General features: G+C 63.4%; 51 protein-coding genes (2 of these 51 cut by a window edge). 21 read left to right on the plus strand and 30 right to left on the minus strand.

Annotation, left to right across the window (positions count from 1 at the left end):
* The 3 genes from galU to GPK94_RS06765 form a co-directional block, all read right to left on the minus strand.
* Window positions 1-645: the 5' portion of a UTP--glucose-1-phosphate uridylyltransferase GalU gene (gene galU, locus GPK94_RS06755; RefSeq protein ID WP_101691851.1), read on the minus strand. 225 nt of this gene lie to the left of the window's left edge; the window shows 645 of its 870 coding nt (coding positions 1-645); the start codon lies at window positions 643-645; the stop codon falls past the left edge of the window.
* A 121-nt stretch (window positions 646-766) separates the two neighbouring features.
* Window positions 767-1318, minus strand: a complete 552-nt coding sequence (locus tag GPK94_RS06760) for a QueT transporter family protein (RefSeq protein ID WP_101691850.1) — start codon at window positions 1316-1318, stop codon at window positions 767-769.
* Between the two features lie 147 nt (window positions 1319-1465).
* Complete coding sequence (locus GPK94_RS06765) at window positions 1466-2143, minus strand: 3'-5' exonuclease (protein ID WP_101691849.1); 678 nt, start codon at window positions 2141-2143, stop codon at window positions 1466-1468.
* Window positions 2144-2517: 374 nt separating this feature from the next.
* On the opposite strand from GPK94_RS06765, the gene GPK94_RS06770 reads away from it, so the two are divergent.
* The 6 genes from GPK94_RS06770 (at window position 2518) to GPK94_RS06795 (ending at window position 9795) form a co-directional block, all read left to right on the plus strand.
* Window positions 2518-3282 (plus strand): aldolase/citrate lyase family protein, encoded by a 765-nt coding sequence (locus tag GPK94_RS06770; RefSeq protein ID WP_193537244.1) that lies wholly within the window; start codon window positions 2518-2520, stop codon window positions 3280-3282.
* 205 nt (window positions 3283-3487) lie between these two features.
* Window positions 3488-4408, plus strand: a complete 921-nt coding sequence (locus GPK94_RS06775; RefSeq protein WP_195279608.1) for a sugar phosphate nucleotidyltransferase — start codon at window positions 3488-3490, stop codon at window positions 4406-4408.
* A gap of 149 nt (window positions 4409-4557) precedes the next feature.
* Window positions 4558-5637: a PfkB family carbohydrate kinase gene (locus tag GPK94_RS06780; RefSeq protein ID WP_195279609.1), complete on the plus strand. Its 1080-nt coding sequence runs from the start codon at window positions 4558-4560 to the stop codon at window positions 5635-5637.
* A gap of 70 nt (window positions 5638-5707) precedes the next feature.
* Window positions 5708-6631, plus strand: coding sequence for a pseudouridine-5'-phosphate glycosidase (locus GPK94_RS06785; RefSeq protein WP_101691846.1), 924 nt, complete (start codon window positions 5708-5710; stop codon window positions 6629-6631).
* A gap of 115 nt (window positions 6632-6746) precedes the next feature.
* On the plus strand, window positions 6747-7109 hold the full coding sequence (locus GPK94_RS06790) for a TIGR03792 family protein (RefSeq protein ID WP_101691845.1): 363 nt from the start codon (window positions 6747-6749) through the stop codon (window positions 7107-7109).
* A gap of 412 nt (window positions 7110-7521) precedes the next feature.
* The gene (locus GPK94_RS06795) at window positions 7522-9795 is read left to right on the plus strand and encodes a 5'-nucleotidase C-terminal domain-containing protein (RefSeq protein WP_215655280.1); all 2274 of its coding nucleotides are present in this window, start codon (window positions 7522-7524) and stop codon (window positions 9793-9795) included.
* Window positions 9796-9868: 73 nt separating this feature from the next.
* Here GPK94_RS06795 and GPK94_RS06800 read toward each other — a convergent pair whose 3' ends face one another.
* The 3 genes from GPK94_RS06800 to GPK94_RS06810 are packed head-to-tail and all read right to left on the minus strand — an operon-like array spanning window position 9869 to window position 11821.
* Complete coding sequence (locus GPK94_RS06800; protein ID WP_215655282.1) at window positions 9869-10477, minus strand: hypothetical protein; 609 nt, start codon at window positions 10475-10477, stop codon at window positions 9869-9871.
* Complete coding sequence (locus tag GPK94_RS06805) at window positions 10464-10943, minus strand: sigma-70 family RNA polymerase sigma factor (RefSeq protein WP_193537236.1); 480 nt, start codon at window positions 10941-10943, stop codon at window positions 10464-10466. Before GPK94_RS06805 ends, GPK94_RS06800 begins: the two co-directional genes overlap by 14 nt.
* Window positions 10944-10987: 44 nt before the next feature.
* On the minus strand, window positions 10988-11821 hold the full coding sequence (locus GPK94_RS06810) for a stalk domain-containing protein (protein WP_215655284.1): 834 nt from the start codon (window positions 11819-11821) through the stop codon (window positions 10988-10990).
* Between the two features lie 231 nt (window positions 11822-12052).
* Between GPK94_RS06810 and GPK94_RS06815 the strand changes: the two genes are divergently transcribed.
* The 4 genes from GPK94_RS06815 to GPK94_RS06830 are packed head-to-tail and all read left to right on the plus strand — an operon-like array spanning window position 12053 to window position 15351.
* Window positions 12053-12619: a ubiquitin gene (locus GPK94_RS06815; protein WP_215655286.1), complete on the plus strand. Its 567-nt coding sequence runs from the start codon at window positions 12053-12055 to the stop codon at window positions 12617-12619.
* Window positions 12620-12661: 42 nt separating this feature from the next.
* On the plus strand, window positions 12662-13351 hold the full coding sequence (locus GPK94_RS06820; RefSeq protein ID WP_101691839.1) for a response regulator transcription factor: 690 nt from the start codon (window positions 12662-12664) through the stop codon (window positions 13349-13351).
* On the plus strand, window positions 13348-13845 hold the full coding sequence (locus GPK94_RS06825; protein ID WP_215655288.1) for a hypothetical protein: 498 nt from the start codon (window positions 13348-13350) through the stop codon (window positions 13843-13845). Before GPK94_RS06820 ends, GPK94_RS06825 begins: the two co-directional genes overlap by 4 nt.
* Window positions 13846-13866: 21 nt before the next feature.
* On the plus strand, window positions 13867-15351 hold the full coding sequence (locus tag GPK94_RS06830; protein WP_101691837.1) for a HAMP domain-containing sensor histidine kinase: 1485 nt from the start codon (window positions 13867-13869) through the stop codon (window positions 15349-15351).
* A 61-nt stretch (window positions 15352-15412) separates the two neighbouring features.
* On the opposite strand, the gene GPK94_RS06835 is transcribed toward GPK94_RS06830, so the two are convergent.
* The 4 genes from GPK94_RS06835 to GPK94_RS06850 are packed head-to-tail and all read right to left on the minus strand — an operon-like array spanning window position 15413 to window position 19520.
* Window positions 15413-16456 (minus strand): sensor histidine kinase, encoded by a 1044-nt coding sequence (locus GPK94_RS06835; RefSeq protein ID WP_252192541.1) that lies wholly within the window; start codon window positions 16454-16456, stop codon window positions 15413-15415.
* Window positions 16456-17127 (minus strand): response regulator transcription factor, encoded by a 672-nt coding sequence (locus GPK94_RS06840; RefSeq protein ID WP_195279616.1) that lies wholly within the window; start codon window positions 17125-17127, stop codon window positions 16456-16458. Before GPK94_RS06840 ends, GPK94_RS06835 begins: the two co-directional genes overlap by 1 nt.
* Window positions 17128-17129: 2 nt before the next feature.
* Window positions 17130-18293, minus strand: a complete 1164-nt coding sequence (locus tag GPK94_RS06845; RefSeq protein ID WP_195279617.1) for an aminotransferase class V-fold PLP-dependent enzyme — start codon at window positions 18291-18293, stop codon at window positions 17130-17132.
* 24 nt (window positions 18294-18317) lie between these two features.
* Window positions 18318-19520 carry a hypothetical protein gene (locus tag GPK94_RS06850; RefSeq protein WP_215655292.1) on the minus strand — a complete coding sequence of 401 codons (1203 nt, stop codon included), beginning with the start codon at window positions 19518-19520 and terminating at the stop codon, window positions 18318-18320.
* 214 nt (window positions 19521-19734) lie between these two features.
* On the opposite strand from GPK94_RS06850, the gene GPK94_RS06855 reads away from it, so the two are divergent.
* The 4 genes from GPK94_RS06855 to GPK94_RS06870 all read left to right on the plus strand — a co-directional run bounded on the left by GPK94_RS06855 (window position 19735) and on the right by GPK94_RS06870 (window position 24468).
* A complete protein-coding gene (locus GPK94_RS06855; protein WP_193537220.1) occupies window positions 19735-20910 on the plus strand; it encodes a malic enzyme-like NAD(P)-binding protein in 1176 nt (391 codons plus the stop codon).
* A gap of 189 nt (window positions 20911-21099) precedes the next feature.
* Window positions 21100-21828, plus strand: coding sequence for a DUF4358 domain-containing protein (locus tag GPK94_RS06860; protein WP_215655294.1), 729 nt, complete (start codon window positions 21100-21102; stop codon window positions 21826-21828).
* Window positions 21829-21911: 83 nt separating this feature from the next.
* Window positions 21912-23315: an MBOAT family O-acyltransferase gene (locus GPK94_RS06865; protein WP_215655296.1), complete on the plus strand. Its 1404-nt coding sequence runs from the start codon at window positions 21912-21914 to the stop codon at window positions 23313-23315.
* A gap of 16 nt (window positions 23316-23331) precedes the next feature.
* Window positions 23332-24468 carry a DHHW family protein gene (locus GPK94_RS06870; protein WP_101691827.1) on the plus strand — a complete coding sequence of 379 codons (1137 nt, stop codon included), beginning with the start codon at window positions 23332-23334 and terminating at the stop codon, window positions 24466-24468.
* A gap of 53 nt (window positions 24469-24521) precedes the next feature.
* Here the strand turns inward: GPK94_RS06870 and GPK94_RS06875 are convergent, their stop codons facing one another.
* Window positions 24522-25544 carry a hypothetical protein gene (locus tag GPK94_RS06875; protein WP_215655298.1) on the minus strand — a complete coding sequence of 341 codons (1023 nt, stop codon included), beginning with the start codon at window positions 25542-25544 and terminating at the stop codon, window positions 24522-24524.
* 13 nt (window positions 25545-25557) lie between these two features.
* Window positions 25558-27039, minus strand: a complete 1482-nt coding sequence (locus GPK94_RS06880) for an MBOAT family O-acyltransferase (protein WP_215655300.1) — start codon at window positions 27037-27039, stop codon at window positions 25558-25560.
* Between the two features lie 185 nt (window positions 27040-27224).
* Between GPK94_RS06880 and GPK94_RS06885 the strand changes: the two genes are divergently transcribed.
* Together GPK94_RS06885 and GPK94_RS06890 are read left to right on the plus strand one after the other, a co-directional pair.
* Window positions 27225-27890, plus strand: a complete 666-nt coding sequence (locus tag GPK94_RS06885) for a helix-turn-helix transcriptional regulator (RefSeq protein WP_193537211.1) — start codon at window positions 27225-27227, stop codon at window positions 27888-27890.
* A gap of 24 nt (window positions 27891-27914) precedes the next feature.
* Complete coding sequence (locus GPK94_RS06890; protein WP_215655302.1) at window positions 27915-29327, plus strand: Sapep family Mn(2+)-dependent dipeptidase; 1413 nt, start codon at window positions 27915-27917, stop codon at window positions 29325-29327.
* Window positions 29328-29676: 349 nt separating this feature from the next.
* Here GPK94_RS06890 and GPK94_RS06895 read toward each other — a convergent pair whose 3' ends face one another.
* From GPK94_RS06895 to GPK94_RS06935, 9 genes are all read right to left on the minus strand, one after another.
* Window positions 29677-31161, minus strand: a complete 1485-nt coding sequence (locus GPK94_RS06895) for a DUF1846 domain-containing protein (protein ID WP_101691822.1) — start codon at window positions 31159-31161, stop codon at window positions 29677-29679.
* 229 nt (window positions 31162-31390) lie between these two features.
* Window positions 31391-32008 (minus strand): uridine kinase, encoded by a 618-nt coding sequence (udk, locus tag GPK94_RS06900; RefSeq protein WP_101691821.1) that lies wholly within the window; start codon window positions 32006-32008, stop codon window positions 31391-31393.
* A 127-nt stretch (window positions 32009-32135) separates the two neighbouring features.
* On the minus strand, window positions 32136-33494 hold the full coding sequence (locus GPK94_RS06905; RefSeq protein WP_215655304.1) for a nucleobase:cation symporter-2 family protein: 1359 nt from the start codon (window positions 33492-33494) through the stop codon (window positions 32136-32138).
* A 193-nt stretch (window positions 33495-33687) separates the two neighbouring features.
* Window positions 33688-35148 carry an IS1182 family transposase gene (locus GPK94_RS06910; protein WP_215655306.1) on the minus strand — a complete coding sequence of 487 codons (1461 nt, stop codon included), beginning with the start codon at window positions 35146-35148 and terminating at the stop codon, window positions 33688-33690.
* A gap of 520 nt (window positions 35149-35668) precedes the next feature.
* Window positions 35669-36970, minus strand: coding sequence for a phosphopyruvate hydratase (eno, locus tag GPK94_RS06915; protein WP_101691819.1), 1302 nt, complete (start codon window positions 36968-36970; stop codon window positions 35669-35671).
* Window positions 36971-37277: 307 nt separating this feature from the next.
* Window positions 37278-38798 (minus strand): 2,3-bisphosphoglycerate-independent phosphoglycerate mutase, encoded by a 1521-nt coding sequence (gpmI, locus tag GPK94_RS06920; RefSeq protein WP_186963445.1) that lies wholly within the window; start codon window positions 38796-38798, stop codon window positions 37278-37280.
* 85 nt (window positions 38799-38883) lie between these two features.
* Window positions 38884-39657, minus strand: coding sequence for a triose-phosphate isomerase (gene tpiA / locus GPK94_RS06925; RefSeq protein ID WP_101691817.1), 774 nt, complete (start codon window positions 39655-39657; stop codon window positions 38884-38886).
* Window positions 39658-40004: 347 nt separating this feature from the next.
* Window positions 40005-41273, minus strand: coding sequence for a phosphoglycerate kinase (locus GPK94_RS06930; RefSeq protein WP_193538644.1), 1269 nt, complete (start codon window positions 41271-41273; stop codon window positions 40005-40007).
* A gap of 70 nt (window positions 41274-41343) precedes the next feature.
* Entirely contained in the window at window positions 41344-41829 is a 486-nt protein-coding gene (locus GPK94_RS06935) for a tRNA (cytidine(34)-2'-O)-methyltransferase (RefSeq protein ID WP_101691815.1), read from the minus strand.
* Window positions 41830-42071: 242 nt separating this feature from the next.
* On the opposite strand from GPK94_RS06935, the gene proB reads away from it, so the two are divergent.
* The 3 genes from proB (at window position 42072) to GPK94_RS06950 (ending at window position 44695) form a co-directional block, all read left to right on the plus strand.
* On the plus strand, window positions 42072-42884 hold the full coding sequence (gene proB, locus GPK94_RS06940; RefSeq protein WP_101691814.1) for a glutamate 5-kinase: 813 nt from the start codon (window positions 42072-42074) through the stop codon (window positions 42882-42884).
* A gap of 66 nt (window positions 42885-42950) precedes the next feature.
* Entirely contained in the window at window positions 42951-44198 is a 1248-nt protein-coding gene (locus GPK94_RS06945) for a glutamate-5-semialdehyde dehydrogenase (RefSeq protein WP_101691813.1), read from the plus strand.
* Between the two features lie 104 nt (window positions 44199-44302).
* Window positions 44303-44695 (plus strand): hypothetical protein, encoded by a 393-nt coding sequence (locus tag GPK94_RS06950; RefSeq protein WP_101691812.1) that lies wholly within the window; start codon window positions 44303-44305, stop codon window positions 44693-44695.
* Window positions 44696-44751: 56 nt separating this feature from the next.
* Here GPK94_RS06950 and GPK94_RS06955 read toward each other — a convergent pair whose 3' ends face one another.
* The 3 genes from GPK94_RS06955 to GPK94_RS06965 form a co-directional block, all read right to left on the minus strand.
* Window positions 44752-45321 (minus strand): chromate transporter, encoded by a 570-nt coding sequence (locus tag GPK94_RS06955; RefSeq protein ID WP_195279377.1) that lies wholly within the window; start codon window positions 45319-45321, stop codon window positions 44752-44754.
* Complete coding sequence (locus tag GPK94_RS06960; RefSeq protein ID WP_215655308.1) at window positions 45318-45914, minus strand: chromate transporter; 597 nt, start codon at window positions 45912-45914, stop codon at window positions 45318-45320. Before GPK94_RS06960 ends, GPK94_RS06955 begins: the two co-directional genes overlap by 4 nt.
* A gap of 306 nt (window positions 45915-46220) precedes the next feature.
* Entirely contained in the window at window positions 46221-48143 is a 1923-nt protein-coding gene (locus tag GPK94_RS06965) for an NAD(+) synthase (RefSeq protein ID WP_215655310.1), read from the minus strand.
* An 849-nt stretch (window positions 48144-48992) separates the two neighbouring features.
* Between GPK94_RS06965 and thrS the strand changes: the two genes are divergently transcribed.
* The gene (gene thrS, locus GPK94_RS06970; RefSeq protein WP_101691808.1) at window positions 48993-50789 is read left to right on the plus strand and encodes a threonine--tRNA ligase; all 1797 of its coding nucleotides are present in this window, start codon (window positions 48993-48995) and stop codon (window positions 50787-50789) included.
* A gap of 447 nt (window positions 50790-51236) precedes the next feature.
* Window positions 51237-52268: a helix-turn-helix transcriptional regulator gene (locus GPK94_RS06975; protein WP_215655312.1), complete on the plus strand. Its 1032-nt coding sequence runs from the start codon at window positions 51237-51239 to the stop codon at window positions 52266-52268.
* Window positions 52269-52413: 145 nt separating this feature from the next.
* Here GPK94_RS06975 and GPK94_RS06980 read toward each other — a convergent pair whose 3' ends face one another.
* The 6 genes from GPK94_RS06980 to GPK94_RS07005 form a co-directional block, all read right to left on the minus strand.
* The gene (locus GPK94_RS06980) at window positions 52414-52821 is read right to left on the minus strand and encodes a hypothetical protein (protein ID WP_101691806.1); all 408 of its coding nucleotides are present in this window, start codon (window positions 52819-52821) and stop codon (window positions 52414-52416) included.
* A gap of 354 nt (window positions 52822-53175) precedes the next feature.
* On the minus strand, window positions 53176-54801 hold the full coding sequence (gene groL / locus GPK94_RS06985) for a chaperonin GroEL (RefSeq protein ID WP_215655314.1): 1626 nt from the start codon (window positions 54799-54801) through the stop codon (window positions 53176-53178).
* 61 nt (window positions 54802-54862) lie between these two features.
* Entirely contained in the window at window positions 54863-55147 is a 285-nt protein-coding gene (locus tag GPK94_RS06990) for a co-chaperone GroES (RefSeq protein ID WP_101691802.1), read from the minus strand.
* Window positions 55148-55341: 194 nt separating this feature from the next.
* The gene (locus GPK94_RS06995; protein WP_215655316.1) at window positions 55342-56295 is read right to left on the minus strand and encodes a diacylglycerol kinase family protein; all 954 of its coding nucleotides are present in this window, start codon (window positions 56293-56295) and stop codon (window positions 55342-55344) included.
* Between the two features lie 33 nt (window positions 56296-56328).
* Window positions 56329-57474, minus strand: coding sequence for an S-layer homology domain-containing protein (locus GPK94_RS07000; protein ID WP_101691800.1), 1146 nt, complete (start codon window positions 57472-57474; stop codon window positions 56329-56331).
* Window positions 57475-57504: 30 nt separating this feature from the next.
* Window positions 57505-57671: the end of a class I SAM-dependent RNA methyltransferase gene (locus tag GPK94_RS07005; protein WP_193538650.1), read on the minus strand. 958 nt of this gene lie beyond the right edge of the window; only the last 167 of its 1125 coding nucleotides appear in the window; its start codon lies off the right edge, out of view; it ends in the stop codon at window positions 57505-57507.

Raw genomic sequence — 57671 nt, forward strand, 5'->3', positions numbered from 1 at the left:
GATGTCAAAGATATCCGACTTGAGCACATAGCGGCCCAGGATGGCATAGTTGGAGAACATCTGCTCAGGCCGGGGCTTCTCATTCATATCGGACACCGAGAAGATCCGCTCCTCCAGAGGGGAGATCTTGACAGAGGAGTACTTGGAGATGGCCTGGGTGGAGACCTTCTGCACGCCCACCACCGACGCGTCGTACTTCTCGGCCGCCTCGATGAGCTGCCGGGTGACCGGCTTGCGGGCCCGCATGATGTCGTCGCCCAGGAGCACGGCGAAGGGCTCGTCTCCCACGAAGCGCTTGGCCCGCCAGATGGCGTGGCCCAGGCCCTTGGTCTCCTTCTGGCGCACATAGAAGATGTTGGCCAGATCGGCGGCCCGGCGCACCTCAGTGAGCTCCTTCTCCTTGCCCGCCTGATTGAGCCGGGTCTCCAGCTCGGGATAGTAGTCAAAATAGTCGTCCATGGCCGACTTGGCCCGGTTGGTGACGATCAGGATATCCTCGATGCCGGCCTCCACGGCCTCCTCGATGATATACTGGATGACCGGCTTGTCCACCATGGGAAGCATTTCCTTCGGTACCGTCTTGGTGGCCGGAAGCATCCGGGTGCCCAGCCCCGCGGCGGGGATGACAGCTTTACGCACTTTCACAGTGAAAGACCTCCTCAGTAATCAAATTCAAAGGATTGTCCCCAGTGTACCACAGTTTGGGGAAAAAGGCCAGAAAAACCGCCGCTCCCGTTACCGGGAGCGGCGGGGCATTCAAGGAAACTCAGTTTTTCTCGGTACGCAGGCGTCCGGCCGGGATCTGGGCACGGAGGACACCCACACGGGGCAGAACGGTCAGCAGGATGGATCCCAGTACATAGCAGGCCAGCAGCTCACCCAGGGCAACCGTCACGCCATTGAAGGCGAACATCCCCCAGAAACCAGGGCCAAAGCCCACCTCATACCAGGTGATCATGGCGCCCACGATCACGCCGTTGCACAGCACCGGCGGCAGCGGAGCCAGCCAGCGGTTGGGCATCCGGGCCGTCCAGAGGGCGGCCAGCAGCGTGGCCAGGGAACCCAGCACGATATCCAGCGGGCCCACGGTGCTCATCAGGTTGGTCACCAGGCAGCCCACAAAGAGCCCCGGCGCCGTGGCCGGAAAGAGGAAGGGGAGCACGCACAGTGCCTCGGCAAACCGGCACTGGATGGGCCCATAGGTCAGGCCGAAGAAGTTGCCGAAGTAGCTGAGTACGGCGTAGAGGGCGGCCACCATGGCGGCCATGGTCAGCTCCCGGGTGCGGGTACGGGTGTTCTGGGGTTGATTGACTTTCATATTGAATTTTCCTCCCATTTTTTGTTTAGAGAACGGATCGGGGACCTGCCCCGCCGAACGAACACGGCTGCGCCGTGCTTGGACTGGGTTGGAAACCAGTCGGGAGGTATTCTAGCATGTTTCCCGCGCCTTGTAAAGGGGGAGCGCTTACCCCTGCTCCTGGCTGGCCAGGAACTGCCGGAGCTTCTCGGCCGCCTCGCCGCCCAGGGCAAAGCTGTGCTCCTCCTTGGGGCGCATGGCCTGCATGACCACGCCGGCCTGCTGGGCCAGGCGGCCCTCCTTCACCAGGATCAGGAGGGAGGCCGAGTTTTCCGCGTCCTGCACTGCCCGGTGGGCCTCCCCCGCAAAGCGGTACTCCGCCGCGCCAAGGGCATTCTGCAGGGAGAGCGGATTGGAGCGGGAGAGCCCGATGAGCCGAGTATACACCGCCTGGAAGTCGATCCACCGCTGGTTGAGCTGCCAGGGGAGCTCGGCCTCCTTGAGCCAGCTCTCATCGTAGAGCTGGTACTGGTCGCTGCGGCTCCAGGAGTAGATGCGCCCTCTCCCCTCTCCGATCCAGGCGGCAAAATCCTCCATGGCCGGGGCAAAGGGCTTGGCCCCCGCCACGTCGGCGTCGGTGATGCCGGTGAGCTGGGTGATCCGCTTGTGGATGGGGCCGTACTCCGGCTTCACATAGCAGGAATAGCGGTCCACCAGGCGGTATTCCCGGTCCAGCTTGACCGCTCCGATCTCCACGATCTCACTCCGGGCGATCTCCCGGGCCTCCCGGTATTCCCGGGGAATGGGATTCATCTCAAAATCCAGAAAAATATGCGTATCGTACATGTGCGCCCCTTCTTTCTCCTCCCGCTCCGGGACCTGGGTCGGGCGGTTGTTCTCAGATGTGCAAAGACCATTATAGCATCCCCGTCCGCTCTAGCAAGTATCGCTCAGATACTTTGTCCCTCTGGGGCCTTTTTTGCCGAAAATACACAATCCTCCCCTTGACAAGCGGCCCAGCCTTCGCTATTATATCAGCAGAACCGGTTTTTTCCGGCTCCGGTCTGAGTTTGAACTCAGGACCGGCTCTTTTTTCTTTCGTATTGTGGAACTTGATTCCGCAATATGAAATGCAAAGAGGGCAATCGCTGTGATTGATTGTTCTGCCCCCGGTGCGGCTTTCCCACCGCACCCCGACAGAATGCAGGGAGGAATAAATCATGTTTACCAACAAACTCAAACACGACCTCTACGCCGGTAAGACCTGTTTCGGCACCTTCATGTGCCTGAACTCCACCGACGTGGTGGAAATCGGCGGCCTGGCCGGCTTCGACTTTGTCATTCTGGACTGCGAGCACGGCTATCTGTCCCCCGAGGCCACCATGCATCTGGTGCGCGCCGCTCAGGCGGGCGGCACCACCCCCATCACCCGGGTCACCTTCAACGGTGAGACCGAGATCCTCCGCGCCCTGGACGTGGGTACCCACGGCGTGCAGGTCCCCCAGATCAACACCCGGGAGGACGCCGAGCTGGCTGTCCGCCGCGCCAAGTACTACCCCATGGGTATCCGCGGCTCGGCTATGACCCGCTCCTGCGACTACGGCAAGACCCCCTTTACGGACTACATCGAGCACGAGAACGCTGAGACGCTGGTCTCCGTCCACATTGAGAACATCATCGGCCTGCAGAACATTGAGGAGATCGCCGCCGTGGATGGCGTGGACGTCCTCTTCCTCGGGCCCTACGACATGTCTCAGTCCATGGGCATCCCCGGCCAGACCGATCACCCCCGCATCCAGGAGGCCGCCGACATCGTGCTGGCCGCCTGTAAGAAGTACGGCAAGATCCCCGGTGTGTACGCCGAGTACCCCGAGATCGCCAAGATGCGTGCGGAGCAGGGCTTCCAGTACATCCCCATCGGCATGGCCACCACCCTCATCACCCGCGCCTTCACCGACCTTCTGCACAAGGTGAAGGGTGAATAAGTTTTTCCTTTCCCATTTTCCCAAAACTCTTTGACTCAAGCAAAAGCGCCGCGTCCGAAACGGGATGCGGCGCTTTTGCTTGTCCCGGGCCCCGGGACGGGGGTTGCGGCACGTCCCCCGGGGCGGTATAATAGGAAGGCAGGCCGCGCCCCGCCGGGGAATGGCCCCCACCCTGCTGCGGCAGAGGAAAAAGGAGTGTTTTACGATGCAGAAACCCGTTCTCGTGGTCATGGCCGCCGGCATGGGCAGCCGGTATGGCGGACTCAAGCAGGTGGACCCTGTGGGCAGTCACGGCCAGCTCATCATCGACTATTCCATCTACGACGCCCACCGGGCCGGATTTGATACCGTCGTCTTTGTCATCAAGCGGGAGCTGGAGGAGACCTTCCGCTCCTCCATCGGCGACCGGCTCTCCCAGGTCATGGAGGTCCGCTATGCCTACCAGGAGCTCACCGATCTGCCCGAGGGCTACGCCGTGCCCGAGGGGCGTGTCAAGCCCTGGGGTACCTGCCACGCGGTGCTGGCCGCCCGGCATGTGGTGGACGGCCCCTTCGCCGTCATCAACTCGGACGACTACTACGGCCCCGAGGCCTTCCGGACCATTTACGACTATCTCCTCTCCCATCCCGATGGGGACTACTATGAGTACGCCATGGTGGGCTACCTGCTGGGCAACACGGTCACCGAGCACGGGCACGTGGCCCGGGGCGTGTGTGTGGAGGATGAAAACCACTACCTCCGCCAGGTCACCGAGCACACCCACATTGAAAAGGACGGGGACCACGCCCGCTTCACCGAGGACGGCGGCGCCACCTGGTCCGCCCTGCCCGGGGACACCATCGTGTCCATGAACCTGTGGGGCTTCACCCCCAGCTTCCTGCGGGAGGCCCAGTCCCGCTTCCCCGCCTTCCTGGACCGGGCCCTGGCCGAGCAGCCGGAAAAGGGGGAGTACTTCCTCCCCAGCGTGGTCAGCCAGCTCATCGACGAGGGCAAAGCCCGGGTGCAGGTCCTGCGCAGCCACGACCGCTGGTACGGCGTCACCTACAAGGAGGATAAGCCCACCGTGGTCCAGGCCATTGCCGACATGACCCAGCGGGGCCTCTATCCCGAACAGCTCTGGAAATAATGTTGCCCCTTGGCCGGATCTCCGCTCCCCGGAGGTCCGGTCTTTTTTTCTGCGCTTTCAGCAGAACTTTCCCCTTGACATCCGGCCCAGGCGGCATTATTATATAAGCACAAGATTACTTACTTTACTTTTGTTTAGGAGTGAGCGCCATGACCCAGCGGGAACGGCAGCTGCTCCGATGGATCGAGGAGAATCCCCTCATCTCCCAGCAGGAGCTGGCAGACAAGGCGGGCATCACCCGGTCCTCGGTGGCCGTGCATATCTCCAATCTGATGAAAAAAGGATACATCGTGGGCAAGGGCTACATCGTCCACACCGCCCCCTACGCCGTGGTCATCGGCGGGGTGAATATGGACATCGGCGGCCGCCCCGCCCACAAGCTGGTGGCCCAGGACTCCAATCCCGGTCAGGTGCGCATCAGCCTGGGCGGCGTGGGGCGCAACATCGCCCACAACATGAGCCTTCTGGGGGTGGACGTCCGGCTCCTCACCGCCTTTGGGGACGACCTGTACGCCCAGAAGATCGCCGCCTCCTGCGGAGAGCTGGGCATCGACATCTCCCAGTCCCTCCAGGTGAAGGGGGCCGCCACCTCCACCTATCTCTTCATTGCCGACGAGCGGGGGGACATGGCCCTGGCCGTGTCCGATATGGAGATCTACTCCCACGTGACTCCCGCCTATCTCCAGTCCCGGCAGGCCCTGCTGGACAATGCCCAGCTCATCGTCTTCGACACCAACCTGCCCGCTGAGACCATCGCCTGGCTGGCCCATCACGCCAAGGTCCCCCTCTTCTCCGACCCGGTGTCCACCGCCAAGGCCGAGAAGCTCCGCCCCGTGCTGGGCAAGCTCCACACCCTCAAGCCCAACCGCATCGAGGCCGAGCTCCTCTCCGGGGTGTCCATCACCGATGAGGCGAGCCTCAACCGGGCCGCCGACGTGCTGCTGGATACCGGACTGCGCCGGGTGCTCATCTCCCTGGGCGGGGACGGCATCTTCGCCGCCGACCACCACGAGCGCGTCCACGTCCCCTGCTTCCCGGGGGAGATGGTCAACACCACCGGCTGCGGGGACGCCGCCATGGCCGCCGTGGCCTGGGCCTATCTGGAGGGCACCGACCTGCTGGGCACCACCCGGGCTGCCCTGGCCGCCGGTTCCATCGCCATGGAGAGCGCCGAGACCATCAACCCCGCCCTGAACGCCGAGACCCTGAACGCCAGAATGAACGCCTGACCCGCGGGCGCACACGGTGCGCCCCTGCTGCAAATCAGAAATGCCACTACGATCTATGGAGGTATCTCAAATGAATCTGAACAAGTATCTGGACGTCGCCCCTGAAGTTGCCGCCGCGGTTGCCGCCGGAAAGCCCGTTGTGGCCCTGGAGTCCACCATCATCTCCCACGGTATGCCCTATCCCCAGAATGTGGAGACCGCCCTCAAGGTGGAGGAGATCATCCGGGAGAACGGCGCCGTGCCCGCCACCATCGCCATCATCGGCGGCCGCCTGAAGGCCGGCCTTACCCATGAAGAGATCGAGTACCTGGGCAAGGAGGGCACCAAGGTCAACAAGGCCAGCCGCCGTGACCTGGCCGTGCTGGTCTCCAAGGGAGCCGACGGCGCCACCACCGTCACCACCACCATGATCATCGCCCACATGGCGGGCATCCAGATCTTCGCCACCGGCGGCATCGGCGGCGTGCACCGGGGCGCTGAGACCACCATGGACATCTCTGCCGACCTGGAGGAGCTGGCCAACACCCCCGTGATGGTGGTCTGCGCCGGCGCCAAGTCCATCCTGGACCTGGGCCTCACCCTGGAGTACCTGGAGACCCACGGCGTGCCCGTCATCGGCTACGGCACCAAGGAGCTGCCCGCCTTCTACACCCGCAAGAGCGGCTTCGGCGTGGACTACCAGCTGGACACCCCCGAGGAGCTGGCCTCCGCTTTCCGCACCAGCCTGGACCTGGGCTTCCGCAGCGGCATGCTGGTGACCAACCCCATCCCCGAGGAGTACTCCATGGATCCCGCCGTCATCAACAAGGCCATTGAGGACGCCGTGGCCGAGGCCAAGGCCCAGGGTATCCACGGCAAGGCCACCACTCCCTTCCTGCTGGCCAAGATCAAGGAGATCACCGGCGGCAGCAGCCTGGACTCCAACATCCAGCTGGTCTTCAACAACGCCCGTCTGGCCGCCCGGACCGCCTGCGCCCTCTCCGCTCTGAACTGACGGTTCTGCACAAAAATCCACTTGCTTTTTCCCCTTCTTCTGGTATACTATTTAGTAGTATAGTACCACTAAATAGAGAGACGGGCATATCCGTCCGCAGAAAGGGGCAGCGCACATGGAACTCAAGCACATCAACAAGCTGGAAAAGCCCATCGCCGTTGAGGAGATCCGCGTTATGGTCTCCCCCGATTGGGTCGACCGCTGGGTCGAGCTGGACGACGAGGTCTGGACCAGCCGCCTGAAGGTCTCCGAGGGCTTCCTGGGCAAGGAGATCTGGATCAGCCGGGACGTGCCCGGTGAGATCAATGTGGTCATCTACTGGGCCGATTACGACATCTGGCAGAGCCATGACAAGTCCGGCTGGTGCATCGAGCTGGACCAGCAGATGGAGCAGCGCATGGAGGGCCACCTGCTGAGCATGGAGTTCAAATTCAAGAAGAACCAGAACTTCAAGTGCTACGAGATGTCCAATGTCTAATCTCTGATTCTCTTTTCGATCCGGTGTGTTCTGCACAAGAACACACCGGATTTTTGTCTGTCAAAGTGTATTCCTGCGATCTGTGCTGCAAGAGCCTCGCAGAGTTCCGCCGTTTCGTAGACGGCGGAAGGAAGTAAAATCGTGTTTTCCGGCGGCGTGTACGTCGGAAAACACTCCTCTCAGGCCGCAAGTGTGCGCGCGTCAGCGAGTGCGCGCAGCGGACTGCATTCCCTCTCAAAAATGCTTGCATTTTTGAGAAGCGTGTCGAACTTGTTCGACGCGCGGAAGGTCCGGTGTGTTCTGCACAAGAACACGCCGGATCTTTTCTTTGCATTTGTCATTTCTGACCGGTTATGGTATACTGTGGCCAGCAGACCCCCATGAGTCCACCAAACAGGAAAGGAGCATTGTCATGAAAGGAACCTCTCGCACCGCCCGGCGTCTGACCGCCTGTGTGCTCACCGGAGCACTGGCGGCCGGCTTTGCCGCCGTCCCCGCCCTGGCCGCTGAACCGGCCTCCCTGGAAATCGGCATTTACTCCACCACCGACATGCACGGCAAGTGCTACGACCTCAACCCCATCGACGGCAAGGAGGTCAAGAACAGCTACCTCAAGGTGGCCACCGCCATGGAGGAGGAGCGCGCCGCCATGGACGGCACCATCCTCATCGACAACGGCGATATCATCCAGGGCAGCTCCATCATCAGCTACAACATGAACATGGAGGGCGGCAAGGACAACCCCATGGCCATCTGCCTGCGCTACATCGGCTATGATGCCTTTGTCCCCGGCAACCACGAGTTCAACTTTGACATGGAGACCCAGCAGATCTTCTACGATATGCTCTCCGACACCAGCTCCAAGTACCCCGGCAAGCCGGTGGACGCCCTGTGCGCCAACTACATCAATGTGGCCACTCAGGAGCCCAACCTCACCCCCTACAAGGTCATGACCTTCGATGTGGGCGGCTCCGAGTTCAAGGTGGGCATCCTGGGCTTTGAGAACGTGAACGTCCCCAACTGGGACCTGCCCACCCACTATGAGGGCTCCGACTTCGTCCACAAGGACAACACCGAGCGCACCTATGCCTACGAGTGGGTCAACTACTGGCAGAAGGAGCTGCGGGAGAAGGAGGACTGCGACTTCGTCATCGTGGCCAGCCACTCCGGCGAGGACAGCGGTCTGGTAGGCGCCGGTGACGGCGACGCCGTAGAGACCGGCAAGACCGATTTCTCCCCCGAGAACCAGGTCCGCCACCTGGTGGAGAACACCACCGGCATCGACATGGTCATCGCCGGCCACAACCACAAGGTGGGCGTCACCGAGATGAAGAACGCCGACGGCCAGACTGTCCCCTGCGTCAACGGCGGCACCTCCACCCTCACCAAGACGCCGGTCACCATCCGCTCCGACGGCACCTTCACCATCGGTGAGAGCGAGAACCTGGACCTCACCACCTATGAGAACGACGCCGGCCTCAAGGCTCTCATGCAGCCCTACTACGACCGGACCCTGCCCTTCATCACTGAGCAGATCGGCACCCTCTCCGGCGACTGGGACGACGAGACCGACCTCTTCCACGTCCAGAGCGACACCATGAACCTGGTCCACGAGGCCCAGCTGTGGGCCACCGGCGCGGACCTGTCCCTGGCCTCTCCCGTGGCCAACAAGGACTTCTGCATCGGCCAGCTCCTGGATGGGAAGGACTCCGCCCCCATCAGCCTGAAGGACTGCTACTCCTTCTATAAGTACGACAACAACCTCATCTACATGATCCAGATGACCGGCAAGCAGATCAAGGACTGGCTGGAGGACTGCACCAAAGACTTCACCGTGGAGGCCGACGGCACCATCACCGGAGGCGGCTTCGGCACCGACCAGCTCTACGGCATGGACTATGACATCTACATGGGCAACCCCGAGGGCAGCCGCGTGGTCAACCTCACCTATCAGGGCAAGCCCGTCACCGACGACCAGACTTTCAAGGTGGCCCTCAACTCCTACCGCCTGTCGGCCAACGCCGCCGGCGATGAGTTCGGCTGGTACGCCACCACCGGCATCACCATGGGCACCGACGCGGTGCTATGGGACGGCTCTGTCTCCGAGGAGTTCGGCTCCATCGGCGGCTCGGTCACCCTGGTCATCGCGGAGTACATCAAGGCCATGACCGCCGAGGGCAAGGACATCACCCCGCCCGAGGCCAAGAGCCACTGGACCCTGAATGCCGGCACTTCTCCCGCCGCCGACACCGTGACCCGTCTCCAGTTCGCCGAGAGCCTCTATCAGGCCATGACCGCCGACGCTGAGACCCTCGCCGCCCCCGCCGACGAGCCCTTCACCGACATCTCGGACAACACTGCCATCCTCTGGCTCTCCGGTCAGAAGGTCATCTCCGGTGACGGCACCGGCAAGTTCAACCCCAACGCCCCCATCACCCGGGAGCAGGCCGCGGTCATGCTGATGAATGCCGCCGCCGCGCTGGACAAGGGTCCCCAGGGCGCCTGGGCCGTTCAGATCCCCTACGCGGACGCTTCCTCCATCTCCCCCTGGGCCAGCGAGGGCGTCATGTGGAACGTGATCCAGAAGTACCTCCCCGTGGGTGCGGACAACCAGTTCGCCCCCCAGGGCACCCTCACCCAGGCAGACGCCGATGCCGCCATCGCCGCCCTGATGGCACAGAAATAATCACAAATCCCATCCCGTTAAAAGAGCTCCCCGCGCCTTTTCGGCGCGGGGAGCTCTTCGCTTATTTACAAACTTATTTCACCGACTGCGCCGCGGCCAGGATGGCCTCGGCGGTCATGCCCTGCTGGCTCTGGAGGGAAAAGGCAAGGCCGTCCCGCACCCAGACCGCCAGAAAGACCGCCGTGCCGTCCCCCTTCAGGGTGACGGGTCCGTCCCCGGTCTCCACGGTATCGGTCCAGGCCCAGGTCTGGAAGTCTCCGCTCACGTCCTCCCCTTCCCCCATGCGGTAGACCAGCACGGTCTCCCCGCTTCCGTCCGTATAGCGCACCTCGGCCAGCACGCCGCCGATGGAGGTATAGGCCGACGGGGTCCAGCCCTCGGGCAGCTCCTCCGGCAGCTGGATCTGGAAGGACACTGCCTTCTGGAGGGCATCCAGATTCTCTGCCGGCTGGACCGGGTTTCCTACGCTCACCCCGGTGGTGGGAGTGGGCGCGGGCGCGGGGGAGGAAATCCCCTGGGTGAGCCCCCAGCTGCCCAGGGCCACCGCCACGGCCAGACAGGCCGCCGCCGCGCTCCAGCGGGGGAGGCGGCTGCGCTGGGGGGCGCGTCTCCCCTCCCGGACCCGCCGGGCCATGTCCTCGGGGACCTGTATGCCGTCAAAGGCCCGCTTATAGCGTTCCATCCGCACCCTCCTTCCAGATCTGACGCAGTTTTTCCCGCCCCCGGTTCAGGAGGGAGCGCACCGTCCCCTCCCGCTTGCCCAGCACCTGGGCGATCTGGGCGGTGGTGTAGTCCTCGTAGTAAAAGAGATGGATGACCTCCCGGTACTTGACCGGCAGGGAACACACCGCCTGGAAGAGGGCCACGCTCTCCTCCGGGATGCCCTGGGCGGGATAGTCCTCCGGCAGGGCCTCATGCCGCCGCCAGGGGGCCTTCAGGCGGTTCTTGCACAGGTTGGCCGCCACCCGCAGGAGCCAGGCCCGCTCGTGGTCTCCGCTTTCAAAGGCGGGGGCCCGGCTGAGCAGCTGCACCAGGGTGTCCTGGAGCACGTCCTCCGCCTCGCTCCGGTCGTGGAGATAGGCGTAGGCCAGATGGAGGATGGCCGCGCCGTGGGCCTCCAGCGCCTGTTCCACTGCCGTATCTTCCATCTTCCTTCCTCCTTTCCAAGGGTTCTTTCCCGGCGGAGCTCTGCTCAGGCCAGGAAGCCTTCCAGGGTCTCCGGGGCAACCCCCTCCGCCCAGGAGAGGGACCAGGTATAGGTGCCGTCATTCCACACGGCCAGAGAGACCGTTCCATCCTCGCCCTTGAGGGTCACGTCCCGGCCGTCCACCGTCCGGGTAGTCTCTTCCGCATAGACCTGATAGTCCCCGCTCACATCCTGTGTGCCCCGGGCCATGCGGCAGGTGAGGCCGTCCTCATAGCGGACCTCCAGAAGCTCCCCGCCGATCACAAAGACCTCCTGGATTTCGCGCCCCTCCAGGCCCTTCCAGTTGGGCAGGGCAAAGCCCACGGCCTCCTCGGCCTCCTCCAGCGTGTCCCAGGCCACCATGGGGTTGGGGAGCTGGGCCTGCTCCTGGGTGAAGGCCAGGGTGTCCTCCCCCTCCTCCACGGTATAGCCCAGCAGGGAGAACATCCCGGCCGGCACATAGGTCACGCCCGCCCAGGCCTCCGGACCGGCGCCGTAGGACTGGGGCGCGGTCATGCCCAGCGCGGTCTGCGAGGCCCGGGCATAGCTGTCCACCCCGTAGGTGAGGTTCATCTTCACCGCCTCGTCCGCCACCAGCACGCCGTTGTCCTCCGGGCACCATGTGACCTCATAGCCCATGGGACCGGCCACCGCCCGGAGGGGGACCATCCACACGCCGTTCTCCTGGTAGGGGGCGGCTCCCCCCAGATCCACCGCCGTCCCCTCCACCGTCACGACAGGGGCGGAGACGGGCGCGGGCGCAATGGGAGCGGCTGCCAGCGCCGCGGGCATCATACTGACCGCACAGGCGGCGGTGAGCATCATCTGATGGTATTTCATATTGACTGCACATCCTTTCCGGCCCATTGGCCGTTCTGTCTGATATACAATCCAGCCGCCCCTTTTGTTGCACGGAAACGGCAATTTCTTTGCTTGCACCCTCCGGGCCCCTGGGGTACAATGGGGCTGTGTCCTCCCATTTTAATGAAAATTTCAGAAAATCTAAATCCCTTTTCTCCCCTGGTACCGTATACTATGAGAGAAGGACAGGGGCGAAAGGAGTGCTGCGGCATGGAGATCACACTGGAACAGGTAGAGCGCCTGCGGGAGAAGAGCGGTCTCTCCTATGAGGAGGCCCGGGACCTGCTGGAGCGCTGCCACGGCGATCTGCTGGACGCCCTCATCGAACTGGAGCGGCAGGGCCGGCTCCGGCCCGGCGGCGGGGGGACCTACTCCACCCGGCCCGGCGCCCATCCCGCCGCCACTCCCACCGCTTCCTACGACCGGGGCCGGACGCGGGAGGAGCGGAACGGCGCCCATAGCGGCGACGCCTTCTGGGAGCAGATCCGGGAGGGACTGCGGGCAGTGGGCGACGTGCTCCGCCCCAGCTCCGTGCTGGAGATCTGGCAGGACGGCCGGCAGCTCACCGCCGTGCCCCTTCTCATCCTGCTTCTGGCGGTGATGTTCGCCTTTTGGATCACCCTGCCCCTGCTGCTCATCGGCCTGGTGGCCGGCTGCCGCTACCGGCTCGCCAGCCCCCATGTGAACCTGGAGGTCCTCAACGGGGCCCTGGGCGCCGTCTCTGACACGGTGGAGGACTGGAAGGAGTCCTTCCGCCGCCGTCCCCCCAAAGACTGATCACCGGTCCGGCCCCGTCCGGACCGAGAAGGAGAATCCATTATGTCCGAACACATCCTGCTGGTGGAAGACGAGGAAAAGCTGGCCCGCATGGTGGAGCTGGAGCTGCGCTATGAGGGGTACGAGGTGGAAAAGGCCTTTGACGGCCGCACCGGCCTGGAGCGGGCCCTCTCCGGCGCCTTTGATCTGATCCTGCTGGACATCATGCTCCCCGCCCTCTCGGGCATGGAGGTCCTGCGCCGCCTGCGCCGGGAGAGCCAGGTCCCCGTTATCATGCTCACCGCCCGGGATACCGTGGTGGATAAGGTCTCCGGGCTGGACTCGGGGGCCGACGACTATATTACCAAGCCCTTTGCCATTGAAGAGCTATTGGCCCGCATCCGCTCCGCCCTGCGCAAGCGCGCCCCCATGCCCACCCGCACCCTGCGCGCGGGCAGTCTGGTGATGGACACCGACCGCCACGCCGTCACCATGCAGGGCACCGCCGTGGAGCTCACCCGGCGGGAGTTTGATCTCCTGCGCTATCTGCTGGAAAACAAGGAGAAGGTGGTCACCCGGGAGTCCCTCCTGGACCACGTGTGGGGCTTTGACTATGTGGGCGAGACCAACGCCGTGGATGTGTACATCCGCTTCCTCCGGGCCAAGCTGGAGGAGCCTTTTGGCGAAAAACTGATCCACACCGTCCGGGGTGTGGGCTATGTGATCCGGGAGACCGGAGGAGGTACCAAATGAAAAAACTCACTGCCATTGTCTATACCAGCCACACTGGCTTTACCAAGCGCTACGCCGGGATGCTGGCCCGGGCCTCGGGCATCCCCGCCTATGACCTTTCCCAGCGGAAGGAGCTCCCCGCCCCCGGCTCGGGCGTGCTCTATCTGGGCTGGCTGTGCGCCGGGCGCATCCAGGGCCTGGCCCAGGCCCGCAAGCGCTGGGAGGTCCAGGCCGTCTGCGCCGTGGGCCTGGCCCCCATGCCCCCTGAGGGTGTGGAGGGACTGGCCGCCGCCCACCGTCTGGGCAGCATTCCCCTCTTCTACCTCCGGGGCGGATACGCCCCCGACCGGGTGCGGGGGATGTATCGGCTCATGATGCAGCCCATGCTCCGCATGACCGCCAAGTCCCAGGAGCCGGAACAGCGGGTCATGCACACCGTTCTGGTCCAGGGGGGCGATTTCACCTCGGAAAAGCTCCTCTCCCCCGTGCTGACCTGGCTGGAGTTTCACACATGATCCGTCGAGAGAGGTGATGGTATGCCCCGATCTCCCCGTGAGACAGCCGCGCCCCTCCAGCGCATCAAGTCCTCCATCGTGCTGCGGCTCAACACCAAACTCTTTTTCCGCCTGCTGGGCATCTATCTGGTCATGGACCTGCTGCTGGCCGCCCTGTGCCTGGGGGGCATGCTCTTCTGGGCCGAGCACCAGTGCGCCGACATTGCCGCATTGGTCGAGGAGCGGGGCGTCCCTTCCGCTGAAGCCGCCGTGTGGATGTCGGCGGGAGACTACACCGTGACCGCCCTGGACCGGCCGCCCCAGGGCCTCTCCTATCCTCTGGTCTCCCCCCTCCCGGGGCTGGAGAATGCCCTCCACACCATTGACCTCCAGGGGACGTCCACCGGCCAGGGGCTCCCCCAGCTCACCCGGGCCACCTATACCGTGGAGCTGCGCAGCAGCCAGGGACAGCCCTACGCCATCCGGCTGGACATCCAGGGCCCGGTGACCGTGATGGGGGTGGCTCTGCGCCTGCTGCTCCTCTTCCAGCTCCTCTCTCTGCTGAGCAATCTCTTCCGCAACGCGGGCACCATCCGCCGCACCCTCAAGCCCATCCAGGAGCTGGCCGCCGCTGCCAACCGGCTGGGCCATCCCGGGGCCATGTCCCCGGAGGAGCTGCGCTCCCTGGCCGGCAAGCTGGATCAGATCAACGCCACCCATCTGGACACCCGCATCTCGGTGCCGGGCACTCAGAAGGAGCTCCAGATCCTGGCCGGGGCCATCAACGCCATGCTGGACCGGATCGACGAGGCCTACCGCTCCCAGATGCGCTTTGTCTCGGACGCCAGCCATGAGCTGCGCACCCCCATCGCGGTCATCCAGGGGTATGCCAACCTCCTCAACCGCTGGGGCAAGGACGACCCCACCACCCGGCAGGAGGCCATCGACGCCATCAAAAGCGAGGCCGACTCTATGAAGGAGCTGGTAGAACAGCTCCTCTTCCTGGCCCGGGGGGACAACGACTCCATGCACATCGAGATGGAGTCCTTTGACCTGACCGAGATCGCCGCCGAGGTTTTCAAGGAGACCGGCATGATCGACCGCAGCCACCGCTTCCAGTCCCGGTGGGGCGGCCCGGTGCCCGTGGTGGCCGACGTGGGCCTCATCAAGCAGGCCCTGCGCATCCTGGTGGACAACGCCATCAAGTATACCCCCGCAGGCGGGGCCATCACCCTGTCGGTCTCCTGCGAGGGGGGCGAGGCCCGCCTCTCCGTGCAGGATGAGGGACAGGGCATCGACGCCGCCTCCCTCCCCCACATCTTCGACCGCTTCTACCGCACCGATGAGTCCCGCACCCGCCAGACCGGCGGCACCGGCCTGGGCCTGGCCATCGCCAAGTGGATCGTGGAGCGCCACGGCGGCTGGTTCGAGGTGGTCTCCTGGGAGGGGGTGGGCACCCGCATGACGGTGGTCCTCCCCGCGCCGGCCGCCCAGACCGGGGAGCCAGTCCAGTCCAGGAGCGCGTGAGCCAAACCGCACACAAATGCGGCCCGGAATCTCTCCTCCGAGATTCCGGGCCGCGCTTTTCTTATTCTATGGGCATCTGCTCTGCCGGGGCGCTCCCCGCCCAGTCCTCCAGCTGGTGGAACCGCCCCCGTGGAAAGACCAGGGTGACCTCGGTCCCCTGCCCCGGCTGGGAGTCCAGCCGGATGGACAGGCCCAGCCGGGCGCACAGCTTCCGGCACAGGTAGAGCCCCAGCCCGGTGGAGCGCTGGGCGGCCCGCCGCCCGTTGGCTCCGGTAAAGCCCTTGTCAAAGACCCGGGGGAGGTCCTCCGCCGGGATGCCGATACCGTTGTCCGCCACGGTGAGGAGCACTGCGTCCCGCTCACACCGACAGGCAAAGCGCAGCACCGGCTGCTCCGAGCGGTACTGCACCGCGTTGGCCAGGAGCTGGCCCAGAATGAACTCCACCCACTTGGGGTCGGTGTACACGGTGGCCTTCCACTCCCCCAGCTCCAGCCGGAAGCCCGCCCGGATGAGGGGCCGGGCATACTGGCGCACCGCCGCCCGGACCGACTCCTCCAGCGCCATGGTGCGCACCCGGTAATCCCGCTCGGCGGTGCCGCTGCGGGCGTAGAAGAGGGCCTGCTCCACATAGCGGTCGATCTGAAAGAGTTCCTCCTCCAATGCGTCGGCCAGGGTCCCCGGGTGGTTCTCCAGCAGCAGACGGGCCGAGGCGATGGGGGTCTTGACCTCGTGAATCCAAGTCTCCACATACTCCCGGTATTCCCGGCTCTCCCGCCGGGCCTGGCCCAGCCGGTCGTTGCCCGCCCGGCCCAGCTCTCCCAGGCGGCGGCACAGGAGCTCCCCCTCCCAGAAGTCGGGCTCGGGCAGGGCGTCGGGCAGAAAGAGCCCGTCCGGCCCCTCTCCGGTCTCCTCCACCGCCCGGTAGAAGCGCCGCCGGCGCAGCCAATCGACCAGCAGCGGCAGAAGAAGGCACACGGCCAGCACCAGCTCCAGAAGGCCGATGGCCCGGCCGTCCACGCCCAGGGCCATTAGCAGTGCCCCGGCAAAGACCATGGACACCGCGCCCCCGGCCAGCTCCCCCGCCCGGTCCCGGACATATTCCATCAGAGACACAGCTGATACCCCTGTCCCCGTCGGGTGGCCAGGACCTCTGAGAGCCCCAGCTCCTCCAGCCGCCGGCGCAGCCGTGCCACGTTCACCGTGAGGGTGTTGTCGTCCACAAAGGCGTCCGACTTCCACAGCGCCTCCATCAGGGCATTGCGGGAGACGATGCGCCCCTCGGCCGCCAGCAGGGTCTGGAGGATGCGGCTCTCATTGCGGGTGAGCTCCACCTCCACCCCGTTCCGGGCGGCCACGCCCCGGCCCAGGTCCAGCGTGAGCCCGCCCCGGCTCACGGCGGGGGGCACGCCGGGACAGGCCCGCTGGAGAAGGCGGGCCATCCGGGCCAGCAAGATCTGTGTATTGTATGGCTTTGTGAGGAAATCGTCCGCCCCCAGGTTCATGCTCATGAGCTCGTCCAGCTCGGTGGCCCGGCTGGTGACCACGATAATGGGCATCTGGGAGCGGCGGCGCACCTCCCGGCAGACGTGGTAGCCGTCATACCGGGGCAGGTTCAGGTCCAGCAGCAGCAGGTCGGCCCCCGAGGCGCACACCTGCCCGGCCACATCCTCAAAGTCGGCGGTGGTCACACACCGGTAGCCGTACCGGCTCAGGAGGGCGGATAGCTCCTGCCGGATGCCCGCCTCGTCCTCCACCAGAAAAATGGTGTGTCCCATGGTCAGTCCCGGCTGCTCAGGAGCAGCTCCTCCACCGAGCAGCCCACATAGTCGGCCTCCTCAAAGGTGGTGAAGGGGCCCACCGAGAAGCGCACCGTCCCCTGGGGATAGGTGCCCAGGGTCTGGTGGGCGGTGGGGGCACAGTGGAGGCCGCAGCGGGTGGAGATGCCGTACTCCTGCTCCAGGCGGAAGGCCATCTCCCCGTTGTCCCCGGTGGTGAAGTCCACCGAGACCACCCCGGTGCGCGCCGTCAGATCGTCGGTGCCCACCACGCGCAATCCGTCCTCCTCCAGCTCCTTGAGCCGGGCCCAGAGATGACAGGCCACCTTGTGCTCCCGCTTCCGCAGCTCCTCCCCCTGCTCCTCCAGATAGGTGAGGGCGGCGTGGAGGCCGTAGATCCCCGGCAGGTTCAATGTGCCCGCCTCAAAGCGGTCGGGCAGGAAGGAGGGCATGGTGAGCTCGTGGGAAACGCTCCCCGTTCCCCCGGCCACCAGGGGGGTGAGCTCCCCGGCCAGGGCGTCGGTCACCACCATGAGGCCGATGCCCTGGGGGCCCAGCAGGGCCTTGTGGCCCGGGAAGGCCAGGCCGTCAATGCCCATCTCCTCCATGTCGATGGGCACCGCCCCCGCGGTCTGGGAGGCGTCCACCAGAAAGCGGATCCCCCGCTCCCGGCAGAGCTTGCCCACCGCCCCGATGGGGAGGATGGTGCCGCAGACATTGGAGGCGTGGGTGAGGACCACCGCCCGGGTCCCCGGGGTCAGATGGGCCGGGACCTCCTCCAGCAGCAGCTCGCCCTTGTCATTGCAGGGGAGGAAGTCCACCTCCACCCCCTCCGCCTGGAGCTGGGTGAGGGGGCGCAGCACCCCGTTGTGCTCCATGGGGGAGGTCACCACCCGGTCCCCGGGCCGCAGCAGGCCCTTGATGAGATAGTTCAGGGAGTGGGTGGAGCCGGGGGTGAAGATCACGTTCCGGGCCCCGGGGCCGTTGACCAGGCGCTTGACCTGCTCCCGGGTCTCCAGGGCCAGGGAGGCCGCGTCGTAGGCGGCGGCATAGTCCCCCCGCCCGATGTTGCACCCCACATTCAGGATATAGTCGGCCATGGCCTCTCCCACGCCGGGGGCCTTGGGGTAAGAAGTGGCTCCGTTGTCCATGTATACACGTCTCATCGTGCTTGTCCCTCCGTTGTTCTCTCAGCCCAGCTCGGTCTCCAGCACCGGGCGCAGGCGGTAATCGTTCTGTTCCATCTGTAACAGCAGCCGCTCCAGCGAAGCAGAGGTGGCGGCGCTGCCGGTCAGCTCCATGCGTACGGTGCTCCGCCGCTTCTCCAGCCGGGAGAGGATGCCCGACACATTCATGGCGCTCGTTCCCTCATAGGGCGAGGCGTCCAGGTTGGCGCTCCACAGGTGCCAGCCCGCCTCCTCCACCGCCCGGCGGGTGGTCTCGTTCCCGTTCTCCAGGCAGACGATGTGGCTGCGGCTCCAGACCAAATCGGCCAGCAGGGCGTTGCCCTCCTCCAGGGCGGCGAGGGTGGTCTCGGCATCGCTGCCGTCCACCAGCAGTCCCACGGCGTGGCCCGCGCCCACCACCCGGCGCACCTGCTCGTCCAATTCAGCCAGCTCCTCCGGCCGGAAGAGGAAGAGGGCCTGCTCCCCCCTGCGCTTCAGGGCCGTAAGAGCCCCGTCCAGCCGGGTATTCTCCCCCTCGCAGCGCACCGCCAGATAGACCCACAGACCCGACGTCTCCTCGGGCACCTCCGGCGTGGGATCGGGGAGGATAGGGGTCGCGGACGGGGTGGGCGTGGGCGTGGCGGTGGGCACCGCGTTCAGGCTCTGGATATACCGGTCATACCGGTCCTGCCGGTAGGACTCCGAGGAGTTGAGCAGCCGCTCGTCGCTGAGGGTGGCATAGCTGTTCTTGATGCGGATGAGGGTCCCCGCCGTCTCGGTGGGGCGGTAGCTGTACTGGAGTCCGAAGAACTGGCACACCCCGTTGGCGGGCACAAAGGTCTTTCCATTGCGGACAATAGCCCGCATCTCCACATACTCGTCATTGGCCAGACAGGTCTGGGCGTTGATGTCGAAGATGAGCGTCCCTTTGAGGCTGAACATGGTCAGGGCGTGGGACTCGGCATCCTTGTACTCAAGGCAGGAGATCCCCAGGTCCACGCCGGTGTTGTTCTTGTTCTTGTCAAAGACGGTGTAGGGCACATAGATGGTCCCCCCCACCGCCACGGGCATATTGGCGGTGGTGAGGCCGTCCTTGTCCAGAAAGCTCTCGTTCACTGCCAGCTGGTAGACCTCAGGCTCCCCGGCGGCGCTGCCCCAGGGCAGGACCAGGAGAATGGCCAGGACCAGCGCGCACAGCGTCATCCGCCGCAGAAGGTTCTTCCGCAAGGGCCGCGCCCCCTTTCTCTGTGGATTCAATCCTTTATATTATAGCATGCCCCCTTTCCCCGGTAAAGGGAAACCGCCCCGCCTGCATCACCTCTTGCATCCCATTCCCCCGCCGTAGTATAATGGGGATACTGCAAGGCGCGGTCCGCTGCGGCGTGCCGCCGTCCGTCCTGGACGGACAACTTTGACTCTCCCATGAAAAGAGGAATGACCCATGGATTACGCAAAGGAATCCCTGAAGCTCCACGCCCAGTGGAAGGGCAAGCTGGAGACCGTCCCCAAGATGGCGGTCGACTCCAAGGAGGCCCTCTCTCTGGCCTACACCCCCGGCGTGGCCCAGCCCTGCCTGGAGATCCAGAAGGACCCCGCCAAGAGCTATGAGCTCACCGGCCGGTGGAACACCGTGGCCGTGGTCACCGACGGCTCCGCCGTACTGGGCCTGGGGGACATCGGCCCCGAGGCCGGTATGCCCGTCATGGAGGGCAAGTGCGTGCTCTTCAAGGCCTTCGGCGATGTGGACGCCATCCCCCTGTGCGTGCGCAGCCAGAATGTGGACGACATCGTGAACACGGTGCGCCTGCTGGCCGGCTCCTTCGGCGGGGTGAACCTGGAGGACATCGCCGCTCCCCGCTGCTTTGAGATCGAGCGCCGCCTGAAGGAGTGCTGCGACATTCCCATCTTCCACGACGACCAGCACGGCACCGCCGTCATCACCCTGGCCGGACTGGTCAACGCCCTCAAGGTGGTGGGCAAGAAGATGGAGGAAGTCCGCATCGTGGTCAACGGCGCGGGCGCCGCCGCCATCGCCATCACCAAGCTCCTCCTCTCCGCCGGGGCCAAGAACATCATCCTGTGCGACCGCACCGGCGCGGTCTACGCCGGCCGGGAGAAGGGCATGAACTGGGTCAAGGAGGAGATCGCCCAGGTCACCAACCTGGAGAAGAAGAGCGGCTCCCTGGCCGACGTGCTGGCCGGTGCCGACGTGTTCATCGGCGTCTCCGCCCCCGGCGTCCTCACCGGCGACATGGTGCGCACCATGGCCAAGGACCCCATCCTCTTCGCCTGCGCCAACCCCACCCCCGAGATCTTCCCGGAGGAGGCCAAGGCCGCCGGCGCCGCCGTCATGGCCACCGGCCGGAGCGACTACCCCAACCAGATCAACAACGTCCTGGCCTTCCCCGGCATCTTCCGGGGCGCCTTCGACGTGCGGGCCAGCGACATCAACGATGCCATGAAGGTGGCCGCCGCCAAGGCCCTTGCCTCCCTCATCAGCGAGGACGAGCTCTCCCCCGAGTATATCATCCCCGCCGCCTTTGACCCCCGCGTAAAGGACGCGGTGGCCAAGGCCGTGGCCGAGGCCGCCCGTCAGTCCGGCGTGGCCCGGATCTGATCGCTCCTCCGACACCACAGCGCAAAATTCCTCCGGTGCCAACGCGCCGGAGGAATTTTTTTGTCCCCTTGAAACTTTGTCCTTTTTTGCGGGAACTTTTTCTCCCGCCCTCTCGTCCAATTTCATGCAGCCGGGATTCCGGCGCAAATTCGATTTCATCTTGTATTTTTAAAAGGAGTTATGACACATATGAATCACCGCTTTTCCTCTCTGGCCCTGGCCGGCCTCCTCACCGCCGGTCTTCTGACCGGCTGCGGCGCTTCCACGCCCCCCTCCACGCCCTCGCCCGATCCCTCCGCGCCGGTGGTCTCGGAGACCCCCACGCCTCTTCCCAGTGAGAGCCTCCTCCCCTCGGAGACCCCCGCGCCCGAGGCCACTCCCTCCGCCGCGCCGGAGAGCTCCTCCGCCCCCAGCACTGCACCCTCCTCCAAGCCTAGCGCGCAGCCCACGGCCAAACCTACCGCCAAGCCCACGGCGAAGCCGACGGCCAAGCCCACCCCCACTCCGGCCCCCACGCCCACGCCCGCTCCCGCCACCTCCGCGGTGGACTCTGTGTGGAATGAGATCGCCAAGAGCTCCGATCTCCCCTCCCTCAGCGACGTGGATGCCGCCACGCTGGAGGCGGTCTACGGCATCTCCTCCGACGATCTGGTGGACTATGTCTGCAAGATCCCCCTCATCAATGTGACGGCCACCGAGTACTTCATCGCCGAGGTCAAGGACGGCAAGATGGACAGCGTGAAGGCCTCTCTGGAGGCCCGCCAGGACGCCCTGGACCAGCAGTGGAGCCAGTACCTCCCCGAGCAGTATGAGCTGGTGAAGAACTACCAGCTGGTGACCAATGGCAACTACGTCCTCTTCGTGGTGAGCGAGTACGCCGACGAGGCGGTTTCTGCCTTCAACACCTATACAAAGTAAGAAATATCGGGTATACTAAGCAGGCGTCCGGCGGCGGCCGTGCCCCGGACGTCTGTTATTTTTCCTTTGGAAGGTGATTGTGCTTGGTCTTTTCCAGCCTGTATTTTCTCTTTTTGTACCTGCCAGTGGTCCTTCTGGCCTACTATGTGACGCCTCTGAAATGGCGCAACGCCGTACTCCTCCTCTTCAACCTGATCTTCTACGGCTGGGGGGAGCCCAAGTACATCCTCATCATGTTTGCCTCCATCGCCATCGACTACACCCATGGCATGCTGGTCACCCGGTGCAAGGCCAAGGGCAATGACCGGGGCGCCCGGATGGCGGTGGCCTCCTCGGTGATCTTCAATCTGGCCCTGCTCTTCTTCTTCAAGTACTGGGACTTCCTGGCCCAGTCCCTGGCGGCTGTGGGCCTGCCCATCATGCCGGTGCTGAACATCCGCCTGCCCATCGGCATCTCCTTCTATACCTTCCAGACCATGAGCTACACCATCGACGTCTACCGGGGGGATGCCCGGTGCCAGCGCAATGTCATCACCTTCGGCACCTTCGTCACCCTCTTCCCCCAGCTCATCGCCGGTCCCATCATCAAGTACAAGGACCTGGACGACCAGCTGGAGCACCGCACCCACTCCCCGGAGCAGTTTGCCTCCGGCGTGCAGGTCTTCGTGGTGGGTCTGGCCAAGAAGGTGCTGCTGGCCAACAACCTGGGCATGCTCTGGGACGCCTACAAGGCCATGCCCGTGAGCGAGCTGACCACGGCGGGGGCCTGGCTGGGCATCGTGGCCTTCTCCCTCCAGCTCTACTTTGACTTCTCGGGCTACTCCGACATGGCCATTGGCCTGGGCCGGATGCTGGGCTTTGAGTTTATCCCCAACTTCAACTACCCCTATATCTCCAAGTCCATCACCGAGTTCTGGCGGCGGTGGCACATGTCTCTGGGCACCTGGTTCCGGGAGTACCTCTACATCCCCCTGGGCGGCAACCGGGTGAGCAAGCCCCGGCTCCTCTTCAACCTCCTGGTGGTGTGGGCCGCCACCGGCATCTGGCACGGAGCCAGCTGGAACTTCCTGATCTGGGGCCTCTACTTCGCCGTGCTGCTGATCGTGGAGAAGTTCTTCCTGCTCCAGTATCTCAAGCGCCTGCCCGCCGCCCTTCAGCACCTCTACGCCCTCTTCTTCGTACTGGTGAGCTGGGCCATCTTCGCTGTGGAGGACTTCTCCCACATGGGGGCCTACCTGGGCGCCATGTTCGGCATGGCCCAGGGCGGTCTGGCTGACCCCGCCTTCGGCTACTACCTGCGCTCCTACGGCCTGACCCTGCTGGTGGGGTGCGTGGCCTCCCTGCCCCTGGGGGCGGGTCTGTGGCGCCGCCTCCGGGAGCGGCCCCGGCTGGTCCTCCTCCCCATTCTGGTGCTGGCCGGTCTCCTCTTCTCCACCGCCTATCTGGTGGATGCCACCTATAACCCCTTCCTCTATTTCCGTTTCTAATAGGAGGTATGTTTGTATGAGCAAGCGTTACTGTATCTTCCTCTCGGCTCTGTTCTGCGCCTTCCTGGCGGTCTTTCTGGTGGCGGGCGCGGTGAGCCCCGACCAGTCCTTCTCCCAGCTGGAGAACCGCACCCTTCAGCAGCTCCCCACCCCCACGGTGGAGACCGTGCTCAACGGCAAGTTCATGTCCGACTTTGAGACCTACACCACCGACCAGTTCCCCGGCCGGGACGCCTGGGTGGACCTGAAGGCCCGCACCGAGAAGGCCATGGGCAAGCAGGAGAACAACAGCGTGTACTTCTGCAAGGAGGACACCCTCATCACCCGCTTTGACACCCCGGACGCCCAGAACGTGGCCAACAACCTGAGCTATGTGGACCAGTTTGCCCAGAAGGCGGGCGTGCCCGTCTACTTCTCCCTCATTCCCGGCGCGGCGGAGATCTGGTCCGACCGCCTGCCCGAGGGCGCGCCCAACGCCAGTCAGAAGGCCGTCATCGACCAGGCCGCCTCCACGCTGAAGAACGCCCTGGTCTATGACACCTACTCTGTTATGGACGCCCACAGCGACGAGGACATCTACTACCGCACCGACCACCACTGGACAAGCCTGGGCGCCTACTACGGCTATACCGCCCTCATGGACGCCCTGGGGATGGAGGCCGTGCCCCTCTCCAACTACACCAAGACCACCGTGTCCGACTCCTTCTACGGCACCATCTTCTCCTCCTCCGGCGTGCGCTGGGTCCGCCCCGACTGCATCGACACCTACGTGCCCGCCGACGGCATCACCGTCACCTCCCACACCTATGACAACAAGGGCAACCCGGTGGAGGAGGAGCGTCCCCTCTACGACACCTCCTTCCTGAGCGTCAAGGACAAGTACTCCATGTTCCTGGGCGGCAACCAGCCCCTGGCCGTGGTGCGCACTCCCCACACCGACGCCCCCAAGCTCCTCATCGTGCGGGATTCCTACACCGACAGCCTGGTCCCCTTCCTAACCGCCCACTTCTCGGAGATCCATCTGGTGGACCCCCGCTACTACAAGCTCTCGGTGGCAGACTACATCCAGGAGAACGGCATCGACGAGGCCCTGGTCCTCTACAGCGTCTCCAACTTCGTCACCGATAAGAACCTGGTCTGGCTGGCCAAATAAACACCCAATCAAAAAGCGCATGTCCCTACCGGGACATGCGCTTTTTCTTACGGTCAGGCCAGTTCGGCCAGTTTGGCGGCATAGGCCTCATAGTCGGCCTGCCAGTCGGCATCCTCCGACTCGGCGAAGAGGTCCGGATAGCGCCGGTTCATCAGGTAGGCGAAATAGTCGGTGAACTTCACCGCGCCCCCGCCGTTCAGATGGCGCTGGTCATAGAAGTCGTCCAGCGTCAGCCCCATCTCCTGGTAGCTGTTGTTGAAGTCGTCAAAGGGCACTCCCCGCTCGGCGGCGATGCGCGCCACCTCCTCCATGCGCAGGCGCTGGGTCTCCTCCAGCGCGGTGTTGGAGGGGGCTTTGATGAGCCACAGGTCGATCCCCCGGGACTGGCACAGGTCGATGATCCGGTTGAGCCAGTAGACATTCTTCTCGCTCAAGTTCCCGCTCTCCCCCTCCTCGGGCGGGATGGTCTCGGGCCGGACGGCCTGTCCGGGGAGGAGCACATAGCCCTTGTAGGGGTCGTGGAGGTCCTCCTTCCGGGTGTGGTAGTCCTCCTCCTCCAGCTCATCCCAGCGGCCGTGGTACATCATGAAGTTCCACAGCAGAGGGGCCCGCTCCCCCTTGGGGGCGGATACCTTGGCCAGGGCCACCTTGTCCAGGGAGAAGCGCAGGTCGTCCATATAGGAGAAGTTCACCCCGTTGTCGTGGTACTCCGTGTTGTTGCCCATCATGTTGCACTCCACCACCACCAGCTGGGGGGACTGGTACTTGAGGGCCTCCTTCAGATAGGTATAGGTGGCCCACATGGGCTGGAGCTGGGTAGCAAAGACATAGCTCTTCACCCCGGTCTCGTGCCACAGCTCCAGGGGCGAGAGGGAGGCGTAGATGTGGGAGGAGCCGAAGAACATGGCGGTGAACTCCCCCCGGGGCTCGTTGTAGAACCCGCCGATCTTGTTGGTCATGTCCCAGGGTCCCTCCAGGGACTTGCGGGCAAAGATCCAGGTGATCGGCCCCGCCGTCAGCACCAGCAGCAGGAAGAGGGCCAGGCCGCTGAGCAGGAATTTTTTCGTGGATGACAAGGCGCACTCCTCCTTAGAACTGGAAGTAGATGAACTGGGACGCGGAGAAGCCCGGCCCATAGATGCCGAAGATCAGGATCACATACACCGCCAGCAGGTAGCACACCCACCGCACAGGCAGGGGCAGGCGCACCAGCCCGCGCCGCAGCTCCACCCCCGCGTTGTTGCACAGGTCCACCGCCATGAGGACCAGGATGGAGAGGAACATGAGGCGCAGCTCGGCTCCCTCCAGTCCCAGGGTGAAGCCCTCGCCCACCGCGGCGCCGCCCGCCAGAAGGACGCGGAGCATGTCCACCGCCGTGGAGAAGGAGGGCGCCCGGAAGAAGAGCCAGGCAAAGTCGATGAGCACAAAGGTGATCCCCACCCGGAGGACCTGCCAGAGCCGTCCGGAGCGGTCGATCTTGAATGCGGCGCACAGCCGCTCCCGGGCGGGACGGAGGATCTCCCCCACCACCTGGTAGACTCCGTTGAGGCCGCCCCACACCACATAGTTCCAGCTGGCCCCGTGCCACAGGCCGGAGGCCAGGAAGGTGACCAGGTTGTTGAAATACTTGCGTCTCTTTCCCTTCCGGTTGCCCCCCAGGGGGATGTAGAGGTAGTCCCGGAACCAGGTGGACAGGGAGATGTGCCACCGCCGCCAGAACTCCCCGCAGGATTTGGAGAGATAGGGCTGGCGGAAGTTCTCCATCAGGGAGAAGCCCATCACCTTGGCCGCGCCGATGGCGATGTTGGAGTACCCCCCGAAGTCACAGTAGATCTGGAAGGCGAAGAGCACCGTGCCCAGCACGATGGCCCAGGCCGGCATCTCCTGGTAGTGGTCAAAGATCTGGTCCACCACGATGGAGACCCGGTCGGCCACCACCATCTTCTGAAAGAGGCCCCACAGCATGAGGAGGAGCCCGTCCCGGGCCCGGAGGGGATCAAAGGTGTGCTCCTCATGGACCTGGTGGAGCAGGTTCTTGGAGCGCTCGATGGGTCCGGCCACCAGCTGGGGGAAGAAGGAGACGAAGAGGGCGTAGCGGAAGAAATTCTTCTCGGCCTCCACCTCGCCCCGGTACACGTCCATGGTGTAGCTCAGGGCCTGGAAGGTATAGAAGGAGATGCCCACGGGCAGGATCACATCAAAGACCGGCTTGTGCAGGGCGATCCCGCCCAGGGCGAAGAGGGCCTCCACATTGTCCCAGAAGAAGCCCCAGTATTTGAAGAAGAAGAGGATGGCCAGGTTGGAGAGAAAGCTCAGGGCCACCCACAGCCGGCGCAATCGCCGGCGCTTTTCCCCGTCCTCCACCTGCCCAGCCCGCTGGAGGAGCAGTCCGCTCACAAAGGTGATGCCGGTGGACAGGGCCATGAGCAGGGCGTACCGGGGGTTCCAGCACATATAGAAATAGTAGCTGGCCGCCAGAAGCCACACCCAGCGCACCCGGTGGGGCAGCAGGAAGTAGGCCAGGGTGACTATGGGGAAAAAGATGAGGAAATCCAGGGAGTTGAAAAGCATGGGTTCCTTCCTCCAGTCGCGCTTGGTGGGGTCGAAAGACCCGCAGTTTTTTTATTATATCACAGCTCCCCGCATAAATCATCTCCTTTCTGGGGTGCCGCCCCTTCTGCCCCCTTGCCTCCCCATGGGAAAGATGCTAAAATGAATTGTTATCCCAGATTTCAGCTTTGTGAGGTGATTCCGCCATGACCCGCGCGGAAGCTTTTGAATTTCTCGACCGGACCGCAAGAGGCATCGCGGAAATGTTCGGCTCTTCCTGTGAGACCCTGGTCCACGATATGGGAGACCCCAAGCATCCCATCCTCTCCATCTACAACGGCCATGTGTCGGGGCGCACGGTGGGCTCCACCATGGACATCCTGGGCACCGCCAAGGAGCTGGACATGACCGCCCTGACCACCGACTTCGTCAACCTCTACGCCACCACCCCCTCGGGCCAGCAGATCAAGAGCAGTACCTTCCACATCATCCAGGAGGGGAAGGACGGCTATAACCTGGCCCTGGGCATCAACTTTGACTACACCTCCCTGGTGTACGCCAACCGCATCCTGGTGGACCTGATGAATGCCGAGGCCGATCTCCAGAGCGCCATGTGGCAGGGCGGGGACAGCCGCCTGGCCGACATCTTTGACGAGTGCATCGCCGCCGTGGGGAAGCCGGTCTCTTCCCTGACCAAAAAGGACCGCATGAAGGTCATCGCCCTGCTGGATCAGAAGAACGCCTTCTCCTTCCGCAAGTCGGTGCCCTTTGTATCCAAGCGGCTCCAGGTCTCCCGCTATACTGTGTACAAATACCTGGGAGAGCTGGCCGAGCAGGGCGGCGGCGACGCCGACGAGCCCGGTGAGCTCTGACCCATCTGCAAGGAGGAATTTACCATGTACGAGGAACAGATCCACGCCTATTTTGACGACCCCAAGGCCCGTGAGACCCTCATCGCGGCCATCTCCCGCCTGGTGGCGGTCAAGAGCGTCCGGGGCGATGCCCAGCCCGGCATGCCCTACGGCCCCGGCCCCGCCGCCGCTCTGGCCGAGGGCCTGAAGCTGGCCGGCGAGTGGGGTTTTCACACCGAGAACCATGAGAACCAGGTGGGCACCGCCGACCTGAACGACAAGGAGACCCGCCTGCACATCCTGGGCCACCTGGACGTGGTGGGCGAGGGCAAGGGCTGGTCCACCGACCCCTACACCTGTGTGGAAAAGGACGGCATGCTCTACGGCCGCGGCGTCTCCGACGACAAGGGCCCCGTGGTCTGCGCTCTGATGGCCATGAAGGCCATCCGGGAGCTGGGCCTCCCCCTCTCGGCCAACGTGCGCCTGCTCATGGGCACCGATGAGGAGAGCGGCTCGGGCGACATCGCCTACTACTACTCCAAGCACTCCTTCGCCCCCTACGCCTTCACCCCTGACGCCGACTTCCCGGTCATCCACATCGAGAAGGGCCACTACCACCCCTCCTTCGGCAAGCGCTGGGCCGCGGAGACCGCTCTGCCCCGGGTGACCGGCCTGAAGGGCGGCTTCCGCACCAACGTGGTGCCCCCCGAGGCCGAGTGCGTGGTCTCCGGTCTCACCCCCGCTCAGGTGGAGGAGGCGGCCGGAGCGGTGGCCGCTGCCACCCACACCCCCTTCACCGTCACCGCCGAGGGAGAGTCCGTGCGCATCCACTGCGCCGGTCAGAACGCCCACGCCGCCTCCCCCGATGACGGGCGCAACGCCATCTCGGGCCTCCTGGAGCTGCTGGCGCGCCTCCCCCTGGCCGAGTGCGAGAGCACCCAGGCCCTCCGGTCCATGCACACCCTCTTCCCCTTCGGCGACACCCGCGGCAAGGCCCTGGGCATCGCCAAGGAGGACGCCGAGTCCGGCCCCCTCACCCTGAATCTGGCTCTCATGGAGCTGGACGGGGAGGGCTTCTCCGCCAAGTTCGACGTGCGCTACCCGGTCTCCTCCAACGAGGACAACTGCAAGAAGGCCTGTGAGGAAAGCCTGGCGCGCCACGGCATCGCGGTCACCGCCGACCCGGACATGACCAGCGTCCACTGCGTCCCCGCCGACTCCAAGCTGGTGACCACCCTGATGGAGAGCTATCAGACCTTCTCCGGGGACACCCAGTCCAAGCCCCTGGCCATCGGCGGCGGCACCTATGTCCACGACATCCCTGGCGGCGTGGCCTTCGGCTGCGTCTTCCCCGGCTTTGATCCCAAGATGCACGCCCCCGACGAGCAGGCCAATGTGGAGCAGCTCCTGTGCGCCTGCAAGATCTTTACCCACGCCATCGTGGAGCTGTGTAAGTAAATAGCTCCCTTCTCCGCGCCCTGTCCGCTCTCGGATGGGGCGCGGTTTTTTTGCCGGGAGCGGCGCCTGTTCGGCGGGAACGCCCCTTTCTTCGCGAAGAAAGGGGCGGAAAGAAGGCCCGGGGGAAGACTCCCCCGGCCCCCTCCCATTTTTCCTGGCAAAGACCAGAACACCGGGTGGCCGGGGGGCATGGCCTGGCGGTATCCACACCCGGGAGGTCCCGGTTGCGTGGGGCCCCGAGTCACCCCCACGCCTCAATTCCGGGCAGCTGCCGCGCCGGTTTTGGGTATGGTATCTCGCACAGCCAAAGATAAAACCCCCATCTGTTTGGATGAGGGTTTTCGTATTATTACCGGTGATAGAGCTTGTTGGTCTCGTACTGGGGCTCGGTGGTCAGGTGCATACCCAGCTTGGAGTAGGTGGAGTTGTCCACCTGGGACAGGATCACGGTGGAATGTGCCTCACAGCCCCGCAGCTTGGAGAGCTGGGCCAGGGCCTTGGCGGCCACCGGGTCGGCGGCGGCCGAGATGGCCAGGGCGATGAGGGTCTCGTCGCTGTGGATGCGGGGGTTGTTGGAGCCCAGGTGCTTGACCTTTACGGTCTGGATGGGGGTGAGGGCCTCGGGGGAGATCAGATGGTACTCGTGCTCGATGCCGGCCAGCACCTTGAGGGCGTTGAGCAGGGCGGCGGAGCAGGCACCCAGGAGTTCGGTGGTCTTGCCGGTGACCACCTGGCCGTCGGGCAGCTCGATGGCGAAGGCCGGGTTGCCGGTCTCCTCGGCCACCTGGAGGGAGGCGGCGATGACCGGGCGCTGGGCAGCGCTGGCCTTGGCCTGCTGCATGAGCAGCTCCAGCTTGTACACCAGGGAATCGTCGGCCTTGCCCTGGCGGCGGTCGCTCAGGCCGTTGTAGTAGCGGCGGATGATCTCCTGCCGGGCGGCGTCCTGGACGGCCTCGTCGTCAAAGATGCAGTTGCCCGCCATGTTCACGCCCATGTCGGTGGGGGACTTGTAGGGGCACTCCCCCATGATCTTCTCAAACATGGCCGAGAGCACCGGGAAGATCTCCACGTCCCGGTTGTAGTTGACGGTGGTCTTGCCGTAGGCCTGGAGGTGGAAGGGGTCGATGACGTTCACATCCCCCAGGTCGGCGGTGGCGGCCTCATAGGCCAGGTTCACCGGGTGCTGGAGGGGCAGGTTCCAGATGGGGAAGGTCTCGAACTTGGCGTATCCGGCCTTGACGCCCCGCTTGTACTCATGGTAGAGCTGAGACAGGCACACCGCCATTTTGCCGCTGCCCGGGCCGGGGGCGGTGACCACCGCGAGGGGGCGGGTGGTCTCCACATACTCGTTTTTGCCATAGCCCTCGTCGCTGACGATGAGGGGGATGTTGTGGGGGTAGCCGGCGATGGGATAGTGCAGGTACACCCGCAGGCCCAGGTGCTCCATCCGGCGCTTGAAGGCGTCGGCGGCGGGCTGTCCGGCGTACTGGGTGATGACCACGCTGCCCACGAACAGGCCCTGTCCACGGAAGGCGTCGATGAGGCGGAGCACATCCACGTCGTAGGTGATGCCCAGATCGCCCCGCACCTTGTTCTTCTCAATGTCGGAGGCACAGATGGCGATGATGACCTCCACGCTGTCCTTGAGCTGGGTGAGCATACGGATTTTACTGTCGGGCGCAAAGCCGGGCAGCACCCGGGAGGCGTGGTAGTCGTCAAAGAGCTTGCCGCCAAACTCCAGGTAGAGCTTGTTGTCAAACTGGGAGATCCGCTCCTTGATGTGGGCCGACTGCATCTCCAGGTATTTGTCGTTGTCAAAGCCGATCCGGTTCATAATCAGACATTCCCCTCTCTATTCTGATTTTTTCAAATTCAAGTGCGTATTATACCACACCCATACCGCCCTGTATAGGGTACGTCTCCAATTTCGGCGTATTTCTCCCTTCTCTCCGTGCAAGGGAGCTTGTTCCGCCATACAGCGGGGCGCCGGTACCCGTGTACCGGCGCCCCTGGGGTGTAGATCCGATGAAATTCTGCCCAAAAAACCGCGGATCGATCCCCGCTCAGTCCTGCTCCACGTGGCTGCGGATGCGCTCGATGATCATGTCCAGAGCCACGATGTTGTGGCCGCCCTCCAGCACGATGATGTCGGCGCAGCGCTTGGAGGGCTCCACAAACTGCTCGTGCATGGGCTTGACCGTGGTCAGATACTGCTCCACCACCGAGTCCAGGGAGCGGCCCCGCTCCTTCACGTCCCGCAGGATGCGCCGGAGGATGCGCACATCCGCATCGGTGTCCACAAAGATCTTGATGTCCATCAGGTCCCGCAGCTCTTTGTTCTCGAAGATGAGGATGCCCTCGATGAGGATGACCTTGGTGGGATGCACCTCCACCGTCTCGGCGGAGCGGTTGTGGACGGTATAGTCATAGGTGGGGCAGTGGACGGTCTCTCCCCGGCGCAGGGCCTGGATATCCTGGATCATCCGGTCGGTGTCAAAGGCATCCGGGTGGTCGTAGTTGAGCTTGCAGCGCTCCTCAAAGGGCATGTCGTCGTGCTGTTTGTAGTAGTTGTCGTGATAGAGCACGCTCACGTGCCCTCCGAAGCGCTCCTTGAGCCGCCGGGTCAGGGTGGTCTTACCGGAACCGGTCCCCCCGGCGATGCCGATGATCATGGTGTCCATAGCTGCTCCTCCGTTCCGTTTTATCCCCGAGATTATATCAAATTTCGCCCCGTGGCGCAAGGCTCGGACACACGCAAAAGCGGCCGGGACCCAAAAGGTCCCGGCCGCTCCGGATACAGAGAATGGATTACTTGGCGTCCAGCTCGGCGCGCTCCTTGGCCTCTTCCTCCACGGTCTTGTTGGGAGCGATGAGGTTGAGGACAAAGGACATGACGCCGGCCACTACCACGGGCTTGGTCAGCAGGGTCTGGACCAGGCTGGGGAAGTTCTCCAGGGCCTGAGTGCCCTCCAGGGTGGACAGGCCCATGGCCAGGGCGATGGACACACCCACGATGGTGCTGTTGCGGGCGGTGAGGGGCTCGCTGGTCACCAGCTTGAGGCCGGTGAGGGTGATCATGCCGAACACGATCAGGGTGCCGCCGCCGATGACGGGGGCGGGCAGGGTGGACACCAGGGCGCTGAACTTGGGCACCACGCCCAGGGCCAGCATGATGACGGAGGCCACGGTGATGACCCGGCGGCTGACCACCTTGTTCATGGAGACGATGCCCACGTTCTGGCTGTAAGAGGACACGGCGGGCACGCCGAACACGGCGCCCAGCAGGGTTGCAAGGCCGGAGGCCAGCACGCCGCCGGTCAGCTCCTTGCTGGTGGGCTCCCGGTCAAAGCCGCCCACGGTGGTGCCGGTCATGTCGCCCACGGACTGCATCACATTGACCACGGTGATCAGGACCACGGGGAGCACCATGGACACGTCAAAGACCGGAGCGCCGAAGAAGAAGGGCTTGGGAATGGCGATCCATCCGGCAGTGGCCACACTGTCAAAGCTCACCATACCCATGCAGACGGCCACGATGTAGCCCACCACGGCGCCCAGCAGGATGGAGGCCATCTTGACCACGCCCTTGCCCAGCAGGTTGAAGATCAGCACGGCGGCCAGGGTGATGAAGGCCACGATCCAGTTATTGAACTGGCCGTAGCTGGGGGAACTGGCGTTGCCGGCCATGTACTTCAGGGCGATGGGATAGAGGGACAGGCCGATGGCCAGGATGATGGTACCGGTCACCACGGTGGGGAAGAACTTATGGAGCTTTCCAACGCAGAAACCCAGCAGAATGGTCACCACCGCGCACAGGATCTGTGCACCGAAGGCGCCCGCCAGGCCGTACTGAGTCGCGATGGGGGTAAACACGGGCACGCAGGTAAAGCCCGCGCAGAAGATGATGGGCAGCTTGGAGCCGACCGGTCCCAGGGGGAAGGCCTGGATCAGGGTGGCCAGCGCGGACATCATCAGGGAGTACTGGATCATCAGGGTCTTGGTGGCCGGATCCGCTCCGGCCGCGCCGGCCACGACGATGGGCACCGTGACGGTTCCCAAGAACATGGCCATGATGTGTTGCAGTGAAATCGGCAGCGCTTTGCGAATGGGAGGTTTGCTGTCGAAGACATACAGAGAACGGCTTGTCTCTTTCGTTCCTGTGGACATAGAAAATGTCTCCTCTCCTTGCAGTGATCTGCATCTTTCATATTTGGAGGTTGGAGTATATTATCTCTTCAAAACTCCTATAGAGATTATAAGGGCACTGAAAAAGGTGTGCTTTTCAAAAAACGAAAGGCACACCTTTTTCATATGCAGTAAAAATAGATCGTCAATAGCCGAGAAAAAAGAATCCAAGCTCTTAGCCCGGAATTACTGCCACAATTCGCTTCATATTTACCACAATTGCGGTGAAATATGCCTGCAATCGCATAGCAGCCAAGCCCACAGAATCCGCTCTTCGGAGTCCGTGGGCTGTTTTCATTTCTCCGTTTTTCTCTTCTATTCTGTGACGGATGCGCAGCTTGTCGGAAAATTCTTCACTGCTCTCAAATTCAAGCCTGGCTTTGTGCGCATCATTTGCACATGTTACGCTGTAAGTTCGGCCCTTGGATTTTCCAACTCTACATTTATCCCGCATGGGACAGGTTTTGCATTTTTTTGCGCTGAAGTAGTAGTTGTAGTAGGTGTTGCCGTTTGCGGCATCCCGTTTCTCAACACGCATAGCCAGATGGCCTGCGGGACACTGCATCATGTGGGCATCTTTGCTGTAGCTGAAACCTTCTTCTAACTGTGCATTCGCAGCAGCGGCGACTGCCGAATTGGTTTTTGCGTACAGTTCTGTATGGTGTTCTTCGCAAAACGCCAGATTACTATCACTGACATAGGCCATATCGCCTACGATCTCCTTGACAGCTACCCCGTTTCGTTTGCTCTTTTCCAGCAGATTTGGCAGCTGCTCGCCATCAGGCTTGCTTCCATCTGTTACCTCAAGCCCCGTGATGATCCGGTCATCACTCATCGCAATATGTGTTTTGTACCCGAAAAATGTGGATGTAGGCGTCTTATGCCCGAATCTTGCATCTTCATCATCTTTAGAGCGAATCTGCCGAATACGGTCACTGTCCAGCAGTTCCCTTATACGATTGTATAATGCCTTGATCTCGGCATTGTCACTCGCTTCCACACCACTTTGGATTTGCTCAAGTAATTCGTAGGTATATGCTATTTCTTCAGACAAGTCCGCCTCAATGGATGGCTTCTCCGGGAATTTCTCGGACAAGTCATATTCATGCTTATATATCTCCTTGCGGAGCGTTCTGGTTAAATCCCTCAGAACCTGAGTTACTCTTTTTGCCCTCACCGCAGCTTCGGTATGTGTCGCATCAACGATGATCGTTCCGGATTTGACCAACCCTTTTTGGATTGCCTGCTGAATCGTCTCTTTCAGCATATCCTCCAATATATCTTCCGTGATCCGCGTTTTTCTGAATTTCGTCAGCAGGCTTGGGTCAATCATCTTGTCTTCCGGTGAAAGGCCAAGAAAGTATTTATGCGCCATATCTGTTTGAGCTCTGGAGATAAGCTGCTCATCTGACAGGTCATACAGCTTCTTCAGGAACAGTAGCTTAAACATCATTTCCGGCTCTTTCGCCGGGCGCCCGAAGCTCTCGCAATACTGTTTGCGCAGCATAGGATTTACAAAGCTGAAATCTATGTTGTCCTTTAGCTTCCTCAATATATGATCCTGCGGGATAATTGCCTCATACAGTCCTTGATATGGCGATAGATCCATTGTCATCTGGTTGGTATCTTTCAGCATTCCTATCCCGCCTTCCTTATGCTTATTTTACCTTTTTTGCGCCAAAAAAGCCAGACCTACCCATGTAGATCTGACTTTTTCAGTGCCCTTATAGAGATTATAAGACTTTTTGGTAAATGTGTCAACTTCATAGAAAAACTTTTTTATAGAGATTTCTAAAGTCTGTGGATTCTACCAAAGTTGTTCTCCGTCGCCGCCCGTTCTGTCCTCTCCCCAGACCAGAATGGCAAATTATGAAAATATTCCTGCATAATTATACACTTTTCTATGTCAAAAAACTTTTTAGAAGGTCTCAAAAATAAAACGGTGTGCCTTGCTGAACCTGAAAAACCCCGCATATAGAAAGAGGCCGCCGGCTATTTGCCGGCGGCCTCTTGTTATTTCCTTGTCACGCTTCCCGTCCCTCCGCAACGGCACACTGTGAACCGCTCCGCAAAAAACACCTTTGGCCAAAGGCCAAACTGCTTTTTTGCCTCCGCGGTCCCCTGTGCGCCTGCTCCGGGACTTCAGCGCTTCCGTCTTACTTCAGGTTGAAGAAAGCGTCCTTGCCCAGGTACTGTGCCACGTCGCCCAGCTCCTCCTCGATGCGGAGCAGCTGGTTGTACTTGGCCACACGGTCGGTACGGCTGGGAGCGCCGGTCTTGATCTGGCCGGCGTTGGTGGCCACCACGATGTCAGCGATGGTGGTGTCCTCGGTCTCGCCGGAGCGGTGAGAGACCACGGCGGTGTAGCCGGCCCGGTTGGCCATCTGGATGGCGTCCAGGGTCTCGGTCAGGGTGCCGATCTGGTTGACCTTGATGAGGATGGAGTTGGCGATCTTGTTCTCCAGGCCCATCTTCAGGCGCTCGGTGTTGGTGACGAACAGGTCATCGCCCACCAGCTGGACGCGGCCGCCCAGGGCCTTGGTCAGCATCTGCCAACCCTCCACATCGTCCTCGCCCATGCAGTCCTCCATGGAGATGATGGGGTAGTTGTCGGCGAACTTCTTCCACATGTTGACCATCTGCTGCTTGGTCATGCTCTTCTTGGCCTTGGGCAGGTCATAGCAGCCGGTCTCCGCGTTGTACCAGTCGGACACAGCGGCGTCGATGGCGATCATGAAGTCCTCGCCGGGCTTGTAGCCGGCCTTCTCGATGGCGGCCACGATGCACTTGAAGGCGTCCTCGTCCTTCTTCAGGTTGGGGGCATAACCGCCCTCGTCGCCCACGCCGGCGGCGGGGGTGCCGTTCTCCTTCAGGACGCTCTTCAGGGTGTGGAAGACCTCAGCGCACATACGCAGGGCTTCCTTCCAGCAGCAGGCGCCCACGGGCATGATCATGAACTCCTGAATGTCCACGTTGTTGGTGGCGTGCGCGCCGCCGTTGAGGATGTTCATCATGGGCACGGGCAGGACCTTGGCGTTGGTGCCGCCGATATAGTTGTACAGGCTGGTGCCCAGGCTCTCGGCAGCGGCCTTGGCGCAGGCCAGGGAGGCGCCCAGAATGGCGTTGGCGCCCAGGCGGCTCTTGTTGGGGGTGCCGTCCAGGTCGATGAGGGCCTTGTCGATGGCCACCTGATCCAGCACGTTCATGCCGATCAGAGCCTCAGCGATCTCGGTATTCACATTCTCGACCGCGGTGAGCACGCCCTTGCCCAGGTAACGGCCCTTGTCGCCGTCCCGCAGCTCGCAGGCCTCGTGCACGCCGGTGGAAGCGCCCGAAGGCACCGCGGCGCGGCCCATGGTGCCGTCGTCCAGATAGACCTCGACCTCAACGGTGGGATTGCCGCGGGAATCCAGGATCTCACGGCCCAGGACGTCAACGATCTCAATGATCTGCTTCATGGGGAATCTACTCCTTTCTAGTGTGGGAGGGAATCCCTCCCGCCGGCAGTGCCGGCTGCGCCCCGGAGGGGGCTCTCTATCTCTGCCCGGTCCCATCGCGCGAAGGGAGGCCGGCGCGGGCCGGCCGGGCGGGCTGACGCGGGAATATATGGCGGGAAATCGTCCTTAGTTCTCAATCAGAGTCTCGCCGTCCATCTCAGCGGGCTTTTCCAGATTCCCCATGCGGCAGGCCGCATGGGGACCCCGTCTCTTTGCATCTGCCGGGACAAGTGAATTGCCCCGGCATGGGGTGGGCCTGGAAACGCCCTTAATTCTCAATGAGAGTTTCGCCGTCCATCTCAGCGGGCTTTTCCAGGCCCATGAGATCCAGCATGGTGGGGGCGATATCGGCCAGGCGGCCGTCCCGCAGCTTCACATCGGCGCCCACGATATAGAAGGGCACCAGATTGGTGGTATGGGCGGTATAGGGGGTGGAGCCGTCGGCGTCCAGCATCCGCTCGGCGTTGCCGTGGTCGGCGGTGATGAGGGTCACGCCGCCCATCCGGGAGGTGGCCTCCACCACCTGGTTGACGCACTCGTCCACCGCTTCCACGGCCAGGCGGGCGGCCTCGTACACGCCGGTGTGGCCCACCATGTCGCAGTTGGCGAAGTTGAGGATGATGACGTCATAGTTGCCGCTCTCGATGCGCTTGACGGCCTCGTCGGCCACCTCGTGGGCGCTCATGTCGGGCTTGAGGTCATAGGTGGCCACCTTGGGAGAGGCGATGAGCACCCGGTCCTCCCCGGGGAAGACCTGCTCGGCGCCGCCGTTGAAGAAGAAGGTCACGTGGGCGTACTTCTCGGTCTCGGCGATGCGCAGCTGGGTGAGACCCAGCTTGCTGATATACTCTCCAAAGATATTCTGGAGCTCCTTGTGGGGGAAAGCCACCGACACATTGGGCATGGTGGCGTCATACTCGGTGGTGCACACATAGGTGACGGGCAGGAAGCCCCGCTTGCGCTCCACATCGCCGAAGGCGCTGTCCACGAAGCAGCGGGTGATCTCCCGGGCCCGGTCGGGGCGGAAGTTGAAGAAGATGATGGAGTCGCCCTCGTTCACCGTGGCGCCCTTGGTGCAGACCACGGGCTCCACAAACTCGTCGGTCACCCCGGCATCGTAGGACTTCTGAACGGCCTCCACCGGGTCGGCGCAGAAGGGGGCGTCCCCATTGGCCATGGCGTTGTAGGCCCGCTGGACTCGCTCCCAGCGCTTATCCCGGTCCATGGCATAGAACCGGCCCATGACGGTGGCCACCTGGCCGATGCCCAGCTCCTTGCACTTGGCCACCAGCTGCTCCACATAGCCCTTGCCCGAAGCGGGGGGCACGTCCCGGCCGTCCAGGAAGCAGTGGATATAGACCTTGCTCAGGCCCTGGCGCTTGGCCATCTCCAGCAGGGCGAAGAGATGGGTGATGTGGCTGTGTACGCCGCCGTCGGAGAGCAGACCCATGAGGTGCAGGGCGCTGTTGCGCTCTTTGCAGTCCCCCATGGCCTCCAGATAGGCGGTGTTCTCAAAGAAAGACCCGTCCTGGATGGCTTTGGTGATCCGGGGCAGGTCCTGGAAGACCACCCGGCCCGCACCGATGTTGGTGTGGCCCACCTCACTGTTGCCCATCTGCCCCTCGGGCAGGCCCACGTCCAGGCCGGAGGCCGAGAGTTTGCACCCCGGGCAGGAGGCAAAGATCCGGTCCAGGTTGGGCGTGCGGGCGTTGGTGATGGCGTTGCCCTTTTCCACATCGGTCAGGCCAAATCCGTCCATAATGATGAGGGTAGTCGGCGTTTTACTCATAGATAAACCTCGGTTCTGACAAAATGAAGAAGAGCGGCGCGTTCTGGGCCCTCCTTGGAGGACGGGTCCGCCCGCCGCCGCAGGCTTACTCCTGGTTGGCAGCGTTGACGATCTGTACGAAGTCGGGGGCCTTCAGGGCAGCGCCGCCGATGAGGCCGCCGTCCACGTCGGGCTGAGCCAGCAGCTCGTGGGCGTTCTTGGCGTTCATGGAGCCGCCGTACTGGATGGTCACGGAGCGGGCCACGCGGGCGCCGTAGAGCTTGCGGATGACGGCGCGGATGGATTCGCACACCTCGCCGGCCTGCTCGGCCGTGGCGGTCTTGCCGGTGCCGATGGCCCACAGGGGCTCATAGGCGATGACCACATGGCGCATCTTCTCGGCGGGCACGCCGGCCAGAGCGGCCTTCACCTGATAGGAGATCAGGTCCATGGTCACGCCCAGCTCACGCTGCTCCAGGCTCTCGCCCACGCACACGATGGGATACAGGCCGGCCTCCAGGGCGGCGTGAACCTTCTTGTTGACGGTGAAATCGGTCTCATTGTAGTAGCTGCGGCGCTCGGAGTGGCCGATGATGACGTACTTCACGCCCAGCTCCTTGAGCATTTCCGCGGAGACCTCGCCGGTGTAGGCGCCGTGAGACTCGTAGTGAACGTTCTCCGCGCCGATGGCCACACGGCACTCCTTGAACAGGCGGACGGCGGCGGGGATGTTCACGTAGGGAACACACAGCACCACCTCGCACCACTTGGGCTTGCCCAGCAGGGGCTTGAGCTCTTCGGCAAAAGCGCGGGTCTCGGAGAGGGTCTTGTTCATCTTCCAGTTGCCGGCGATGATGGTCTTGCGGTATCTTCTGTTCATGGCTGTTTGGCCTCCTCAAAAATGCTTCTTTCCGTTGGCGTTTCAAAACGACTTTTGCAGAACTACGCCGCTGAAATCTCGGTAAACGGGGCGCAGGATGACACATGCGGCCCAATTCAATTATTTTACGTTATTTTTCAAACTTGTCAAGCGAAAAATCGAAAATAGTGCACTTCTGCTTTCAAAAACATCGTTTTTTCCGCGAAGCATCTGGTTGGTCGGGCATGGAAGACTGCCAGACCATCCCGCCCTGCATCCCTCCCGGGTAAAACCCGGGGCGGGATGGGCTATTTTTCAGGCGTGGTACGCCTGCCGGGGACGGTGACTCCGCCCGGCACGAAACTTTCTTACTTGTCCAGCAGGCAGGCCACGCCGGGCAGCTCCTTGCCCTCCATGAACTCGAGGCTGGCGCCGCCGCCGGTGGAGATGTGGGTCATCTTGTCGGCATAGCCCAGCTGCTGCACAGCGGCCGCGGAGTCGCCGCCGCCGATGATGGTGATGGCGCTGCTCTTGCTGAGGGCCTCAGCCACGGCCTTGGTGCCGGCGGCAAAGGCGGGGAACTCAAAGACGCCCATGGGGCCGTTCCAAATGACGGTGCCGGCGTCCTTCACAGCCTCGGCGTAGGCGGCGATGGCCTTGGGGCCGATGTCCATACCCATGCAGTCGTCCGGGATGTTCATGCTGTCCACGGTGATGGGCTCGGCGTCCGCGGAGAACTCCTTGGCGCACACGGTGTCCTCGGGCAGGAGGAGCTTGACGCCCTTGTCCTTGGCCTTCTTCATCATGTCGTTGCAGTAATCCAGCCAGTCGGCCTCCAGCAGGGACTTGCCCACGGAGCCGCCCTGGGCCTTCAGGAAGGTGTAGGTCATGCCGCCGCCGATGATGATGGTATCGGCGATCTCCAGCAGGTTGTTGATGACGCCGATCTTGGAGGAGACCTTGGAGCCGCCCAGGATGGCCACCAGGGGACGCTTGGGATTGGCCAGGGCGCCGCCGATGATCTCCAGCTCCTTCTGGATCAGGAAGCCGCTGACGGCGGGCAGATAGTCGGCCACACCGGCAGTGGAGGCGTGGGCGCGGTGGACGGCGCCGAAGGCGTCGGACACATAGACCTCAGCCATGGAGGCCATGGCCTTGGCCAGGGCGGGGTCGTTCTTGGTCTCACCCTTCTCGAAGCGGGTGTTCTCCAGCAGGAGGATCTGGCCGGGCTGAAGAGCGGCGGCCTTGGCCTGGGCGTCGGGGCCCACCACGTCCGAGGCCATGATGACCTCGCGGCCCAGCAACTCGCTCAGGCGCTTGGCCACCGGGGCCAGGGAGAGCTTCGCCAGGGACTTCTTCCACGCCTCCTCGGTGAGGGTGGCGGGGTCCTTGCCCTTCTCGGTCTGCTTCTTCACAAAGGAGTCGAAGGTGGCGTTGGGCTTGCCCAGGTGGGAGCAGGCGATGACGGCCGCGCCCTCCTCCAGGAGGTAGCGGATGGTGGGCAGGGCGGCCACGATGCGCTTGTCGTCGGTGATGGCGCCGGTGGTCTTGTCCTGAGGTACGTTAAAGTCACAGCGGAGAAGGACCTTCTTGCCCTTGACGTCGATGTCCTTCACAGTCTTTTTGTTGTAATTCATAGGTGTCTGGCTCCTTTCATGTTGACCGGTAACGCTCTGTGCGAAAGGGGAAGCGACCCGGGCCGCGCCGTTACTCGCTGGCCATCTCCCCCGCTGTCTCCAGCCCGGGGAAACCCCACTGCCGCAGGGCCTCAAAGGCCAGGATGGCCGCGGAGTTGGACAGGTTGAGGCAGCGCGCCCCCTCCCGGATGGGGATGCGGATGCACCGCTGGGCATACTGCTCCCGCAGCGCCTGGGGAAGCCCCGTGCTCTCCTTGCCGAAGAGCAGATAGCAGTCGGGCTGGAAGCGCACCTCCGTATAGGGGCGGCTTGCCTTGGCGGTGGCCAGCCAGATGTCCTGGGCGCCGGTGCGCTGGAAGAAGTCGTCCAGGTTCTCGTATACGTGCAGATCCACCATATGCCAGTAGTCCAGTCCCGCCCGCTTGACGGCCTTGTCACTGATGTCAAAGCCCAGGGGCTTGATGAGATGCAGCCGGCTCCGGGTGGCCGCGCAGGTGCGGGCGATGTTGCCCGTGTTCATATGGATCTCCGGCTCGACCAGTACCAGATTGAGCACAAAACCACCTCATTTTCAGGGATTTCCCATCCGTTTGTCGGAGGTTATTGTACTCCATTTTCGGGTAAATTTCAATAACAAAACCTCCGAAAAGGGCGGCTAAATTTGCGCTTTTGTCCCAAAGTACGCCAAAAACCGCCGACTGGAAAGTTTAGCTTTCCCCTATGGTGCTTTTGTGCTATACTTGCCTTACCCTTCACTGCCTTTCGGGGGCAGTATCTCATTGAGGAGCGTGACTCTCTTTGGACGAACAACATCAAACCCGGCGCGTGGTGGTCAAGGTTGGCACTTCCACCCTCACCCGCTCCACCGGAAGCCTGAACCTGTACAGTATGGAGCGCCTCTCCCGCACCCTGTCCGACCTGAAGGGGATGGGGCATGAGATCATCCTGGTCTCCTCCGGCGCCATCGGCATCGGCACTGGAAAGCTGGGCCTGAAAGAGCGGCCCGCCGAGCTTCGCATGAAGCAGGCCGCCGCCGCCATCGGCCAGTGCGAGATGATGCACCTCTACGACAAATTCTTCGGGGAGTATAACCAGAACGTGGCCCAGATCCTCCTCACCGGAGACGATGTGGAGGACCCCATCCGGGCCGCCCACCTCTCCAGCACCTTCTCCGCCCTGCTGGAGCTGGGGTGCATCCCCATCGTGAACGAGAACGACTCGGTCTCCTCGGCCGAGATCGAGACCGGCCACGCCAAGGTGCTGGGCGACAACGACACCCTCTCGGCCATCGTGGCCGGGCTGTGTAAGGCGGATCTTCTCATCCTGCTCTCCGACATCGACGGACTGTACGACTCCGACCCCCACCAGAATCCGGACGCCAAGCTCATCCACCGGGTGGAGGCCATCACCCCCGAGATCCAGGCCCTGGCCGGGGGCAAGGGCTCCAAGTGGGGCACCGGCGGCATGGTCACCAAGATCACCGCCGCCCAGCGGGCCATGTCCCACGGCATCGACATGGTCATCGCCAACGGCAGCCGGATGGAGGACCTCTACGGCATCGTGGCCGGAGAGGACATCGGCACCCGGTTCTGCGCGCCCCGGCGGGACTAAAACCCTCCGTCCCGCTCTAGTTTGTACGGGGCCATCTGTTTTTATCAAAAAAAGGAGTGAAGTGATATGACCATTCTGGAGACACAGGGTCTGGCCGCCCGCCAGGCCGCCCGCGTACTGGCCGTGGCGGGGAGCGCCCGGAAGGACGCTGCCCTGGAGGCCATCGCCGCCGCCCTGGAGCGGCGCTCCGGCGAGATCCTCGCCGCCAATCAGCGGGATCTGGAGGCCGCACGGGCCGCCGGGATGCGCCCGGCCCTGCTGGACCGCCTGGCCCTGGACGAGGGGCGTGTGGCCGGCATCGTGGATGGGGTGCGCCAGGTGAAGGCCCTGCCCGATCCCATCGGCCAGACCGTGAAGATGGGCGTGCGCCCCAACGGGCTGACCATCGGCAAGCGCCGGGTGCCTCTGGGGGTCATCGGCATCATCTATGAGGCCCGCCCCAACGTCACGGTGGACGCCGCCGCCCTCTGCCTCAAGTCGGGCAACGCGGTCATCCTCCGGGGCGGGAAGGAGGCCTTCCACTCCAGCTCGGCCATGGTGGCCGTCATGCGGGACGCTCTGGAGGAGGCCGGGCTTCCCCGGGACTGCGTGGCCCTGGTGAATGACACCAGCCGGGAGAGCGCCCAGGAGCTCATGAACCTGACGGGCTATCTGGATGTGCTCATCCCCCGCGGCGGCGCGGGGCTCATCCGCTCGGTGGTGGAGCACGCCCGAGTACCGGTCATCCAGACCGGCGTGGGCGTCTGTCACATCTATGTGGACGGGGAGGCCGACCTGGACATGGCCGCGCGCATCCTCTTCAACGCCAAGTGCTCCCGCCCCTCGGTGTGCAACGCCGCCGAGTGCGTGCTGGTGGACCGGTCGGTGGCCGCCGACTTCCTCCCCATGGCGTGGGAGCTGCTGCGGACCAAGCAGGTGGAGGTGCGGGGCTGTGACGAGACCCGTGCCATCCTGGGGGACTGGGTGCGCCCCGCGGTCGCCGAGGACTGGGACACGGAGTTCGGCGACTACATTCTGGCCTGCAAGGTGGTCTCCGGCGTGGAGGAGGCCATGGACTTCATCGCCGCCCACGGCACCGGCCACTCCGAGGCCATCGTCACCAACAACTATTTCACCGCCCAGCGCTTCCTGGACGAGGTGGACGCGGCGGCGGTCTATGTCAACGCCTCCACCCGCTTCACCGACGGCGGGGAGTTCGGCCTGGGGGCTGAGATCGGCATCTCCACCCAGAAGATGCACGCCCGGGGCCCCATGGGCCTGGAGGAGCTCACCTCCTCCAAATACGTCATCTACGGCACCGGTCAGACCCGGTGAGCATAGAATGGAGCGTCCGCACCCTGCGGGCGCTCCTCTTTTTCGCGGACGGTACATACGCGCAGAGACTGCCGTATGAATGACTGGAATGCGAGGTGCGGCAAATGGACGCCACTTTTTCCCAGGCGAGTGTGACCCTTCCCCTCCAGCTGGAGGGAAGCGACGCGGTGGGCTGCGACCTGCCCCCCTTCTCCCCAGGGGACGGGGGCCGGGTGCTCTCGGTCACCCTTCACCTCTCCGGCGTGCTGCCCGACCGCCAGGTGGCGGCCGCCATCGCGCTGGAGGAGCTGGACGGAGCGGGAAATCCCTTTCCCAGGGGCCTGCGGACCCTTCTTCTCCCGCCTCAGCCGGGCCCCGGCCGGGCGGAGGTGGAGGGGCCGGCGGTGCGCTTTGTTCTCCCCGCCGAGCTGGACCTGAATCCGGACGGCCCCCGCCGCCTGGTCCTCCGGGCCGACGCCCACTATGTGGAGCGGGGGGAGAGCTCCCTCCTCCCCTGAGGGGAGACAAACGGGCCGCCGCAGAGGGTTTCCTCCGCGGCGGCCCGCTGTTTCGTTTAGAATTGGAAGAGGACGCCCACCACCGCCGAGGCGGCGATGAAGACGATGGGGTGGAGCTTCTTGAGGTGCTTTTCCCGCATGCAGAGGAAGATCACCACGGCCAGCACGATGGCCTTCCAGTGGAAGGCGCTCCCCACCGCGCCCCCAAACAGGGCGGAGAGGTCCACCAGCGCGATGGAGCACACCTCCAGCAGGGCCGCGGCGATGAGGGCGGTAGAGGCCGGACGCAGGCCGTAAAAGACCGCGTCCACCCCCCGGCTCTGCCGGAAGCGCCGGAGGAACCGGGCAATGATGAGGATCACCAGGATGGAGGGGCAGATCAGTCCCAGGGTTGCGATCACGCCCCCCGGGATGCCCCCCACGTGGAAGCCCACATAGGTGGCCATGTTGACCCCCATGGCCCCGGGGGTGGACTCAGAGATGGCGATCATGTCGGCCAGCTCTCCGGAGGTGAACCACCCGGTCCGGGCCCCCATGTCGGTGAGGAAGGGGATGGTGGCGAGGCCTCCGCCCACCGAGAAGAGTCCGGTCTGGAAGAACTCGAAGAAGAGGCGCAGATAGATCATGCCTTCTCCCCTCCTCTCGCCGCACGGATGCACACGCCGGCCGTTCCCGCGCCCACCACCAGCACGATGGGGGAGAGCAGGAAGTCGATCACATTTCCCCCGGGGAAGCGCCCGGTAAAGGTGACAAAGGTGCCCAGCGCCGCCAGCACCAGCACCACCGCGAAGAGGACGGCGGTGGGCCGGTCCACCACGGTGCTCTTGCGCAGCTTGAGCACGCTGGAGAGGATCAGGGCGCACACGCAGGCCCGCACGCCGTTGAAGGCGTGGACCACCACGCTCAGATGGGCGAAATTCTGAAGGAAGGCCGCGATGAGCATGATGATGATGAGGCAGGGAAAGACCAGCCCCAGGGTAGCCACCACCCCGCCGGCGTTGCCCTTCCGGCTGTGGCCCACGAAGGTGGCGGTGTTGACCGCGATGATGCCGGGCGTACACTGGCCGATGGCGAAGTAGTCGGAGAGCTGCTCCTCCGTGGCCCACCCCCGCTTCTCCACCAGCTCCCGCTGGAGGATGGGCAGCATGGCGTAGCCGCCGCCAAAGGTACACACGCCGATTTTGGCAAAGGTCCAGAACAAATCCAGATAGGTATGCATGGGAATCACCACTCTCTTGTGAAATGAAAGGGACGGGGCGCCGTCCCCCGGACAGCGCCCCCTAGCGTGTCGAACCATTTCGACACGCTTCTCAAAAATGCAGGCATTTTTTCGAGGAGATGCAGGCCGCTGCATGCACTCGCTGACGCTCGCACACTTGCGGCCTGAGCAGAGTGTTTTCCGACGTACACGCCGCCGGAAAACACGATCCCACTCTATTCCGCCGTCTGCGCCCGGCGGAACTCTGCGAGGCTCTTGCAGCACAAATCGCAGAAATACACTTTATCGGCAGTCTGCGGGCCGATCTTACATAAGCCCTTCCAGCTCGTCCAGCCACAGCTCGGCCACGGCGTCGCTGGGCATCCGCCAGTCGCCCCGGGGAGAGAGGGCCACCGACCCCACCTTGGGGCCGTCGGGCAGGCAGGAGCGCTTGAACTGCTGGGCAAAGAACCGGCGGTAGAAGTTTTTCAGCCACTTCAGGAGGACCGCGCGGTCATAGGAGCGCCCAAAGGCGTACTCAGCCAGGCGGAGCACCTTCCGGGGCGGGAAGGCCCAGCGCACAGCGTAATAGAGGAAGAAGTCGTGGAGCTCATAGGGCCCCACCAGGTCCTCGGTCTTCTGGGCGATCTGTCCCTCGATGGCGGGAAGCAGCTCGGGGGACACGGGAGTGTCCAGAATGTCGGCCAGCACGGTGGAGAGCTGGGGGTCCTTCGCCTCCTTGTCGTCGGAGATGAAGCTGACCAGATGGCGCACCAGCGTCTTGGGGATACCGGCATTGACGGCGTAGTTGCTCATGTGGTCGCCGTTGTAGGTGCACCAGCCCAGGGCCAGCTCGGAGAGGTCCCCGGTGCCGATGACCAGGCCCCCGGTCTGGTTGGCGATGTCCATGAGGACCTGGGTCCGCTCCCGGGCCTGACCGTTCTCAAAGGTGACGTCGTGGTCCTCCATGGACTGGCTGATGTCCTTGAAGTGGCGGCGCACCGCCTCCCCGATGTCAATGGTCTTGAGCGTGCAGCCCAGCCGCTCGGCCAGCAGGACCGCGTTGGACTTGGTGCGGTCGGTGGTGCCGAAGCAGGGCATGGTCACCGCGATGATATCGCTGGCCGGCCGGTCCAGCATCTCCATGGACACCGCGGTGATGAGCACCGCCAGCGTGGAGTCCAGTCCGCCGGACAGGCCCACCACCGCCGTCTTGGCGTGGGTGTGCTCCAGCCGCTTCTTGAGGCCCAGGGCCGCGGTGTACAGGATCTCGTTGCACCGTTCGGCCCGGTCGCTCTGGTCCTGGGGCACGAAGGGGGTGGGGGACACGGGCCGGGTGAGCCGGGTGTCGGCCGGCGTGAGGGAGAAGGAAGTCCGCCAGCAGGCCTGATCGGACTCGGTCCGGTAGGTGTTCATCCGCTGGCGCTCGTAGACCAACCGCTCCACATCGATCTCGCTGATGGTGAGGCCGGTGGAAAACCGCCGCTCGGCCAGAATGGTGCCGTTCTCCGCCACGATGTTGTGGCCGGCAAAGACCAGATCGGTGGTGGACTCGCCCTCGCCGGCGTCGGCGTACACATAGCCGCACACCAGCCGGCCGCTCTGGCCGGACACCAGACCCCGGCGGTAGGCCGCCTTGCCCGCCAGCTCGTTGGAGGCCGACAGGTTCAGGATGAGGGTGGCCCCCGACCGGGCCAGGCGGATGGAGGGGGGCTCAGGCGCCCACAGATCCTCGCAGATCTCCACCCCGATCACCAGACCGGGCATGTCCTCACAGGCGAACAAGTTGCTGTCCGCCAGGCTCACCTCCTGTCCGCACAGGGTGACGGTGGCGTCCACGCCGGCGCCCGAAGTGAACCAGCGTCCCTCGTAGAATTCCCCGTAATTGGGCAGGCAGGCCTTGGGAACCAGGCCCAAAATCTCTCCTTTCTGTATTACTGCCGCGCAGTTATACAGTTTATTATCCCATTTGTTCCGTACGGGAAGGCCCAGGGTTGTGACCATGTCCAGATTCTTGGTGGCCTCCAGAATGGTGGCCAGGGCCTCCTCCGCCCCCCGGAGCAGGGTGGGCTGGAGGAACAGGTCCCCACAGGTGTAGCCGGTGATGCACAGCTCGGGCAGGCAGAGCACCCGCACGCCCTGCTTGTCCGCCTCCCGCATGAGAGTGAAGATCTGTTCGGCGTTATAACGGCAGTCCGCCACCCGGATCTTGGGGGTGCCGGCCGCCACTTTGATAAAACCATCGCGCATATGGGATGACCTCCTTTGAGGATCGTCTGGTCCGTTTCCAGAAAACGGTCCGTTACAGTTTATATGATAGTCCATTCTCTCCCCGATTGCAAGAGAACGCCGTCCCACCGGCCGTACCGCCAAGCCGGGTACTTCCGCATTTTTGAGAAGCAGCGTGTTAAGACACGCTGCACCAAAAAACCCCGGCCTGCCCGGCCGGGGTTTTCTGGGTGTGTGTGTTGTGTGTTTGCAAAGGGGTTGGAGAGGGATTGGTTGGCGTGTCTGATATGTTGGAAGTCAGGTCTGCTCTTCCCTGCTTCCACGTTTATATTACCCTGTAAATACGGCTAAACCGTGACGGAATTGTGAATAGTTTGTAAATTGCGCTTTACACTTCCCGCAAATTCTCCCTTCCCTGACAATCTCTTCTCTGCCCTTGACAGCACCTCCGATTGGTGATATAGTACCCCTGTCAAAAGAGGCTACGACGGAGAAGAAACCGCACAGCGGCGAACAGAGAGGGGCGCACTCTGGTGCAAGCGCCCTGCGACACGCGGCGGCTGTACCACTCCTGAGCCGCCCGGGAGGACCGGGCCGGGGCTTTCCCGTTACAGAAAGTCACAAGCGGCCAGATGTCACGCTTGCACCCTTCGCGACGGCCAACTGCTCCGCGCTCCGCCGAACATGCCGCCGGGCTTCGCCCGACCTGTTGTTCGTCTGCGCGCCTCGCTGTTGTCCTGCCCCCGGGTGCGCCGCGCTTCTGGCAAGCAGGGTGGAACCGTGGGACGTTTTGTACGCCTCACCCCTGACCAATCAGGGGTGAGGCGTTTTTTCATACCCTCCGCCCCAATTTACAAGGAGGTTTTTGTTATGTCCGAAGAAGTCAAGAATGAGTTTACCTTTGAAAATCCCGAGTACCGCAAGACCTACTGGCACACCTGCTCCCACATCCTGGCCCAGGCGGTCAAGCGCCTGTGGCCCGAGGTGAAGCTGGCCATCGGCCCCGCCATCGAGGAGGGCTTCTACTACGATATGCTCTCTCCCTTCCCCTTCACCGCCGAGCACCTGGAGCAGATCGAGGGCGAGATGCGCAAGATCTGCAAGGAGAAGCTCAAGCTGGAGCGCTTTGAGCTGCCCCGGGCCGAGGCCCTCAAGCTGATGGAGGAGAAGGGCGAGCCCTTCAAGGTGGAGCTCATCAACGACCTGCCGGAGGATGCCGTCATCTCCTTCTACAAGCAGGGCGAGTTTACCGACCTGTGCGCCGGTCCCCACCTGGACTCCACCGCCCGGGTGAAGGGCAACGCCATCAAGCTCACCGCCTGCAACGCCGCCTACTGGCGCGGCGACTCCAACCGGGAGACCCTCCAGCGCATCTACGGCATCGCCTTCCCCAAGAAGGACGAGCTGGACGCCTGGGTCAAGCAGCGTGAGGACGCCCTCAAGCGGGACCACAACAAGCTGGGCCGCGAGCTGGAGTATTTCACCACCGTGGACGTGATCGGCCAGGGCCTGCCCATCCTGCTGCCCAAGGGCGCCCGCACCATCCAGGTGCTCCAGCGCTGGGTGGAGGATGAGGAGCAGAAGCGCGGCTACCTCCTCACCAAGACTCCCTATATGGCCAAGCGGGAGCTCTACAAGATCTCCGGCCACTGGGACCACTATCTGGACGGCATGTTCGTCCTGGGCGATCCCCACGACGAGACCAAGGAGTGCTTTGCCCTGCGTCCCATGACCTGCCCCTTCCAGTACCAGGTCTTCCTGAACCGGGGCCGCAGCTACCGGGACCTGCCCATGCGCCTGGGCGAGACCTCTACCCTCTTCCGCAATGAGGACTCCGGCGAGATGCACGGCCTCATCCGTGTGCGCCAGTTCACCATCTCCGAGGGTCACCTGATCCTCCGTCCCGAGCAGCTGGAGGAGGAGTTCAAGGGCTGCCTGGACCTGGCCAAGTACTGCCTGGGCACCGTGGGCCTGCTGGACAAGTGTACCTTCCGCTTCTCCCAGTGGGATCCCGCCAACCCCAACAACAAGTACGAGGGTACCCCCGAGCAGTGGGAGGAGGCCCAGCGGGTCATGGGCCAGATCCTGGACGACCTGGGCGTGAACTACACCATCGGCATCGACGAGGCCGCCTTCTACGGCCCCAAGCTGGACATCCAGTACAAGAACGTCTTCGGCAAGGAGGACACCCTGGTCACCATCCAGATCGACATGCTCCTGGCCAAGCAGTTCGGCATGGAGTATGTGGACGCCGACGGCCAGAAGAAGACCCCCTATATCATCCACCGCACCTCCCTGGGCTGCTACGAGCGCACTCTGGCCTACCTGCTGGAGGAGTACGGCGGAGCCCTGCCCACCTGGATGTCGCCCGAGCAGGTGCGCATCCTGCCCATCACCGACCGCGCCGCCGACTACAGCTACGAGCTCAAGGAGAAGCTCTTTGCCCAGGGCTTCCGTGTGGAGGTTGACCCCCGCAACGAGAAGATCGGCAAGAAGATCCGCGAGGCCCAGCTGGAGAAGGTCCCCTATATGCTGGTCGTGGGCGACAAGGAAGTGGAGACCGGCGAGGTGGCCGTCCGCAACCGCAAGGGTGAGCAGGAGGTCATGTCCTTCGAGGCCTTCCAGGCCAAGCTGAAGGAAGAGGTCGACAGCAAGGCGCGCAGCTGATCCCCCCTCCCTTTGAAACCATTCTGATCTACACCGACAGGAAGATGCGGACGAAAGTCCCATCTTCCTGTTTTTTTGCACCGTCCCCCGGGGAGCAACGGATGGTTGCCCCCCTTAAACTGTCAAAAAAGGGCTGCTGCGATTGGTGCTGCAAGAGCCTCGCAGAGTTCCGCCGTCCGCAGACGGCGGAACAGAGTCAAAATCGTGTTTTCCGGCGGCGTGTACGTCGGAAAACACTCTGCTCAGGCCGCAAGTGTGCGAGCGAAAGCGAGTGCACGCGGCGGACTGCATCCCCTCGAAAAAATGCCTGCATTTTTGAGAAGCGTGTCGAAGTTTTTCGACACGCTTCGGGGGGCAACGAATGGTTGCCCCCCTTTTTCCGCCCGCTTTCCTTCCCATTGGGGGAAAAATCCGGTATCATGGATGCAGAGAAAGGAGGCCGCACCTATGCAACCCGAGACCACATCCGCACCCGAGACCCTGGGCCGCCGCATCGCCCGGCTCCGGCAGGAACGGGGCCACTCCCAGCGGGACCTGGCCAAAGCGCTCTTTGTCACCCGGCAGGCCGTCTCCAACTGGGAGCGGGACCAGACCCTGCCCGACCTGGAAACGCTGCGTGCCATCGCCGCCTTCCTGGAGGTAGACCTCAACACCCTCTGCGGCTCCGCCCCGGCGGCGGGCCGAAGGAGACGTCCCGGCCCCCGCCAGTGGATGAAAGCGGCCGGGGCGGGTGTCCTGGCCCTGGCGCTGGTTCTCCTGGGGGTCTCCCGTCTGACAGCCCCTGCGCCGGAGGCGGCCCCCATCCCCTCGGCCTCTCCCCCGCCGGAGGAGGTCCTCCCCACCGTCTCCTCCGCGCCGCGCTGCTCCTCCGACCTCCGGGACGAGAACAAGGTCCGGCGGCTCATGGCCGTGGACATCCCCCGGGTTACACGGGATGGATGGTTCACCACCGACGACGACACCGCCGATCTTCTGGCGGCTGATCTGGCCGCCCTGCCCCAGGACCCCGGTCCCATCCCGCTCACCGACGCTCTGGAAACTGATTTTCATCTCTTCGCCCGGCAGTATCAGCTCTCCCTCCTCCCCGGCTGCCAGGACGGCCGCTTTGCCCGCTGGGAGGAGGCCCTGAACTGGATCTGGTGCGCGCCCCTGCGATACCGGCACCCCCACGGAGATGCGCTGTCCGCCGACTATGTGGACCAGGCCGTGGCCCTCTGGTTCGGGGATGCCGTCTATACCCACGGCGCCGCAGGGGATTATTCCTATTCCCACGGGCAGTACCAACCCGCCCCCACCCCGGGCGAGCCGTCGGCCTTTCTGCTCCGCTCTCTGGAGCGGCGGGAGGACGGCTCTCTCCAGGCTGTCCTGGACCGCTTCACCGAGGACGGCCGCTATCAGACGGGCAGTCTGACCCTGCTCCTCCACCTGACCGATGGACAGATCGTCTTTGATGAAGTGCGGCATGAGGCATTGGTCTGAGGGGATAAGTTCTTTTTGGCTCTCTCATTTTGAAGGAAGGACGGCCCCAATCTTCTCTCATTTTGCGAGAACCTATCCACAAAACGGCCCCTTCACTCCTTCATTTTGCGAGAACCAGTGAGAAAAATCCGCCCGTTTCCTTCTCTCATTCTGAGGGAGATATACTACATATAGCCACAGGGGGCGGGAACGCGGGAGGCTTCTCTCCCGTTCTCCACTCCAGGGAAAAGACGTATTCATTGGGCTGGCGCACGTTCTTCCCGGACCGGTGGGAGAGGAAGCCCTTCTCCTCCAGCTCGGTCATGCCCCGCCACAGTCCCGCCGGACAGATGCCGTACTTCTTCCCCACCGCCTGGGGAAAGAGGAAATGCCGCTTCCCGCCGCTCTCCATGGCCATGCAGAGATAGAGCCGCAGGGCATTGCCGCTCAGCTTCTGCACCCGCTTGTCCAGCAGGAGGGAGTTGCCCACCTGGATGAACCGCCCTTCCTTCCCGTCCGACCGGGCGGTCAGCCAGGGGAGCACCGTGCGGGAGGATCTTTTTCGTCCGCTCATGGTATCACCTCATATGTTCTGGATACCCTAGGCGCCCCCGGCGGGAATGGTGCACGTTTGCGTACACCTAACTGAAAAAAGTGCAAAAAGGCCCCCGGAACACTCGGTTCCGGGGGCCGTAAACTTGTGGCGTTTTGCTTAGTACATGCCGCCCATGTCGGGAGCAGCGGGCTCCTTCTTGTCGGCCCTCCCCACGAGAGCCTGTCGGCTCCCGCGGGGTCCCCCTTCCATCTGCTTGGGCGGAATGAATCCGCCCGGCATCAAGGCTTTGCCCAAGGGCAAACCCTTGCTCTGGTGGCCGACAAGAAGGCCCCCGGAACAAATCGTTCCGGGGGCCATAAACTTGGCGATTGCTTAGTACATGCCGCCCATGTCGGGAGCAGCGGGAGCGGAAGCGGCGGGCTCCTTCTTGTCGGCCACCAGGGACTCGGTGGTCAGCAGGGTGGCGGCGATGGAAGCCGCGTTCTCCAGAGCGGAGCGGGTCACCTTGGTGGGATCCACGATGCCGGCGGAGATCATGTCCACATAGGTCTCCTTGTAGGCGTCGAAGCCGTAGCCGACCTTGCCGGACTCACGGATCTTCTCCAGGACCACGGAGCCGTCGATGCCGGCGTTGGCAGCGATCTGCTTCATGGGCTCGGTCAGGGCCTTGGCGATGATGCGCACGCCGGTCTTCTCGTCGCCCTCAACCTCGGGGATGAGCTTCTCCACAGCGGAGACAGCGTTCACATAGGCGGTGCCGCCGCCGGCCACGATGCCTTCCTCAACCGCGGCGCGAGTGGCGTTCAGGGCGTCCTCGATGCGCAGCTTCTTCTCCTTCATCTCCACCTCGGTGGCAGCGCCCACGCGGATGATGGCCACACCGCCGGCCATCTTGGCCAGGCGCTCCTGCAGCTTCTCCTTGTCGTAGTCGGAGGTGCTGATGGCCAGCTCGTTGCGGATCTGATCCACGCGGCCCTTGATGGCCTCGCTGCTGCCGGCGCCGTCCACGATGATGGTGTTCTCCTTCTGGACCTTCACCTGGCGGGCCTTGCCCAGCATGTCGATGGTGGCGTCCTTGAGCTCATAGCCCAGGTCGGCGGAAACCAGGGTGCCGCCGGTCAGGATGGCGATATCCTTGAGCATCTCCTTGCGGCGGTCGCCGAAGCCGGGGGCCTTCACGCAGGCCACGTTCAGGGTGCCGCGCAGCTTGTTGACGATCAGGGTGGACAGAGCCTCGCCCTCCACGTCGTCAGCCACGATCATCAGGGGCTTGCTGGTCTTGACGACCTGCTCCAGCACGGGCAGCAGCTCCTGGATGTTGGAGATCTTCTTATCGGTGATGAGGATGTAGGGATCGTCCAGGACGGCCTCCATCTTCTCGGTGTCGGTGACCATGTAGGGGGTGATGTAGCCGCGGTCGAACTGCATGCCCTCCACGACCTCGCTGTAGGTCTCAGCGGTCTTGGACTCCTCAACGGTGATGACGCCGTCGTGGGAGACCTTCTCCATGGCCTCGGCGATCAGCTTGCCGATGGTCTCGTCGCCGGAGGAGACAGCGCCGACGCGGGCGATGTCATCGCTGCCGTTGACCTTCTGGCTGTTGGCCTTGATGGCCTCGATGGCGGCGGCGGTAGCCTTGGAGATGCCCTTCTTCATGACCATGGGGTTGGCACCGGCAGCCAGGTTCTTCAGGCCCTCGCGGATGATGGCCTGAGCCAGCAGGGTGGCGGTGGTGGTGCCGTCGCCGGCCACGTCGTTGGTCTTGGTGGAGACTTCCTTCACCAGCTGAGCGCCCATGTTCTCAAAGGGATCGTCCAGCTCGATCTCCTTGGCGATGGTCACGCCGTCGTTGGTGATGAGGGGGGCGCCGAACTTCTTCGCCAGCACCACGTTGCGGCCCTTGGGGCCCATGGTGATCTTCACAGTATCGGCCAGCTGGTTGACGCCGCGCTCCAGAGCGTGACGGGCTTCCTCGCCGTAGCAAATGATCTTAGCCATAATGAATTACCTCCAAAAAATGAGATGTTGATACACCGCCGCCGGAGCGGCCGGTGGTTTGTTACTCGACGATGGCCAGAATGTCGCCCTGGCGCACGATGGTGTACTCCACACCGTCAATCTTGACCTGGGTGCCGGAGTACTTGCTGGTGATGACCTTGTCGCCGGCCTTCACGGTCATGACGACTTCCTTGCCGTCCACCACGCCGCCGGGGCCCACTTCGATGACCTCAGCCACTTCGGGCTTCTCCTTGGCAGCGCCGGTGAGGATGATGCCGCCCTTGGTGGTCTCCTCGGCCTCCACCATCTTCAGGACAACGCGGTCAGCCAAAGGCTTGAGTTTCATAACAGGTTCCTCCTTATATGTGATAAATCTTTTTCAAAACAAGTTCAGCGTGTTAGCACTCATTTTACCGGAGTGCTAACACGCTTATTATAATAAACTTAGTTCTACAATTCTGCAAGCCCTAATTTTTAAATTTTTTATGAATGATGGGTGAATTTCCAGGCGAATCTCTCTCAATCTCCCTCAAAGTCTTCTTATCTCTTTTTTTCTCCGGAAATCTCATTTTTTACACCGGAGGCCGGGGCCCAGGAGGCTCCCCTGGGGAACACAAAGTTCACTTTTTTAGCAGAGAGGGCGATGGAGAGCTCATCCGTATCCAGCCGCTCCCCGTCCACATTGACCATGGAGAGCCGGTCGCAGCGCACCTTCATGGACCTGCCCCGCCGGAGGATGACCAGCTCCGGGATCTCCTCCGCCCGGCCCGCGGCGTAGAGCTTCACCAGCCGGGCCACCGTCAGGCGGGAGACCCCCTTCACCAGCAGAAATTCCAGCACCCCGTCGTCGGGGACGGCCCGGGGCGAGGGATGGAAGCCCCCGCCGTAGTAGCGCCCGTTGCAGGCGCACAGCAGGGAGAAGTCCCCGGCAAAGGTCTCCCCGTCCACCTCCACCTCGTAGGGGCGGGCGATGCCGGCGATCAGGTTCTTCACCAGAGAGAGCTGGTAGGCCATGGGACCGCTGACCATGGGATAGCGCCGGAACTGGGCCATGCCCAGCCCGATGCGGGCGTCAAAGCCCACCGAGCAGATGTTGAGGGAGAGGCGGCCGTTGCAGTCCATCAGGTCGGCGGCGGCCTGGTCACCGTAGACCAGCTCCTTCAGATCATAAAAGCGCCCCCGGTCCTGCCCGAAGAGCCGGAGAAAGTCGTTGCCCGACCCGCAGGGGTACTGGGTCACGGCGGCGTTGGGATACCCGGCGGCCCCGTTGACCACCTCGTTGAGGGTGCCGTCGCCCCCGCAGGCGTAGATGCGCACGCTCTCCCCCGTCTCGGCGGCCGCCCGGGCCAGCTCCACGGCGTGGCCGGGGTAGTCGGTCACCCTGGCCTCCCATGCCACCCCCAGGGGGTCCAGGGTGTCGGCCAGCCGGGCGATCATCTCCTGGCTGCGGTCATACTGCCCCGCGGAGGGGTTGAGCACAAACAAATGCTTCATGGTCCATCCATCCTACTGTGTTCAGATTCCCATTCAAAAGAGGGTGATACGCTGTTCCATCCGGGCCATGCGCGCGGCGATGCCGGCGGCCTCGGCGCGGGTGACCGTATCCCCGGGCCGGAAGGTGAGCTTCCCGTCGCTCCCGGCCAGCACCCCCTTGGCGTAGAGGGCGTAGATGTCGTCGGCGGCATAGTCCCCGGCCTTCACGTCGGGGACGGAGGCCTTCACCCGCTCCAGGCTGTTCTTCTCGGGGATGGCCCGGCCCAGGGAGGTGGAGGCGAAGATGTGGGCCATCTCGGCCCGGGTGACGGGGCGTTCATAGTCCAGGAACTCCCCCCGCCGGAGGATGCCGCTGGCCACGCAGTAGTCCACCGAGGAGCGGTACCACACCGCCCCGGAGACGCTCTGCTGGTGGAAGTTGTCCCCCCGCTGGCGGCTCTCCATGCAGGCGGCCAGGCGCACCGCCTCGGCCACGGTCATGGTACGGTCCGGGGCGAAGCGGTTGTCCCCCACGCCCTCCATGAGCTCCAGGTTGTAGGCCAGGTCCACCCACAGATCGTACCAGGACCGGGGGGACACGTCGGAAAAGTCGGGCAGCCGTCCCCGGTTGAGGGGGAAGCGGGCCGAGGGGACCTGCCGCTCCAGCATGAGCTGGTTGATCTGGTAGAAGGGGAGGACGGTGGTCTCCCCGTCCTTGGTGAGGAGGAGGGCCTCTCCCCCGCTCACCTCGGTCAGCCGGGCCGAGTCATAGACGAAGTCGTAGAAGATCTGGGTGGTCCCGCCCTTCCCGTCTGGGAAGGGCAGCAGGCTCACCACACCCCATTTGGTCCCCTTCTGGGCGATGTACAGCCCGCCGGTCATGTGGAAGAGGGAGCCGTATTCCGGCTGGATCAGGTAGGTCCCGTCCTGCCGGATGACCCCCAGCCGGTCGCCCAGCTGGACCTGGCCCAGCCCCAGGGTGAAGTCCAGCACCGAGGTGTACTGCATGGGGATGACCACCTCCCGCCGGGCGTTGGCGTATCCGAATTTCCCGTCCGGGCTCTGGGCCTTGGCCATGCCCTCCTGGTAGCCCCAGATGGTCACCCCGGCGGGAGCGGCCCCCGCGCCCAGAGGAAGGAGGGCGCACAGAGCCAGCGCAGCCAGCCCCGCTCGGGCGGCTTTGGTCCAACGATGGGCCATTTTCCATTCCTCCCCGTAATTTATTCTCTCTTATTTCCTGTCTGTATACTGAAATAGGTCACATTTTAACATGCCGTTATAGAGCTTGCGGCGTTTGTCCGCCGTGCGGCCGAAGGTGCGCTCGAACTCCGTGTGGGAGGAGAGGACCGAGACCTTCCACCCATGCGGCAGGCCCCGCACGGCCTGTCCGAAGGCCC

The sequence above is a fragment of the Pseudoflavonifractor sp. MCC625 genome, from assembly GCF_018784545.1.
Taxonomy (GTDB): domain Bacteria; phylum Bacillota; class Clostridia; order Oscillospirales; family Oscillospiraceae; genus Pseudoflavonifractor_A; species Pseudoflavonifractor_A gallinarum.

Coding starts and splice junctions, on each gene's coding strand:
- GPK94_RS06810 (WP_215655284.1), bottom strand. CDS start 11,821: ATGAAATACCATCAGATGATGCTCACCGCCGCCTGTGCGGTCAGTATG.
- GPK94_RS06800 (WP_215655282.1), bottom strand. CDS start 10,477: ATGGAACGCTATAAGCGGGCCTTTGACGGCATACAGGTCCCCGAGGAC.
- udk (WP_101691821.1), bottom strand. CDS start 32,008: ATGGACACCATGATCATCGGCATCGCCGGGGGGACCGGTTCCGGTAAG.
- GPK94_RS06820 (WP_101691839.1), top strand. CDS start 12,662: ATGTCCGAACACATCCTGCTGGTGGAAGACGAGGAAAAGCTGGCCCGC.
- GPK94_RS06980 (WP_101691806.1), bottom strand. CDS start 52,821: ATGAGCGGACGAAAAAGATCCTCCCGCACGGTGCTCCCCTGGCTGACC.
- GPK94_RS06795 (WP_215655280.1), top strand. CDS start 7,522: ATGAAAGGAACCTCTCGCACCGCCCGGCGTCTGACCGCCTGTGTGCTC.
- GPK94_RS06990 (WP_101691802.1), bottom strand. CDS start 55,147: ATGAAACTCAAGCCTTTGGCTGACCGCGTTGTCCTGAAGATGGTGGAG.
- GPK94_RS06805 (WP_193537236.1), bottom strand. CDS start 10,943: ATGGAAGATACGGCAGTGGAACAGGCGCTGGAGGCCCACGGCGCGGCC.
- GPK94_RS06960 (WP_215655308.1), bottom strand. CDS start 45,914: ATGCATACCTATCTGGATTTGTTCTGGACCTTTGCCAAAATCGGCGTG.
- eno (WP_101691819.1), bottom strand. CDS start 36,970: ATGAAGCAGATCATTGAGATCGTTGACGTCCTGGGCCGTGAGATCCTG.
- GPK94_RS06955 (WP_195279377.1), bottom strand. CDS start 45,321: ATGATCTATCTGCGCCTCTTCTTCGAGTTCTTCCAGACCGGACTCTTC.
- GPK94_RS06855 (WP_193537220.1), top strand. CDS start 19,735: ATGGATTACGCAAAGGAATCCCTGAAGCTCCACGCCCAGTGGAAGGGC.
- GPK94_RS06975 (WP_215655312.1), top strand. CDS start 51,237: ATGCAACCCGAGACCACATCCGCACCCGAGACCCTGGGCCGCCGCATC.
- GPK94_RS06860 (WP_215655294.1), top strand. CDS start 21,100: ATGAATCACCGCTTTTCCTCTCTGGCCCTGGCCGGCCTCCTCACCGCC.
- GPK94_RS06780 (WP_195279609.1), top strand. CDS start 4,558: ATGACCCAGCGGGAACGGCAGCTGCTCCGATGGATCGAGGAGAATCCC.
- GPK94_RS06775 (WP_195279608.1), top strand. CDS start 3,488: ATGCAGAAACCCGTTCTCGTGGTCATGGCCGCCGGCATGGGCAGCCGG.
- GPK94_RS06930 (WP_193538644.1), bottom strand. CDS start 41,273: ATGAATTACAACAAAAAGACTGTGAAGGACATCGACGTCAAGGGCAAG.
- tpiA (WP_101691817.1), bottom strand. CDS start 39,657: ATGAACAGAAGATACCGCAAGACCATCATCGCCGGCAACTGGAAGATG.
- GPK94_RS06785 (WP_101691846.1), top strand. CDS start 5,708: ATGAATCTGAACAAGTATCTGGACGTCGCCCCTGAAGTTGCCGCCGCG.
- thrS (WP_101691808.1), top strand. CDS start 48,993: ATGTCCGAAGAAGTCAAGAATGAGTTTACCTTTGAAAATCCCGAGTAC.
- GPK94_RS06890 (WP_215655302.1), top strand. CDS start 27,915: ATGTACGAGGAACAGATCCACGCCTATTTTGACGACCCCAAGGCCCGT.
- GPK94_RS06825 (WP_215655288.1), top strand. CDS start 13,348: ATGAAAAAACTCACTGCCATTGTCTATACCAGCCACACTGGCTTTACC.
- GPK94_RS06790 (WP_101691845.1), top strand. CDS start 6,747: ATGGAACTCAAGCACATCAACAAGCTGGAAAAGCCCATCGCCGTTGAG.
- GPK94_RS06965 (WP_215655310.1), bottom strand. CDS start 48,143: ATGCGCGATGGTTTTATCAAAGTGGCGGCCGGCACCCCCAAGATCCGG.
- groL (WP_215655314.1), bottom strand. CDS start 54,801: ATGGCTAAGATCATTTGCTACGGCGAGGAAGCCCGTCACGCTCTGGAG.
- GPK94_RS06950 (WP_101691812.1), top strand. CDS start 44,303: ATGGACGCCACTTTTTCCCAGGCGAGTGTGACCCTTCCCCTCCAGCTG.
- GPK94_RS06945 (WP_101691813.1), top strand. CDS start 42,951: ATGACCATTCTGGAGACACAGGGTCTGGCCGCCCGCCAGGCCGCCCGC.
- GPK94_RS06910 (WP_215655306.1), bottom strand. CDS start 35,148: ATGCTGAAAGATACCAACCAGATGACAATGGATCTATCGCCATATCAA.
- gpmI (WP_186963445.1), bottom strand. CDS start 38,798: ATGAGTAAAACGCCGACTACCCTCATCATTATGGACGGATTTGGCCTG.
- GPK94_RS06870 (WP_101691827.1), top strand. CDS start 23,332: ATGAGCAAGCGTTACTGTATCTTCCTCTCGGCTCTGTTCTGCGCCTTC.
- GPK94_RS06765 (WP_101691849.1), bottom strand. CDS start 2,143: ATGTACGATACGCATATTTTTCTGGATTTTGAGATGAATCCCATTCCC.
- GPK94_RS06895 (WP_101691822.1), bottom strand. CDS start 31,161: ATGAACCGGATCGGCTTTGACAACGACAAATACCTGGAGATGCAGTCG.
- GPK94_RS06835 (WP_252192541.1), bottom strand. CDS start 16,456: ATGGAATATGTCCGGGACCGGGCGGGGGAGCTGGCCGGGGGCGCGGTG.
- GPK94_RS07000 (WP_101691800.1), bottom strand. CDS start 57,474: ATGGCCCATCGTTGGACCAAAGCCGCCCGAGCGGGGCTGGCTGCGCTG.
- GPK94_RS06880 (WP_215655300.1), bottom strand. CDS start 27,039: ATGCTTTTCAACTCCCTGGATTTCCTCATCTTTTTCCCCATAGTCACC.
- GPK94_RS06840 (WP_195279616.1), bottom strand. CDS start 17,127: ATGGGACACACCATTTTTCTGGTGGAGGACGAGGCGGGCATCCGGCAG.
- GPK94_RS06830 (WP_101691837.1), top strand. CDS start 13,867: ATGCCCCGATCTCCCCGTGAGACAGCCGCGCCCCTCCAGCGCATCAAG.
- GPK94_RS06905 (WP_215655304.1), bottom strand. CDS start 33,494: ATGTCCACAGGAACGAAAGAGACAAGCCGTTCTCTGTATGTCTTCGAC.
- GPK94_RS06995 (WP_215655316.1), bottom strand. CDS start 56,295: ATGAAGCATTTGTTTGTGCTCAACCCCTCCGCGGGGCAGTATGACCGC.
- GPK94_RS06885 (WP_193537211.1), top strand. CDS start 27,225: ATGACCCGCGCGGAAGCTTTTGAATTTCTCGACCGGACCGCAAGAGGC.
- GPK94_RS06760 (WP_101691850.1), bottom strand. CDS start 1,318: ATGAAAGTCAATCAACCCCAGAACACCCGTACCCGCACCCGGGAGCTG.
- GPK94_RS06770 (WP_193537244.1), top strand. CDS start 2,518: ATGTTTACCAACAAACTCAAACACGACCTCTACGCCGGTAAGACCTGT.
- GPK94_RS06815 (WP_215655286.1), top strand. CDS start 12,053: ATGGAGATCACACTGGAACAGGTAGAGCGCCTGCGGGAGAAGAGCGGT.
- GPK94_RS06845 (WP_195279617.1), bottom strand. CDS start 18,293: ATGAGACGTGTATACATGGACAACGGAGCCACTTCTTACCCCAAGGCC.